Annotated in this window: 48 protein-coding genes (2 of these 48 cut by a window edge); 7 read left to right on the top strand and 41 right to left on the bottom strand. The window is 29.3% G+C overall.

Annotated elements, in window-relative coordinates:
• Nucleotides 1–2,251 carry the 5' portion of a DNA polymerase III subunit alpha gene (locus tag FGL08_RS02145; RefSeq protein WP_138209245.1) on the bottom strand. It extends 1,280 nt beyond the left edge of the window, so the window shows 2,251 of its 3,531 coding nt (coding positions 1–2,251); it begins with the start codon at nt 2,249–2,251; the stop codon falls past the left edge of the window.
• Between the two features lie 271 nt (nt 2,252–2,522).
• Complete coding sequence (locus FGL08_RS02140; protein WP_138209244.1) at nt 2,523–3,473, bottom strand: nucleoside hydrolase; 951 nt, start codon at nt 3,471–3,473, stop codon at nt 2,523–2,525.
• A gap of 293 nt (nt 3,474–3,766) precedes the next feature.
• Here FGL08_RS02140 and FGL08_RS02135 point away from each other — a divergent pair, with 293 nt between their 5' ends.
• The 5 genes from FGL08_RS02135 to FGL08_RS02120 all read left to right on the top strand — a co-directional run bounded on the left by FGL08_RS02135 (nt 3,767) and on the right by FGL08_RS02120 (nt 6,403).
• Nucleotides 3,767–4,312: an NADH peroxidase gene (locus FGL08_RS02135; protein ID WP_138209243.1), complete on the top strand. Its 546-nt coding sequence runs from the start codon at nt 3,767–3,769 to the stop codon at nt 4,310–4,312.
• Between the two features lie 227 nt (nt 4,313–4,539).
• Nucleotides 4,540–4,695 carry a hypothetical protein gene (locus tag FGL08_RS13295; protein ID WP_171011951.1) on the top strand — a complete coding sequence of 52 codons (156 nt, stop codon included), beginning with the start codon at nt 4,540–4,542 and terminating at the stop codon, nt 4,693–4,695.
• A gap of 173 nt (nt 4,696–4,868) precedes the next feature.
• Entirely contained in the window at nt 4,869–5,222 is a 354-nt protein-coding gene (locus tag FGL08_RS02130) for a carboxymuconolactone decarboxylase family protein (protein WP_138209242.1), read from the top strand.
• A 121-nt stretch (nt 5,223–5,343) separates the two neighbouring features.
• Nucleotides 5,344–5,883 (top strand): chromate transporter, encoded by a 540-nt coding sequence (locus FGL08_RS02125; protein ID WP_138209241.1) that lies wholly within the window; start codon nt 5,344–5,346, stop codon nt 5,881–5,883.
• Between the two features lies 1 nt (nt 5,884).
• Nucleotides 5,885–6,403 (top strand): chromate transporter, encoded by a 519-nt coding sequence (locus tag FGL08_RS02120; protein WP_138209240.1) that lies wholly within the window; start codon nt 5,885–5,887, stop codon nt 6,401–6,403.
• A gap of 48 nt (nt 6,404–6,451) precedes the next feature.
• Here FGL08_RS02120 and FGL08_RS02115 read toward each other — a convergent pair whose 3' ends face one another.
• From FGL08_RS02115 to FGL08_RS01925, 39 genes are all read right to left on the bottom strand, one after another.
• Nucleotides 6,452–7,987: an NlpC/P60 family protein gene (locus FGL08_RS02115; RefSeq protein WP_138209239.1), complete on the bottom strand. Its 1,536-nt coding sequence runs from the start codon at nt 7,985–7,987 to the stop codon at nt 6,452–6,454.
• A gap of 153 nt (nt 7,988–8,140) precedes the next feature.
• A complete protein-coding gene (gene whiA / locus FGL08_RS02110) occupies nt 8,141–9,091 on the bottom strand; it encodes a DNA-binding protein WhiA (protein WP_138209238.1) in 951 nt (316 codons plus the stop codon).
• A 27-nt stretch (nt 9,092–9,118) separates the two neighbouring features.
• Nucleotides 9,119–10,441, bottom strand: coding sequence for a gluconeogenesis morphogenetic factor MgfK (gene mgfK / locus FGL08_RS02105; RefSeq protein WP_138209237.1), 1,323 nt, complete (start codon nt 10,439–10,441; stop codon nt 9,119–9,121).
• Nucleotides 10,438–11,322, bottom strand: a complete 885-nt coding sequence (gene rapZ, locus FGL08_RS02100) for an RNase adapter RapZ (protein ID WP_138209236.1) — start codon at nt 11,320–11,322, stop codon at nt 10,438–10,440. The genes mgfK and rapZ overlap by 4 nt, the downstream gene beginning before the upstream one ends.
• Nucleotides 11,323–11,478: 156 nt before the next feature.
• Complete coding sequence (gene murB / locus FGL08_RS02095) at nt 11,479–12,396, bottom strand: UDP-N-acetylmuramate dehydrogenase (protein ID WP_138209235.1); 918 nt, start codon at nt 12,394–12,396, stop codon at nt 11,479–11,481.
• Nucleotides 12,397–12,420: 24 nt separating this feature from the next.
• Nucleotides 12,421–13,212 carry a phosphatase gene (locus FGL08_RS02090; protein ID WP_138209234.1) on the bottom strand — a complete coding sequence of 264 codons (792 nt, stop codon included), beginning with the start codon at nt 13,210–13,212 and terminating at the stop codon, nt 12,421–12,423.
• Between the two features lie 165 nt (nt 13,213–13,377).
• Nucleotides 13,378–15,249: an excinuclease ABC subunit UvrC gene (uvrC, locus tag FGL08_RS02085; protein WP_138209233.1), complete on the bottom strand. Its 1,872-nt coding sequence runs from the start codon at nt 15,247–15,249 to the stop codon at nt 13,378–13,380.
• Nucleotides 15,250–15,274: 25 nt separating this feature from the next.
• Complete coding sequence (locus FGL08_RS02080; RefSeq protein ID WP_138209232.1) at nt 15,275–15,898, bottom strand: metal-dependent hydrolase; 624 nt, start codon at nt 15,896–15,898, stop codon at nt 15,275–15,277.
• A 245-nt stretch (nt 15,899–16,143) separates the two neighbouring features.
• The gene (locus tag FGL08_RS02075) at nt 16,144–17,541 is read right to left on the bottom strand and encodes a peptidoglycan D,D-transpeptidase FtsI family protein (protein WP_138209231.1); all 1,398 of its coding nucleotides are present in this window, start codon (nt 17,539–17,541) and stop codon (nt 16,144–16,146) included.
• 2 nt (nt 17,542–17,543) lie between these two features.
• On the bottom strand, nt 17,544–18,815 hold the full coding sequence (locus tag FGL08_RS02070) for an FtsW/RodA/SpoVE family cell cycle protein (RefSeq protein ID WP_138209230.1): 1,272 nt from the start codon (nt 18,813–18,815) through the stop codon (nt 17,544–17,546).
• 18 nt (nt 18,816–18,833) lie between these two features.
• A complete protein-coding gene (locus FGL08_RS02065) occupies nt 18,834–19,280 on the bottom strand; it encodes an FHA domain-containing protein (protein WP_138209229.1) in 447 nt (148 codons plus the stop codon).
• A gap of 116 nt (nt 19,281–19,396) precedes the next feature.
• Nucleotides 19,397–22,219, bottom strand: coding sequence for an excinuclease ABC subunit UvrA (uvrA, locus tag FGL08_RS02060; RefSeq protein WP_138209228.1), 2,823 nt, complete (start codon nt 22,217–22,219; stop codon nt 19,397–19,399).
• Between the two features lie 31 nt (nt 22,220–22,250).
• The gene (gene uvrB, locus FGL08_RS02055) at nt 22,251–24,221 is read right to left on the bottom strand and encodes an excinuclease ABC subunit UvrB (protein WP_415578659.1); all 1,971 of its coding nucleotides are present in this window, start codon (nt 24,219–24,221) and stop codon (nt 22,251–22,253) included.
• 76 nt (nt 24,222–24,297) lie between these two features.
• Nucleotides 24,298–25,599 (bottom strand): PDZ domain-containing protein, encoded by a 1,302-nt coding sequence (locus FGL08_RS02050; protein WP_138209226.1) that lies wholly within the window; start codon nt 25,597–25,599, stop codon nt 24,298–24,300.
• Nucleotides 25,600–25,685: 86 nt separating this feature from the next.
• Complete coding sequence (locus FGL08_RS02045; protein WP_138209225.1) at nt 25,686–26,939, bottom strand: S41 family peptidase; 1,254 nt, start codon at nt 26,937–26,939, stop codon at nt 25,686–25,688.
• 142 nt (nt 26,940–27,081) lie between these two features.
• Nucleotides 27,082–27,972, bottom strand: a complete 891-nt coding sequence (gene ftsX, locus FGL08_RS02040; RefSeq protein ID WP_138209224.1) for a permease-like cell division protein FtsX — start codon at nt 27,970–27,972, stop codon at nt 27,082–27,084.
• Complete coding sequence (gene ftsE / locus FGL08_RS02035; protein WP_138209223.1) at nt 27,962–28,648, bottom strand: cell division ATP-binding protein FtsE; 687 nt, start codon at nt 28,646–28,648, stop codon at nt 27,962–27,964. Before ftsE ends, ftsX begins: the two co-directional genes overlap by 11 nt.
• 196 nt (nt 28,649–28,844) lie before the next feature.
• Complete coding sequence (locus tag FGL08_RS02030; RefSeq protein WP_138209222.1) at nt 28,845–29,201, bottom strand: hypothetical protein; 357 nt, start codon at nt 29,199–29,201, stop codon at nt 28,845–28,847.
• A 173-nt stretch (nt 29,202–29,374) separates the two neighbouring features.
• Nucleotides 29,375–30,772, bottom strand: a complete 1,398-nt coding sequence (gene lpdA, locus FGL08_RS02025; RefSeq protein ID WP_138209221.1) for a dihydrolipoyl dehydrogenase — start codon at nt 30,770–30,772, stop codon at nt 29,375–29,377.
• 171 nt (nt 30,773–30,943) lie between these two features.
• Nucleotides 30,944–31,291: a type II toxin-antitoxin system PemK/MazF family toxin gene (locus FGL08_RS02020; RefSeq protein WP_138209220.1), complete on the bottom strand. Its 348-nt coding sequence runs from the start codon at nt 31,289–31,291 to the stop codon at nt 30,944–30,946.
• A complete protein-coding gene (locus FGL08_RS02015) occupies nt 31,251–31,568 on the bottom strand; it encodes a ribbon-helix-helix domain-containing protein (RefSeq protein ID WP_138209219.1) in 318 nt (105 codons plus the stop codon). Before FGL08_RS02015 ends, FGL08_RS02020 begins: the two co-directional genes overlap by 41 nt.
• 150 nt (nt 31,569–31,718) lie before the next feature.
• Nucleotides 31,719–32,879, bottom strand: a complete 1,161-nt coding sequence (alr, locus tag FGL08_RS02010; RefSeq protein ID WP_138209218.1) for an alanine racemase — start codon at nt 32,877–32,879, stop codon at nt 31,719–31,721.
• 46 nt (nt 32,880–32,925) lie between these two features.
• Nucleotides 32,926–33,642, bottom strand: a complete 717-nt coding sequence (locus tag FGL08_RS02005; RefSeq protein WP_138209217.1) for a germination lipoprotein GerS-related protein — start codon at nt 33,640–33,642, stop codon at nt 32,926–32,928.
• Between the two features lie 67 nt (nt 33,643–33,709).
• Entirely contained in the window at nt 33,710–35,206 is a 1,497-nt protein-coding gene (locus FGL08_RS02000; RefSeq protein ID WP_138209216.1) for an NAD(P)H-hydrate dehydratase, read from the bottom strand.
• A 1-nt stretch (nt 35,207) separates the two neighbouring features.
• Nucleotides 35,208–35,582, bottom strand: a complete 375-nt coding sequence (gene acpS / locus FGL08_RS01995) for a holo-ACP synthase (protein ID WP_138209215.1) — start codon at nt 35,580–35,582, stop codon at nt 35,208–35,210.
• Nucleotides 35,583–35,861: 279 nt separating this feature from the next.
• A complete protein-coding gene (locus FGL08_RS01990) occupies nt 35,862–36,215 on the bottom strand; it encodes a DUF6514 family protein (RefSeq protein WP_171011950.1) in 354 nt (117 codons plus the stop codon).
• Between the two features lie 400 nt (nt 36,216–36,615).
• On the bottom strand, nt 36,616–39,114 hold the full coding sequence (locus FGL08_RS01985) for a MucBP domain-containing protein (protein ID WP_138209214.1): 2,499 nt from the start codon (nt 39,112–39,114) through the stop codon (nt 36,616–36,618).
• 341 nt (nt 39,115–39,455) lie between these two features.
• Nucleotides 39,456–40,739: a hypothetical protein gene (locus FGL08_RS01980; protein WP_171011949.1), complete on the bottom strand. Its 1,284-nt coding sequence runs from the start codon at nt 40,737–40,739 to the stop codon at nt 39,456–39,458.
• On the bottom strand, nt 40,723–41,859 hold the full coding sequence (locus FGL08_RS01975; protein ID WP_138209212.1) for a DUF58 domain-containing protein: 1,137 nt from the start codon (nt 41,857–41,859) through the stop codon (nt 40,723–40,725). The genes FGL08_RS01980 and FGL08_RS01975 overlap by 17 nt, the downstream gene beginning before the upstream one ends.
• Before the next feature lie 8 nt (nt 41,860–41,867).
• Nucleotides 41,868–42,818: an AAA family ATPase gene (locus FGL08_RS01970; protein WP_138209211.1), complete on the bottom strand. Its 951-nt coding sequence runs from the start codon at nt 42,816–42,818 to the stop codon at nt 41,868–41,870.
• A 211-nt stretch (nt 42,819–43,029) separates the two neighbouring features.
• Complete coding sequence (locus FGL08_RS01965) at nt 43,030–43,488, bottom strand: COG2426 family protein (RefSeq protein ID WP_138209210.1); 459 nt, start codon at nt 43,486–43,488, stop codon at nt 43,030–43,032.
• 143 nt (nt 43,489–43,631) lie between these two features.
• Nucleotides 43,632–43,961 (bottom strand): single-stranded DNA-binding protein, encoded by a 330-nt coding sequence (locus FGL08_RS01960; RefSeq protein ID WP_138209209.1) that lies wholly within the window; start codon nt 43,959–43,961, stop codon nt 43,632–43,634.
• A gap of 72 nt (nt 43,962–44,033) precedes the next feature.
• Entirely contained in the window at nt 44,034–44,846 is an 813-nt protein-coding gene (locus FGL08_RS01955) for a YihY/virulence factor BrkB family protein (RefSeq protein WP_243117924.1), read from the bottom strand.
• Between the two features lie 16 nt (nt 44,847–44,862).
• Nucleotides 44,863–48,678, bottom strand: coding sequence for a helicase-exonuclease AddAB subunit AddA (gene addA, locus FGL08_RS01950; RefSeq protein ID WP_138209208.1), 3,816 nt, complete (start codon nt 48,676–48,678; stop codon nt 44,863–44,865).
• Nucleotides 48,665–52,390 (bottom strand): helicase-exonuclease subunit AddB family protein, encoded by a 3,726-nt coding sequence (locus tag FGL08_RS01945; RefSeq protein ID WP_138209207.1) that lies wholly within the window; start codon nt 52,388–52,390, stop codon nt 48,665–48,667. The genes addA and FGL08_RS01945 overlap by 14 nt, the downstream gene beginning before the upstream one ends.
• A gap of 104 nt (nt 52,391–52,494) precedes the next feature.
• On the bottom strand, nt 52,495–53,541 hold the full coding sequence (ytvI, locus tag FGL08_RS01940; protein ID WP_138209206.1) for a sporulation integral membrane protein YtvI: 1,047 nt from the start codon (nt 53,539–53,541) through the stop codon (nt 52,495–52,497).
• 72 nt (nt 53,542–53,613) lie between these two features.
• A complete protein-coding gene (locus FGL08_RS01935) occupies nt 53,614–54,453 on the bottom strand; it encodes a DegV family protein (protein ID WP_138209205.1) in 840 nt (279 codons plus the stop codon).
• 23 nt (nt 54,454–54,476) lie between these two features.
• The gene (locus FGL08_RS01930) at nt 54,477–55,034 is read right to left on the bottom strand and encodes a TetR/AcrR family transcriptional regulator (RefSeq protein ID WP_138209204.1); all 558 of its coding nucleotides are present in this window, start codon (nt 55,032–55,034) and stop codon (nt 54,477–54,479) included.
• 143 nt (nt 55,035–55,177) lie between these two features.
• Nucleotides 55,178–55,375 (bottom strand): hypothetical protein, encoded by a 198-nt coding sequence (locus tag FGL08_RS01925; protein WP_138209203.1) that lies wholly within the window; start codon nt 55,373–55,375, stop codon nt 55,178–55,180.
• A 103-nt stretch (nt 55,376–55,478) separates the two neighbouring features.
• Here FGL08_RS01925 and FGL08_RS01920 point away from each other — a divergent pair, with 103 nt between their 5' ends.
• Together FGL08_RS01920 and FGL08_RS01915 are read left to right on the top strand one after the other, a co-directional pair.
• Nucleotides 55,479–56,510, top strand: coding sequence for an alpha/beta hydrolase (locus FGL08_RS01920; protein ID WP_179951324.1), 1,032 nt, complete (start codon nt 55,479–55,481; stop codon nt 56,508–56,510).
• A gap of 73 nt (nt 56,511–56,583) precedes the next feature.
• Nucleotides 56,584–57,671, top strand: the 5' portion of a protein-coding gene (locus tag FGL08_RS01915) for an ABC-F family ATP-binding cassette domain-containing protein (RefSeq protein ID WP_138209202.1). The gene runs 838 nt beyond the window's last position; the window shows 1,088 of its 1,926 coding nt (coding positions 1–1,088); the start codon lies at nt 56,584–56,586; its stop codon lies off the right edge, out of view.

Here is a 57,671-nt window from a genome sequence, read left to right as displayed (position 1 = left end):
TTGCCACGCTTTCACTTATTCCATTTTTGATACACCCTGGAACTATAGTGTCACCATTTTCATCTACAATTCCATATATAAAGTTCTTTCTCTCTTCTTCCATGACCTTATGTTTTTTCTTTGACATGGCACGACGTACAAGGTCACTTCTACCCATGGAATATCCAGCAAGATCTCTTACTATTTGCATAACTTGCTCTTGATAAACCATACATCCATAAGTAACATCTAAAATATTTTCAAGTTCTGGAGTATCATAATTTATATTTTCAGGTTCTCTTTTATTTTTTAAATATCTTGGAATTTCAGCCATAGGACCTGGTCTGTAAAGGCTTATTCCAGCTATTATATCCTCTAGGCTATCTGGCTTTAACTCCTTCATAAAACTAGTCATTCCCGGAGACTCTAGCTGAAAAACTCCTACTGTTTTTCCTTCTCCAATCATGTCATAAACCTTTTTATCGTCATAGTCAATATTATCTATATCAATTTCAATACCCTTGGTATTTTTTATTATATCCACAGTATCCCTAATAACCGTAAGTGTTCTTAAGCCCAGAAAATCCATCTTTAGAAGTCCAAGTTCCTCCAAGGTATTCATATCAAACTGTGCAACTATAGACTCATCATTTTTAAATAATGGAACATAACTTACTAAAGGTTTTGAAGCTATAACAACTCCAGCTGCATGAGTTGAGGTATGTCTTGGTAACCCTTCAAGAGAACGAGCAACATCTATTAGTTCTTTCACCCTTTCCTCTTCTTCATAAACATTCTTAAGTTCCGGATTTAGTTCCAATGCTTTATCAATAGTTATATTAAGTACTGTAGGAATCATCTTAGCTATTCTATCTACTTCTGAGTAAGAATAATTCATAGCCCTTCCAACGTCCCTTATGCAAGCTCTAGGTGCCATGGTTCCAAAGGTTATAATTTGTGATACATTCTCCTTGCCATACTTATCAACTACATAATCTATAACCTCCCCTCTTCTTTCATAACAGAAGTCACTATCTATATCTGGCATAGATATTCTCTCTGGGTTTAAAAACCTTTCAAATATAAGGTTATACTTAATAGGATCTATTTTTGTTATTCCTAAGGTATATGCAACCATAGACCCGGCACCTGACCCTCTTCCCGGGCCCGTCATGATCCCGCTTTCTGTAGCATATCTTATAAAATCCCAAACTATAAGGAAATAGTCTATATATCCCATTTGCTTTATTATATTAAGTTCGTATTCTAATCTCTCTTTTAATTGATCATTAATATCACTATATCTCTCTTTAAGTCCCATGTAGCATAGATTCCTTAAATATTCATAGGAGTCTATCCCTTCATCTAATGGAAACTTAGGGAGTTTTGATTTATGGAATTCATAATCGAAATTACACTTCTCTGCTATTTTAACTGTATTTTCTAGAGCTTCAGGAATGTATGCAAAATTCTCCTTCATTTCTTCTACTGATTTTAAATAAAACTCTTTTGATGGATATCTCATTCTATTTTCTTCTTCTACGGTTTTTCCTGTTTGAATACATAAGAGTATATCATGAGCCTTCCAGTCTTCTTTATTTATGTAATGAACGTCATTTGTACATACTAGAGGAACATCTATTTCTTTTGAAAGTTTAACTAACATTTCATTTACTTTAAGTTGATCTTGAACACCATGATATTGAAGTTCTAAATAGAAATCTTCCTTAAATACTTCTTTATAAAATAAGGCTGCTTCTTTAGCTTTACCTATGTTTCCATTAAGTAAATTCTTCTGAACTTCTCCACCTAGACAAGCACTAGTTGCTACTAACCCTTCACTATGTTCTTTTAAATAATCATGATCTATTCTAGGCTTGTAGTAGAACCCTTCCAAAGATGCCTTACTAACTATTTTCATTAAGTTTTCATAACCCCGTTCATTTTTAACTAGTAGAACTAGATGATAGGTTTCATTTTCTCTGTCTGGATTTTTAATGTACATAGACTTTGGAACTATGTATATCTCACACCCTATAATAGGCTTTATCCCGTTGGCTTTAGCTTCTTTGTAAAACTGAACACATCCAAACATAGAACCATGATCTGTTATTGAAATGGCCTTCATACCAAGTTCCTTAGTCTTTTGAATTATTCTTGATATTTTTCCTGACCCATCCAAAAGACTATACTCCGTATGAGTATGTAAGTGAACAAACTCCCCTAAATCTTCCTTTTCACGTTTCTCACATACCTGTTCTAAGTTTTCCATACTCAAACTCCCTCCTTTCTATATATTATTAACATTTAAATTTTCTTCTTATTAATATTATACATAAAAACTAAATTTATTGCATTTATATATATTTCCCCTAACAATAAGCTTAAATGTATTACATATCTAAAAGTTGTATATATAATTGCTTTAAAAATTCATATTACTTATATTCTAATAAATATAAAAAAACAAGATTCATTGAAAACATATAATATATACTCTAATGTGTATCATTATATAAAGAATCTTGTTTTTATATAAAATTTTATTTTAGGTTAAATTTTTTTATAGTTTCTGTTAATTCATATACAAACTTTTCTTTGTCTACTTCAAATAAAACTTCTGCATTCTTAACTTTATTTGTGCTATTAGAATAATCCACTACTGTTTTTCCTCTAGTGAATTCCCCTTTTAATTCTATTTCAACATTACAATTCTTTCCTTTATATATATCTGGTGAGACTAAATAGACTACAGCACTTAAATCATGTATAACTACCCCTTCAAGACCTACAACGTCCTTTTGGAAAATTGAATAGAAATCATAAAGTTTCATTAATGTATTTGATAAATCAGAATTTATTTCCCTTATAACTTTTGCCTCTTCATCTAATATCATAGTCTTCATTGTAACATCAAGTCCAGACATAACTATTGGTATACCTGAATTATACACAATACTAGCAGCTTCTGGATCTGAATTTATATTAGCCTCTGCACAAGGAGATACATTTCCACCAAAGCATGCCCCTCCCATTAAACTTATCTTTTCTATATAATTTTTTAAATCTGGATACATTCTTAAAGCCATAGCTATATTAGTAAGAGGTCCTAAAGCCAATATGGTAATCTTACCTTCTTTTTTAGCAACTTCATAAATTGTATCATAAGCATTCTTTTCATATAAATTAATTTTACTTTCTGGAAGTTCTAAATCCCCAAGTCCAGTTGCTCCATGAACAAAATCTGCAATATGTAATGGTTGATTTAAAGGTAAAGCGGCCCCTTTGGCTACTTTAATATCTTGTCTATTAAAATAACTTACTAATCTTAGTGCATTCTCTGTTGTATGTTCTATAGTATTATTTCCATGAACTGTAGTTATAGCTTTAACGTCTAGTTCCTCTCTTCCTAATGCAAACATAATAGTAAAAGCATCATCAATTCCTGGATCTGTATCGATAATAATAGGAAGTCTTTTAAATTGATTTTTCATTGCATACTCACTCCTCTTTTGCTATTCTAATTATATATTTAAAGTTTAATTTTTACTAATAAATTTGTCAAATTTATTGTTTTTTAATTGCTCCTTATTATTAATTGATAATAAGTTTCATTCATGTATTTAAAATTCACCCTAGTAATTTCAACGGTTTTAACGTAATTTAAAAAAATTTTATATTTTTCAAAAAAACACTTGATAAAAATAATAATTATTGTATAATAGTAATTGTTAAATGATTAATCTACCAGTTAATAATAAATTATCTAATTTAGGAGGAATTATATATGAAAAAATTTGTTTGTACAGTATGCGGATACATATTTGAAGGGGAAGCAGCACCAGAAGTTTGTCCAGTTTGTAAGGCACCAAGTGACAAATTCGTAGAAAAAAATGATGAAAACATGGCTTGGGCTGATGAGCATATAATAGGTGTAGCAAAAGATGTGGACAAGGAAGTTATAGAAGGATTAAGAGCAAACTTCACTGGTGAATGTACAGAAGTTGGAATGTACCTAGCTATGAGCCGTCAAGCTGATAGAGAAGGATATCCAGAAGTTGCTGAAGCTTACAAGAGAATAGCTTTCGAAGAAGCTGAACATGCTGCTAAATTTGCTGAATTATTAGGTGAAGTTGTTGTAGCTGATACTAAGACAAACCTACAAATGAGAGTAGATGCTGAGCATGGAGCTTGCCAAGGTAAAAAAGATTTAGCTACTTTAGCTAAGAAATTAAACTACGATGCAATCCATGATACAGTTCATGAAATGTGTAAAGATGAAGCTAGACATGGAATGGCTTTCAAAGGATTATTAAATAGATATTTCAAATAAATTTAAAAACATATTACCCTAAAACCCTACGAAAAGAGAACTTTATATTTGTAAGTTCTCTTTTTTATTATCTAAATTTAAAACAAATTTAAAACAAAATGTATATTTTAAACAATTTTGAAGTAATATACAGATTTATAATGTATAATGTTATTAAGAAAAGATATGCTAATACTATTATACAAAGATGATTTATATTTATTTAATATTTCTAAGGAGGACTTTTTATGAAAAAAAAGACTATGAAAAAACTAGCTTTATTAGCTACTTCTGTAGCATATTTATTTTACAGTACAAAACGTTGTAAAAAATGCTGTACTGATTCATGTGACGAGGAATCTTTAGATGGATTTAAGCAGATTCCACATAAAGATGAAGTTTAATAATATATAATTAGTCAAATTTAACTTCTTATAACATAACTTAATTGATTAAACTACTTTTATAGATAAAATCGATGAACTATTCTCCTGTCAAAGGATTAAATTCATTGATTTAAAAATTCTCACTTGTTATAATCTTATAAAAAGTCAGTAATTTTTAGGAGGTAAACCTTATGAATAAAAATCCAAGAGAGATACTAAATGAGATAAAAAAAGGTCAAGGTGAAATTTTCACTTCAGTACCAAATCAAATGAAAAATTTTGGCAACTTTATAGGTTCTGTTTTTAAAGATGGAAATGTCAATTTAAAAACAAAAGAGTTAATTAGTATTGGTATTGCTGTATATAGCCGTTGTGAATACTGTATAGTATCTCATGTATATAATTCTTTAAAGGCAGGTTGTTCAAAAGAAGAAATTATAGAAGCAGCTATGGTTGCTATTGCTTTTGGTGGTGGACCATCTTCTGCTTACACAGTTACTGTACTAAATGAATGTATTAATGAATTTGAAAAAGATTTTAAATAGCATATATAGACAATGAAAGTATTGAAACAGAGTTTATCCCTTTAGTTATAGAGATAAACTCTGTTTTACTTTATAATATTAATAATAGACTAACTATATAATTTAAAATAAGGTGATTAAAATGAAAAAATACCTAGATATGTTTTTAACCTTCTTTAAAATAGGAGCCTTTACCTTAGGTGGTGGCTATGCCATGGTTCCTTTAATAGAGAAAGAAGTAGTACATAATAAAAAGTGGATAGAACAAGATGAATTTATAGATATGTTAGCTTTAGCACAATCTTCTCCTGGTCCCATAGCAGTTAATGTATCCGTATTTGTAGGTTATAAAGTTTCTGGTTTCATAGGATGCATAGTTACCATTCTTGGTTCTATACTTCCTGCTTTTTTAATTATACTTGCTATTGTTTCCGTATTCACTGACTTTCAAAGCTATCCTCTAGTTAAGAAAGCTTTTCTTGGGATAAGACCTGCTGTAGTCTCTTTAATTGTTGTTCCTGTGATTAACATGATTAAGAATTCTAAATCACCTAAAGCCTATATCCCCATAGTTTTATTGGTAATATTCTTAGTATATGTGATTAAAATTAATCCTATTATAATAATTGTATTTTCTGCTATAGTGGGCATAATATTTTTTAAGTATAAGGAGGTAAAGTAAAATGATTCTATTTACTATTTTTCTAACCTTCTTTAAGATAGGTTTATTTAGTTTTGGTGGTGGCTATGCTATGCTTCCATTAATTCAACAAGAAGTTATAAATGTAAATCACTGGTTAAGTAATAGCGAATTCATAGACTTAGTAGCTATATCTCAAGTTACCCCAGGCCCTATAGCTATAAATTCAGCAACATATGTAGGATATAAAGCTGGTGGTGTATTAGGTTCTATAGCTGCTACTTTAGGTGTAATAATACCTTCGACAATAATAATGATTATATTTTGTAAGTTCTTTTTCACTTTTAAAAATAATGAATACGTAGAAAAAGCTTTCAAAGGCCTAAGACCTACTGCTATAGGCTTAATTGCCGCTGCTGCACTATTAATAGCAGATTCTTCCTTTATAGATTACAAAAGTGTATTAATATTTCTAGGTGCACTAGTGGCATCTTATAAATTCAAGCTTAATCCAATACTACTAACTTTTATTTCAGCTATTATAGGAATATTAATTTATTAAATAAAAATAACCAGTAAAAATTCATTATTTCTACTGGTTATTTTTAATTTAATTTAGTATTCTTCTAGCTGTATAATAATCCCTTCTACCATCTAGATTAGATATTTTAACAACATCTCCTGTGCTAGGTGCATGTATATATTCATTATTGCCTATATATATTCCTACGTGTCCTGCTGAACGGAAAAATACTAAATCTCCTGGTCTTAAATTATTTCTACTTACATGCGTTCCACAATTTACTTGTTGTTCTGATGTTCTTGGTAAATTAATATTAAAATGTCCATATACGTATTTAACCAATCCTGAACAATCAAATCTATCAGGACCATTTCCTCCCCAAGCATATGGTCTTCCTAAAAATTTCTTCGCATACTGTACAACTTGATTTTGTCTTGAATTACCTTTACTGGTCCATACATGTATTTTTGTTGTTCCTGGAGAATAAGAATGCATTGCTACTATATCACAGGTCCCATCTCCATTAAAATCTCCACTTACTACTCTTCCTGTTATTCTATTTGCATCATATCCTCTCTCTACTCCCCACCATCCATTTGCACCATTACTATAATTAAACTTATTTCCTGAGGATGTCCATACATGAATTTTAGTTCCTCCACCATAATCATAGAATGCTGCTACATCATCTTTTCCATCTCCATTAAAGTCTCCACTTACTACTCTTCCTTTTATCTTATTTGCATCATATCCTCCAGATACTCCCCACCATCCATTTGCACCGTTACTATAATTAAACTTATTTCCTGAGGATGTCCATACGTGCATTTTAGTTCCTCCACCATAATCGTGGAATGCCGCTATATCATCTTTTCCATCTCCATTGAAATCTCCACATACTACTCTTCCCGTTATTTTATTTGCATCATATCCTCCAGATACTCCCCACCATCCATTTGCACCGTTACTATAATTAAACTTATTTCCTGAGGATGTCCACACATGAATCTTAGTTCCCCCGCCATAATCATGGAATGCTGCTATGTCATCTTTTCCATCTCCATTGAAATCTCCACATACTACTCTTCCCGTTATTTTATTTGCATCATATCCTCCAGATACTCCCCACCATCCATTTGCACCGTTACTATAATTAAACTTATTTCCTGAGGATGTCCATACATGAATCTTAGTGGCTCCATCATAATCATAGAATGCTGCTATATCATCTTTTCCATCCCCATTAAAATCCCCACTTACTACTCTTGATGCTATTTTCTTTGCATTATAGCCTCCGTCTACTCTCCACCATCCATCTGGACCATTGCTATAATTAAAGTTATTTCCTGAGGAACTCCATACGTGAATCCTTGTCCCACCATCATAATCATAGAATGTAGCTATATCCTCTTTTCCATCTCCATCAAAATCTCCATTTACCACTCTTCCTGATGTTTTGTTTGCATCATATCCTTGGGATACCCCCCACCATCCATCTGAGCCTTTATTATAGTTGAATCCCTCACTAGAATCTGCTAGTGTACTTTGACTTGAATAACCTAAAATTAAGGTTGATACTGTCAATGCTAAAAGTGATTTTCCAAATACATTTTTAATACCCATTTTTATTCCCCTTCCTTATTCCATTTTTTGATATGTATTACATTCCCTATTTTACATTATTTATGTATCATTTGCAACATTTAACCATATTTTACGCTATATATAAAAAAAGCTATGTTTTAGACATCAAAATCTAAAACATAGCTTTTTTTATTATTTATCTTTTTGTAGCTCACTAGCTATTTTTTCAATTCTACGTAACCTATGGTTTACCCCAGATTTCCCTACTGGTGGATCTAGCATCATTCCCAAGTCTTTTAAAGACTCATCTGGATATTTTATCCTAAGTTCTGCAACTTCTCTTAGATTTTGAGGTAATCTTTGTAATCCTATTTGACTTTCTATAAGCTTTATACTTTCTATTTGACGCACTGCAGCATTAACAGTTTTGCTTAAATTTGCAGTTTCACAATTTACAAGTCTATTTACATTATTTCTCATTTCTTTCATTATTCTAACATTTTCTAAATATAAAAGATTACTATGAGCCCCTATTATATTTAAAATATCTACTATTTGTTCACTTTCTTTTATGTATATTACAAAACTACTTTTTCTTTGAATTACTTTAGAATTTAATCCATAAGTGTTTATAACTTTGCTAAGTTCATTAGCGTATCCTTGGTTATGAGTCACAAATTCAAGATGATACGTTTTTTCTGGATTACTAATGCTTCCACCACCTAGGAAAGCTCCTCTAATATACGCTTTTCTAGTTAAGTCTGTATCTATTAACTCTTTTGGTATACTATAGTTTAAAGATAGTATATCATCCTCTTTATCAAGTATTTTTATATAACTTAAAAACTCTCTTAGATTCATGTCTTCTGTTATTATAACCATATATACATTATTCTTTTTTAATGAATTACTACGTCTAACTAGAAGCCTTGTATGAATTTGAAAATGTTCTTTCAAAATTTTAAATGTAAGTCTAGCTATAGCTGCATTTTCTGTAGTAACTTTAAAACTTACTTGCCTATTAGCTCCTATTGATATAGAGCCACTAACTTTCATTATGGCGGATACTAATGACCTTGCCTCTTCCTTTGAAATATCAGTTATTCTACAAACTTCACTTTTAACTTTTGCTGAAAATGACATGGCTCAACTCCTAACTTAATAATTTTATTATTTTTTTCTAAGCCGATTTAAAACATAGAAATATTCCATCATAGTTTTCCGGTCATAGCATAATTTCTTTTCCATTATAGTCTTTATTATAATACGACACATTCTTACAGTGTCATGCCTTATATATCCACCTTTTACTTTAACTAAATTTGCCTCTATGACTTTTATTTTAAGTTTCTCTATTTCTTCTTTATCTACCTTAACTAAGGTAGCACCTTTTTTCTTATACTTTTCTTCTAAATCATTATCAACTGTGCCTTTATTTACAATTGCATAATCTATTATACCCTTACCTGCATGATTATAAATAGCTTTTATATGATCTTTTACCGTATAATCATCAGTTTCACCTTTTTGTGTCATTAAGTTAGATACATATATTTTTATGGCAGAAGATTTATGTACCTCTTCTTTTATTTCTTTAACTAAAAGATTAGGAATTATACTAGTATATAGGCTTCCCGGACCAAATATTATGGCATCAGCATCCTTTATTGCTAAAACCGCCTCCCTTAATGCCCTTGCATCTCTAGGTTCTATAAAAACTCTTTCTATATTTGAATTTTGCTTTATGGCTTCTTTTGGTATGTTAGATTCCCCTTCAATTATATTTCCATTATTAAGTCTAGCTTTTAATGTTACATCTTTTAATGTCACAGGTAGAACCTTACCTGTAACCGCAAGAACAGAACTTACCTTTTGAACTGCTTCCATAAAATTCTCTGAAATTCCATCCATAGCAGCTAAAAATAAGTTTCCAAAGCTTTGCCCCTTCAGTCTACCATCAGTAAATCTATACTGTAATAATTCTTCCATTACTGGCTCAGTATGCGCTAAAGCTAATATACAATTTCTTATATCACCTGGTGGAAGCATTCCAAGGTCATCTCTTAAAACCCCAGAACCACCACCATCATCTGCAACTGTTACTATAGCTGTAATATTGGATGTAAATCTTTTAAGACCTCTTAGAAGATTCGATAGTCCTGTTCCTCCACCAATGACTACAACCTTAGGCCCCCTTACAAGAAACCTTTTTTCATATATCATATCTGCAATCTCTTTAGAATCAAATGTAACGTTATCGCATTCCCTATTTATAAAAGTTAAAACTGCATCCAAACCTTTTATAACAGAAAGAAATACACAGAATATACCAAAAGATATTATTCCCGTATACAAATATATATTATGCAAGTCTGTAAGTCCTATCATTATTGCTCTCGAAATTCCAAGAATTATGATGATAACTCCTATGATCCCTAAAAAGAGCCAACGTTTTATTCCTGTTTTTTCTTTTAGCCAAAACTTCAGCTTCATAGCTTTAATACTCCTCTATTAGCATCTTCATTTATATCTCTATGATCAATATTAGTCTTAAATCCCTTTTCACCTAGAAGCTCATAAATTCTATTTGTAATAGCCACAGATCTATGTCTTCCTCCTGTACATCCTATAGATACAATAAGTTGCCTTTTCCCTTCTTTTTTATAGTTTGGTATTAGGAACTGTAACATATCTACTAATTTCTCAACAAACTTATTTGTCTCTTCAAATTCAAATACATAATCCCTAACCTGAGAATCCAATCCTGAGTAAGGCTTTAAAGAATTTATATAAAAAGGATTTGGTAAAAATCTTACATCAAATACCAAGTCTGAATCTACTGGGATACCATATTTAAAACCGAAAGACAAAACCGTTACTATTATTTCTGTCTCTAGTTGTCCTTCTTCTTCATAAATTTGCGTTATTTTTTCCCTAAGTGCCCTTGTGGAAAGCTTTGTGGTATTTATGATATTATTAGCTTTATCTCTAACTTTTCTTAATTTTTCCCTTTCAGATGTTATACCTGTTAGTATTCTTCCATCTGGAGCCAAAGGATGCTTTCTTCTACTTTCCTTATATCGCTTTACTAAGATATCATCATTAGCTTCTAAAAATAATACTTCATAATTATATTCATTCTCTGTTAGGTAATTAAAACTTTCATATATATCTTCGAAAAATTCTCCTCCTCTAATATCTATAGCAAGAGCAATTTTTTGTACTTTAGCAGATCCTCTTCCACAAGCTTCTGCGAACTTAGGTATTAATGTAGGAGGTAAATTATCCACGCAGAAATATCCTAAATCTTCTAAAGCCCTCATGGCCTGTGTTTTTCCAGCTCCTGATAAACCACTAACTATTACAAAATTCATACTTATCCCCCCTAACATAGTGATATAAGCTACACTTAATATTGAAAGCTTATATTTTATCATAATTATATCATAGGAACACTTCTTTACAAGGTTTATAACAATATTTTTTATTACAAACTAATTAGAGGATAGTCCGCAGACTATCCTCTTTTTTTAATCTTCTCCAATAATTCTAACTTCAGTTTCAAGTTTCACATTAAACTTCTTATATACAGTATCTTGTACATGTTTAATCAACCCTAAAACGTCCTCAGCTGTAGCTTTACCGTTATTCACCACAAATCCTGAATGTTTTTCAGATACCTGCGCTTCTCCAATTTTAAATCCTTTTAAACCACAATCTTGGATTAACTTTCCTGCGAAGTATCCTTCCGGCCTTTTAAAAGTACTTCCTGCTGATGCTTTTTCTAAAGGTTGTTTTTCAACCCTTCTTCTTGTTAAATCATGGATAACTTCTTGAATTTCCTCATGGTTGCCTTTTTTAAGTTTAAAAGTGGCCTCTAATACTATATATCCCTTTTTAAGTACAACACTATTTCTATATGAGAAATCCATATCGTCTAACTTAAGTTCTTTAATCTCTAAATCATCATCTATGACTAGAACACTTTTAAGCACTTGACAAATTTCTCCACCATATGCCCCAGCATTCATAGCTACTGCACCACCAACACTACCTGGTATACCAGATGCAAACTCTAATCCAGTTAAATCATATTTTGCTGAATATAGAGATACATCAATTAACCCTGCACCTGATTGTGCTACTATGGCTTCATTTTCAATTAATTTTACCTCTTGTAACTTTGAAAGTTTTACTACTACTCCCCTTATGCCACCATCTTTAACGATGATATTAGAACCTTTACCTAAGATATAATAATACACATTTTCTCTTTTACAAAGTTTTAATATACTCACAAGTTCTTCATAGTTTTTTGGAGTTACAAGTATGTCAGCTTTTCCACCCAACTTAAAAGTTGTATGTTCTCTCATAGGTGCTTCAAATTGAATGTTATCATCGCTTAATATTTTATGAAGTTCACTTAAGAAACCATTCATTTGATACATCTTTTACTCCTTAAAATTAATTTTTTATATATTGCTTAAATATTTTTTGTCATTATAAGTATAAGTGTATTGTGTAGATTTATCAATACTTATATCTTTTAATTTTCCTTTTCCCTTTAAATATCTTATGATCTTATCTTCCTTAGTGTTAATGATTAGTTCATCTGGCATTTTTATAGCCTCTAATACTTTTCTTACCTCTTCAAAATCACCTATATGAGAACAAAAATGGGAATCCGTACCAGCTGCCATTCTAACTCCATAATCCTTACACAATTTGGCTATTTTGATACAATTAGGTGCACTTCCTGTTCTAGATCTTACAAAAGAACTATTATTAATTTCTATTAAAATATCTTTTTCTTTTGCCTTTTTTACTACCTCTTCCTCGTATATAGGATATGCTGGATTTCCTGTATGCCCTATAATATGAACATTAGGATTTTCCATAACATTTAAAAGAGCCCTTGTATTTTCTTCTTTAGTGCTTGGTTTTATACAACTTTGATGAAGACTTGCTATAACTAAATCTAAATTTTCTTGTACCCATTCTGATATATCAATATCTCCGTTACTATTCATTATATTAACTTCACAACCTCTTAATATGGTAACACCATCTATAACTCTAGGAAGTACCCTCATATTGCCAAAATAACTCTCATGTGGTGCACCTACTAATTTAGGTCCATGTTCTGTAGTAGCTAAAACTTTAATTCCTTTTTTAGCTGCTACTTTAATATTTTCCATTAATGTACTATATGCATGCCCACTTACAATACTGTGTGTATGCGTATCTACAACAAACTTTTTCATATATTTCCTCCAAATTTTATTATGGGTTCATCTTCTGTTAAGTGTTTACTGTCTAATTTTTGTAATTTAAAGTAACTAATAATTATTATTAACAATAAAATTATATATTAATTATATCACTTTATTTTTTATGTGCAATTATTGTGTTAGTTTGTAACCAAATATTTACTTTTTATTTGCACCATGAAAATATTCTATTATGCTTTCTGCCGCTGTTTTACTTATTGCCTTTGTATCCATAATTTCCTCTATTGAAGCTTTTTTTATATTTTCTACACTTCCAAACTTTTTTAAGAGCTCCATTCTTCTTTTTTGTCCTATATTAGGTATATTTTCTAGAATAGAATGAAGCGTTCTCTTATCTCTTAAGCTTCTATGATATGTTATGGCGAACCTATGAACTTCATCTTGTATTCTAGTTATTAAGTGCATAAGTTGTGAATTCTTCTTTATAAGTAGTTCTTCATTATTATATATAAGTCCTCTAGTTCTATGATTATCATCTTTAACCATACCACAAACAGGTATACTTACATTTAATTTATTTAAAACTTCTAAAGCTGCATTTATCTGGCCTTTTCCACCATCCATAAGTATCAAATCTGGAAAGACACTAAATTTACCTTCAGTAAAATTAATCTCTCTCTTTGTTATTTTTCTTATTTCATCTAGTCCGTGTGAAAATCTCCTGTATAAAACTTCTTTCATACTATCATAATCATTTGGGCCTTCTACAGTTTTTATTTTAAATCTCCTGTAATCACTATTTTTAGGTTTTCCCCTTTCAAAAACTACCATAGTTCCAACGGAATCCATTCCCATAAGATTAGATATATCATAGGCTTCTATTCTTTGAACCTTATTTTCTAGACCAAGCATATTTGCAAGCTCCTCTATGGCAATTCTCTCTAACTCTTTTTCTTCCAATATCTTTTGTTTAAATGTTTGGAGGGTAAGCTTAGCGTTATTTTCTACTAAATCTAAGATTTTTCTCTTTTCACCTATCTGTGGTATCTTTATAACAACTTTATTTTGAGATTTTAAGCTAAGCCATTCCGAAGTTAGTTCTTGTTCCTCCATAAATGGTACATATATAGTTTTAGGTATAAAAGCCGTTCCACTATAAAATGACTTTATAAAATCTCTTATAACTTCTCCATTAGGTATATCTGACGTATTTTCTAAGGTGAAATTTTCCCTTCCCGTGATTTTTCCATCTCTTAGGAAAAATATCTGAACACAAGTATCCTTTTCATCCTTATACAAGTTTATATAGTCTTCATTATTAAAATTATTAATAACAATTTTTTGTTTTTCTATTATTACCTCTATAGCTTTAATCTTATCTCTTAACAAAGCAGCTCTCTCAAAATTTAATTCTTCAGATGCCCTTTCCATTTCGGCCTTTAAGGAATTTATTATAGTCTTATCTTTACCAGTTAAAATATCTATTATGTGAGATATTAACCTGCCATATTCTTCTTTATTTACATAAGCTGCACAAGGTGCATTACATTTACCTATATGATAATTTAGACAAGGTTTTACAGTCTTTCCTCCTTCTTTTATAGAGAGTTTGCAAGTCCTTATAGGAAAAATTTTCTTTATAAGATCAATTACTTGGTATACTGACCCTGAGTCAGGATAAGGTCCAAAATATTTAGAACCATCATTTACATAATTTCGTGTTACAAAAACTCTTGGAAAATCCTCTTTTATAGTTATTTTAATAAAGGGATAATACTTATCATCTTTTAAAAGTATATTATATCTAGGACTATACTTTTTAATTAAATTACATTCCAATATTAGAGCTTCCATCTCAGAATCTGTTATTATATACTCAAATTCAGTAATATTTTTTACCATTACTTTTACTTTTTCTGAATGATTTTTAGATTTCTGAAAATATTGCCTTACTCTATTTTTAAGGACTTTCGCCTTTCCTACGTAAATTACTTCTCCTAACCTATTTTTCATTAAATAAACTCCTGGCTTATCAGGAAGATTTTTTAGATGGTACTCAAAATCAAACACCCTTTATCACCTCTTTTATTTAATATTACCTAAATTTTATAGGTAACACCTCCCAAGGCATTAACGCATATACGATATATAAAAGTGCTATACTACTTATTATGCTCTCAATTATTCTTCCTACCTTAGAATTTACAGCATAACTTATAGGAAATTTAACCTTTGTTCTACTTACAGGATAAAACAGGGGAATTCCTGCTTTAGTAAACATATCACAAAGCAAATGTCCCCCATATCCAATTACTATATAAAAAGTTAAATAGGGTCTTGATAATTTCCCCTCTAGCATACTTGCTACGAGACTAAATATTAAAAACCCTAAAAAACTGTGAGAAAATCCATTTCTATGTGAATTTAATGCTATAGCTATAAAAGAAAATCCTACAGCTTTAATAGCTAAATCCTTCAGATATATATAATCTATCCATAATATAATAATACCTATGCAAGCATAGAAAGTTCTTTTAGTACTTTCATTCTTTATAGGAAGTATGTACTTATTTAATATACTTTTAGGATGATCTATATCTGGTAATAATGCAGATATTACTGTTATTATTAGACCTATTACTTCAAATTTCCCGGGAAATTTACTACAAAAAAATACATAACTTGCTGCTCCTATAGTAGCATGAGTTTTTCCTTGCATATTCAACTCCTTTTGCAAAGTGAATTTTAATCTTTCATCATTATATCACAACTTTAGACATTTTATAAGTTTAAACACAACATATGTTCGAATTTAAAAACTTATTAATTAATATATATTTCATAAAATACATATATAAATAAAAATAAAAGTACTATTTTATTTAGAATCTATATTAATTCTTAAATAAATTTAGTACTTTATTTTTTATAAAATAATTATTAAATTACATGTATATAATTTTGCTATCTTTGAAGATAAGTTCTTACAAGTTCCTTTGAAATTGAAGCAGCAACAGTTCCACCCGTACCACCTTCTTCAACTAAAACAGCAAAAGCTATTTTAGGTTTATCATAAGGTGCAAAACCCATGAACCAAGAATGTGATTCTGCATTTTCTAAATGCTCTGCTGTACCAGTTTTACCACATACCTCAATACCTCCTAATGCTGCTCTTTTTCCTGTTCCTTGCTTTACAACATCTCTCATATAAGTTTTTATTAATTTAGCATTTGAACCCGAAATAGGTTCTCCTAATATCTCACTCTTATACGATTTAATATTTTTATTTGAATCTGTAACTACTTCCTTTACCATAACAGGTTTCATATACTTACCTTCATTAGCTATAGTTTGTGCAACTAAAGCCATTTCTATAGGTGTTGTAAGTACACTACTTTGTCCTATTGCACTTTGAGCTATATCTCCCTTGTTTTTAAGTTCAGGAAATTTACTGTTTTCTATTACTAAACCTTCTGCTGGTATATTTTTATTAAAAAAGAACTTTTCTGAACTGCCTTTTAGTTTAGCATTTCCTAAATCCATACCTAATTGTCCAAACACTACATTACTAGATTTTTCAAAAGCCTTTCTAAGATCAACACCACCTAAAACTGCACCCTTATAGTTACTTATAGAATACTTATCATTAAATCTTAAAACTCCATTATCTTGAAAAACTTTATTTTGAATTCCTGATATATTTTCCAGAGCACTAGCTGCTGTTATTACTTTAAATATAGATCCAGGAGGATATAATCCCGCTGTAGATCTATTTAGGAGTGGTCTATTTTTATCTGAGTTAAGAGTTTTCCATTGACTCTTTAGATTATTAGGATCATATGAAGGTTTGGATACTATTGCAAGTACCTCACCTGTAGATGGGTCTAAAGCAACTACAGATCCTTTTCTGTCTCCTAACAGTTCACTAGCCTTTTTTTGAAGCTCAAAATCTAAGGTTGTAACTAAGTTATATCCTCTTTTTACCCCAGCTTTATTCATGGGATTAAATTTTCCATCTATTTTCCCCATAAGTTCTTTATCATATATTTTTTGAAGACCTGTTAGACCATATGAACTATCCATATATCCTAAAGCATGGGCAAAAGCCTCACCACCCAAGTAGTTTAGTGTCTGAGTCTCATTCTTAACACCATTACTTTTTACTAAAACTTTTTTATTTCTATCTAATATACTACCTCTCTCTGTAGCATTTCTTTCATACCATAGTCTATTATTTAATTCACTTGTTTCGATTTTCTCACCATTAACTACATAAATGTACATTATATACGAAATTAGTATGATAAATAATAATAAAAATATAACTAAAACCTTTTTTATATTATGTGATATATCTTTCATATTTACCTACCCTCTTCTGAAATTTTCTGAAGAATACCCAATGCAAAAAATACTATTACCATAGAAGTTCCGCCATAACTTACAAATGGTAAGGTTATACCTGTAAGGGGAATCGCCCCAGTAACTCCACCTATAATGACTAAAACTTGTGATGCAATCATAGTGCTATAACCCACGGCTAGTAACTTTGAAAAATCATCATCTGTATTTATAGCCGCTCTCATACATCTATAAAATAGTAAGAAATATAATAACATAATGGCTATGCCAGTTATTATCCCCATTTCTTCACATATAGCGGCAAAAATAAAATCAGAAGTTACTACAGGTATTATTTTAGGTTGCCCTAATCCTAATCCTGATCCAAAAAATCCACCAGATACAATTGCTATTAAAGATTGCACAAGCTGATACCCTTCTTTATTCCCATACTTCCAAGGATTTTCCCATATGTTCACTCTTACTCTTACGTGTCCAAAAATCTGATAACTTATAATTCCGCCTAAAATAAATAAGAAAAAGCATACTATCACGTATTTAGTTTTAGAGGTTCCTATGTATAGCATGGTTATAGAAATACCAAAGAAGATTAAAGCAGAGCCTAAGTCTTTTTGAAGAACCATAAATCCTAAGGATAGCATTACCACTATTGCTGGTTCTAATAATATCTTTATACTTTGAATAGATTTTTCCATGGAATTTTTTTTAGTTAAATTATGTTTCTCTATAAATTCACTCATTTTATGTTCATAATCTTTTAAAGCTGCCGATAGGTATGCAACTAAAGCTAATTTCCCAAACTCTGAAGGTTGAAAACCAAATCCTCCAATTTTCACCCAGTTCTTAGAGCCAAACTTTTCTTTTCCAAATAAAGTACCTAGAGCCATAAAAGCTATTGTAACAATCATATAAAAATATTTATACTTAGAAAACCTTTTTAAGTCTGGCAATAAAACTACTATGAATATAAATAAACATATACCTACAGTAAACCACATTACCTGTTTAATAGACTCTAGTTTATTTAATCTATATAACATAACAATCCCTATTACAGATAATATATTAGCAAATATAAGTATATATTTATCTCCTTCTGGGAAAAACTTTCTTATAATAAAATGGGAATAGGCTAGTAATACACAGAGAATTCCAGCCATAGCCATAGCTCCCTTGTCAAATGTGCTTTGAATAAGAGCTAAATTAAAAAAACAAATAATTGTAAATAAATAGGTAAACTTTAATAATATCTTTTCTCTTTTATACGTATTCATTTTATTTCCTCCTAATAATTAGGATATCACTTTAAAAATTGCACTTCCAATTTTTATTTGGTCTCCGGCTTTCAAAAATCTCTCTTTTTCTAGCTTCTGATCATTTATATACGTTCCATTAGTGCTGTTTAAGTCTGATATTATATAAGAATTATTGCTAAAATATACTTTAGCATGATAAGAAGAAACGTAGGATTCATTTAAAACCAATAAGTTATCTGGCTTTCTACCTATTGTTAATTCACTTTGAACAGGAATTACTGAGCCTGGTCTTAAATTAATATTTCCACCCGAATTTATAACTTCCAATCCGAAAGACTTTTTTCTCTTCGACGATAACTGTTTTTTTCTTGTATTTGGGTTTTTAATATCTCTATACATTATTATAAGTGCTAAAAATATTATTATATATATTACGGCTATAATTACAAATTTAAATATTACACTTAAATTTTCTAACCCCATATGAACTCACTCCTCTTTTTATGATTTCAAAGTCCACTTTCCTATCATCTAATCTTATAATTACTAATTAAAGACTAGCAAAATTAATGCTAGTCTTTAATTAGTGCATAGTATCATTATAGCATTTTTTTTAAGTATTGTCCTGTGTAGGAATTACTATTTTTACATATTTCCTCAGGTGTACCACTACAAATAATATTACCGCCCTTATCTCCACCTTCTGGACCTAAATCTATTATGTGATCGGCACACTTTATAACATCTAAATTATGTTCTATAACGACAATACTATTTCCACCTTCTACAAGCCTTTGTAAAATTTTTATTAACCTATTCACATCATCAATGTGAAGCCCCGTAGTAGGTTCATCTAAAATATATAATGTTCTTCCTGTACTTCTTTTAGAAAGCTCGTAGGCAAGTTTTATTCTTTGAGCTTCTCCTCCTGATAATTGAGTGGATGGTTGACCTAATCTAACATATCCCAATCCAACATCCAATAAGGTTTGAAGTTTATTTTTTATTCTTGGTATATTTTCGAAGAATTCAACAGCTTCCTCAACAGTCATATTCAAAATTTCATCAATATTTTTACCCTTATATTTTACTTCTAAGGTTTCTCTATTATATCTTTTTCCCTTGCAAACTTCACATGGAACATAAACATCAGATAAAAACTGCATTTCTATTTTTATTATTCCATCTCCATGACATGCTTCACATCTTCCACCCTTTACATTAAAACTAAATCGACCTGGTTTATATCCACGCATTTTAGCCTCTGCTGTAGTAGAAAATACTTCTCTTATAACATCAAAAACTCCTGTATATGTAGCAGGATTAGATCTCGGAGTTCTACCTATAGGCCCTTGATCTATATTTATAATTTTATCTATGTTCTCTACACCTAAAATTTCTTTATGCTTACCAGGAATATTTTTAGAAGAATTAAGCTTCTTTGAAAGCCCCTTGTAAAGTATTTCATTTACAAGCGTACTCTTTCCAGAGCCAGATACTCCTGTCACACAAGTAAACAACCCTAACGGAAACTCCGTACTTACATTTTTAAGATTGTTTTCCTTTGCACCTATGATTTTAATACTTCTTTCTCCTTTTTCTCTTCTCACTTGCGGTATAGAAATAAATCTTTCACCTCTTAGGTACTTGCCCGTAATGGACTCTTCAGATTTTTTTATCTCCTCCATAGTACCAACAGCAACTATTTGCCCCCCATGCTCTCCTGCTTTTGGTCCTATATCCACTATATAATCAGCTTCTCTCATAGTATCTTCATCATGTTCTACTACTATTAAGGTATTGCCAATATCTCTTAAATGTTTTAAAGTAGCTATAAGCCTATCGTTATCTCTCTGGTGAAGTCCTATACTAGGTTCATCTAATATATAAAGTACTCCAACTAAACTAGAGCCAATTTGAGTTGCAAGTCTTATTCTCTGAGCTTCTCCACCAGATAATGTCCCTGCCGCTCTTGCAAGGTCTAAATAATCAAGTCCTACATCTATTAAGAATTTAAGTCTATTGTTGATCTCTTTTAAAACCTGAGTACCTATAATTTTATCTTTCTTACTTAATTCTAATGTACTTAAAAATTGTATCTCTTCCTTAATAGATAGTCTAGAAAACTCATATATATTTTTATTTCCTACTGTAATAGATAATGCATCTGGATTAAGTCTTGCTCCTTTACATTTTACACAAGAACTGTCCTTCATAAACTCCTCAATTTCTTTTTTTATATAGTCAGAGTTAGTTTCTAAATATCTTCTCTTTAAACTAGGTATTATACCTTCATAATTATGACTATAAACTCTATAATTCATATCCTTAACATATTCAACTTTAATGCGTTCTCCATTCATACCGTATAAAAGTACATTTAAAGCTTCTTCAGAAAACTCTTTAATTGGAGTTTTAAGTGAAAATTTATATTTTTCACTTAGAGCTTTTAAAACTGAATATCTCCATGAATCTTCTTTGAGACTTCCTTCACCAAAACAAGCTATACCTCCATCTAATATACTTTTATCTTTATCTGGTATAATTAGATCTTCATCTATTTCCATAAGTGTACCAAGTCCATCACAGTGATCACACTTACCAAATGGTGAATTAAAAGAAAATAATCTAGATGTTATTTCACCTATACTGATGCCGCATTCAGCACATGAAAAACTTTCACTGAATAATATGTCTTCTTTATCAATAATATTTATAATAACAAGTCCTTCTGAAAGTTTTAATGCTATTTCTATTGAGTCTGTTAGCCTACTTTCTATTCCTTCTTTAATTATTATTCTATCTATTATTATTTCGATATTATGCTTTTTATTCTTTTCTAAGTTAATTTCACTTTCCGTAAGATCGTAAAGTTCTCCGTCTATCCTAGCTCTTACGTAACCATTCTTTTTTATATTTTCTAAAATCTTTTTATGTTCTCCCTTTCGTCCTCTTATTACAGGAGCTAAAACTTGGATTTTAGTTCTTTCTTCAAGTTGTAGAACTTTATCTACCATAGTATCTATACTTTGATTTGTTATTTCTTTTCCACATTTAGGACAATGTGGTTTCCCTATTTTTGCATATAAAAGTCTTAAATAGTCGTAAATTTCTGTTACCGTACCTACAGTAGAACGTGGATTTCTACTAGTAGTTTTTTGATCTATGGATATAGCTGGAGAAAGTCCCTCTATATATTCCACATCTGGTTTATTCATTTGACCTAAAAATTGTCTTGCATAGGCAGATAATGATTCTACATATCTCCTTTGACCTTCTGCATATATAGTATCAAAAGCCAAAGAAGATTTCCCTGAGCCTGAGAGACCTGTAAATACAACTAATTTATCTCTAGGTATTTCTAAATCAACATTCTTTAAATTATGAACCTTTGCACCCTTAACTATTATCTTATCTTTCATGTTTTTCCCCTCCTTAACTAAAAGGAATATATTAAATTCTTTCTTTCAAAGAAGATATGATATCTCTTAATTCTGCTGCCCTTTCGAATTCCAAAGCCTTTGCAGATTCTTTCATTTCTTTTTCATACTTTTTAATTAAAGTTAGTATCTCATCTCTACTTGCTTCCATTCCTTCTGATACTATATTGTTATCTTCCTTTTCATCTACCTTAGTTGTGGCTTCTATTATTCCCCTTATTTCTTTATAAGTTGTTTGTGGTATTATGCCATGCTCTTCGTTATATTCCATCTGAATTTGTCTTCTTCTATTCGTTTCCCTTATGGCACTTTCCATTGCTTTTGTCATATTATCTCCATACATTATAACTTTACTTTCAGAATTTCTAGCAGCCCTACCTATAGTCTGAATTAGGGAAGTTTCAGATCTTAAGAACCCCTCTTTATCTGCATCTAAAATAGCCACCAAAGCTACCTCTGGAATATCCAACCCTTCCCTAAGAAGATTAATTCCTACAAGAACATCATACTTACCTAATCTTAAATCCTTTATTATTTTCATTCTATCTATGGTCTTAACCTCTGAATGAAGATATGTAGTCTTGATACCCATTTCCTTAAAATACTTTGTAAGATCTTCTGCCATTTTCTTAGTTAATGTAGTAATCAATATTCTATGACCTTTTTCTATGGTTTCTTTTATAGTGGAATAAAGATCATCGATCTGACCTTCTGTTTTCTTAACTATAATTTCTGGATCCAACAATCCAGTAGGTCTAATAACTTGTTGAGCTGTATTTATAGAATGATCTTTTTCATATTGTGCTGGAGTAGCACTTACAAACACAGTTTGATTTAATCTACTTTCAAATTCTGCAAACTTTAAAGGCCTATTATCATAAGCACAAGGAAGTCTAAAACCATATTCCACAAGATTCTGCTTTCTTGAGTAATCTCCACCATACATAGCTTTTACTTGTGGAAGTGTAACGTGACTTTCATCTATAAAAAGTAAGTAATCATCTGGGAAATAGTCTAATAGAGTATTTGGAGGGGTTCCTGGTGCCCTACCATCTAAAACTCTTGAGTAATTTTCTATACCACTACAGTACCCCATTTCCCTTATCATTTCTATATCAAAATTAGTTCTTTGTCTTAATCTTTGAGCCTCTAATGCCTTTCCTTCATCTATAAGTTGTTTTAATCTCTCTTCAAGTTCTAATTCTATAACTTTTATTGCTTTTTGTAACTTTTCTTCAGATGTAGCAAAGTGAGATGCAGGGAATATTAATATATGCTTTGTTTTTCCTAATATTTCACCTGTAAGCACATCAAATTCGCATATTCTTTCTATTTCATCTCCAAAAAACTCAATTCTTATACCTTTATTAGTAGAAGAAGCAGGAAATATATCAAGTACATCTCCTCTTACCCTAAAAGTTCCTCTAACAAAATTAATGTCATTTCTCTCATATTGAATACTTACAAGTTGCTTCATTATTTCACTTCTGTCTTTCTCCATTCCTTCTCTTAAAGAAACTGTGAGCTTCTTGTATTCTTCTGGATTACCTAATCCATAAATACATGAAACAGATGCTACAACTATAACATCTTTTCTTTCAAGTAGTGCAGCTGTGGCTGAGTGTCTTAACTTATCTATCTCATCATTTATAGATGCATCCTTTTCTATAAAGGTATCAGTCTGTGGCACATAGGCCTCTGGCTGATAATAATCATAATAAGATACAAAATACTCAACGCAATTCTCTGGAAAAAATTCTCTAAACTCGGAACACAATTGTGCTGCTAATGTCTTATTGTGTGCTAAAATCAGAGTAGGTTTTTGAACCCTTTCTATAATATTAGCCATGGTAAAAGTTTTACCTGAACCAGTTACTCCAAGTAAAGTTTGAAAGTCATCTCCCCTTATTATTCCTTTTGATATAGAGTCTATGGCTTCCGGTTGATCACCTTTAGGTTTAAATTTAGAGTGAATTTTAAACATATAAATTAGCCTCCATTGAACAAACGTTCGTCATACTAATATTTTATGTGTTTATTATTGCTATGTCAAGGTAAGTTTATTTTTCATTACTATTCTTTATTTTATCTAAAATATCTTTAAAGTTATTCGTCCCTTTGCCTCTGTATCTTATAAACTTTTCATTATCTTGTATGCTTTTAGGAACAAAAACTACACCAAGTCTTTTATCTACGTTCATTCTATTATAATAAACTTCTTTAATTTCCCCTGTACTTTTTTTTATTTTAAGCCATAAGAAATTTTCAATCTCTTTTACACTCTCCAGAATATCTTTTTCGCTATCTATGATTTTATTATTTACTTCTATTAATAAATCTCCACTTTTGATTCCCATTTCTTCTGCAGGTGAATTTGGTGCAACTTCTAGAATCATAATCCCCTCTTCTGTACTGGTATATTTAGCTTCTCCTTTTATCTCTAAATATGTATCTAAAAATAACATTCCTTCATGAGCTATAGGAGCAAAAATTATCACTACTATTTTGCCTAGATAACCAAAATCTCCAATTCCAGCTACTAATGCTAATATTATTCCATATCCTAATATAAGTAATCCTGATACTAAACTTTTTTTTCTTTTACTCTTAGTAAAAGTTATACTATTATATCCAACTACTGCATATAAAGGCATAAACATTATTATAGAAGATTTTAATATATTTTCAGTAATCCCTCCATTTATAATAGGCCACCATTGTGGAGTTGCAACTTGCTCCCCACCTGCTATTCCTAAGTTTTGGTTTAAAACTATGAACATAATAGATATAGGTACTGACCAATATCTATTAAGTGCAAAGCCTCCCATAATCTTATTTTCTTTATTAGCAAATACAGGAATAGCCCCCTTACTTCCATCAATAATCACTAAAAAACCTTCCACTATGTGCATAACACCTATTAATGTCATTAAAGATACTATATTTATATCAAAGCTTACAGGTATATTTAAATTAAATTGTTTTTTAATAAAATTAATAACTAATATCAAGGCTCCCAGCAAAGCCCCTGAATATGAAAAACATATATATCTAGGACTAATTGTCATTAGAATTATAGATATGAAAAACAACATGTATATTATAGAATTATTCGGAAATGCAACACCTAAATAACTTAAAAGTAAACTACCTATAATTCCACCAAAAAGGCCTATAACTATTTGAGACATAGTAAGCTCCAAAGGGGAATTAATCACTTTACCTATAACCATTTTTTGCATAATTGCTGTTCTTTTATTTTTTTTATAAAATCCTATACCCAAAAATGATAATAGAATTAAAAAAATTGGATCTGTTATGGAATATGCTATACCTTGTATAGTATAAAATGCTATTTTCATGAAGTTCCTCCCTATATGGAATAATGTTTAATATACAATAATTAAGTATCTACTAATCATAGCAGATACTTAATTTAAAATGTTTACTACTTTATTTTGTCCTTTGTAATCTCTATTGCTTTTTTAAGCTGTGGATCTACATTTCTATCATATGGCTTTTCTCTTAATTCCTTTGGATATTCTACCTTAATGTCAGGCTCAATACCTTTTTTATCTATATTTTTACCATTTGGGGTATAGTAGTGAGATATAGTAACCTTTAGAGCTGTTCCGTCTCCAAAACCAAGTAATCTATTATCTATAACAGCTTGAACTTTTCCTTTTCCGAAAGTTTTTGTACCTACAATAGTGCCTTTTTTGTAGTCTTTAACAGCTGCTGATAATATTTCTGATGCACTAGCTGTTCCTTCATCTACAAGTATAGTAAGTGGCATATTTTGAGCTAGGCCTCCTATGGATTTATATTCTTTCTTCTTATTATATTTATCCATAGTGTAAACAATATTGTTTCCTTCTGGAATAAAATTAGAAGTTACTTTAATACATTGATCCACTAGTCCTCCTGGATTCCCCCTAAGATCTAGAATTAACCCTTTTATTTCTTTATCTCTTAACTTTTTAAGTTCAGTCATAAAGCTATCTGCGGTGTTCTCATCAAATAAACTCATCCTAATATATCCCAAATTATTTTCTATAACTTCACCTTTTACAGTAATCATTTTAATTTCATCTGCTACTAACTCTACTGGAAAATCTCCCTTTCCTTCTCGATTTAGTATAAGGTTTATCTTTTTTCCTTTTTTACCTTTCATCATTAGAATAGCCTTTTCTAAATTATCAGAGCTTACCTTTAAGTCGTTTACTTTTACCATAATATCTCCAGGTAAAATCCCAGCCTTATGTGCTGGTGAGTCTTCAAAAGGAGAAATTATAACTACCTTATTATCTTTTGTAACTCCTACTTGTATTCCTATTCCAACATATTTCCCCTCTGTCTCCGTACTCATTTTCTCATACTCTTTCTTATCCATATATGTAGTATAGGGATCTTTTAATGATGAGGTCATACCCTTTATTGCACCATCTAATAAAACTTCCTTTTCATATTTTCCATCATAGAATCTATCTATATTAGCCTTAGTTGCAAAAAGTTTCTTAAACTCCTGAATCTCATTAATAGACACTTTTGTAGTAAATTTATTGTATATCCTAGGAGATATTAAAGCTGTAATGGTATTAGTAACTAAAAGCAATGCTACTATTAAGGATATTCGTTTAAATTTATTATTTTTTTCACCTTTACTATTTTCTTTTATTTCTTTAAAGTTCTCTCCGCTCATAAATTTACCTCATTTCTATAATTTAAAGTAAATCTTTAAAAAACAGATGGAGATAATACCCCATCTGATTTACTTTCTATTCTATATTGTTCCTATTAAAATTATATTTTAATCATTATTATTCTATTAAAAATATCTTTTTTTATACCTTTAAGTATTTTCTTATGGATAGAATACTTCCTAAAGCACCTATTATCGCTCCAGCTATAACAAATTTCCAACTTAGATTTACTAGAATATATGATGGATTTACTAATTTAACAAACAGGTTGTCCATAAGTTTTCCATATACAAAAATCTTATATATATAGTATAAAAGTGTTGTTGATAATATACTTCCAAAGAATCCTATAAGCATACCTTCTATAATAAAAGGCCATCTTATAAACCAATCTGTAGCTCCCACAAACTTCATAATACCAATTTCTCGTCTTCTTGAGAATACAGCAAGTTTAATAGTATTACCAATTAGGAAAATGGAAACAAATATAAGTATAGAGAACATACCTACCCCTAATATATTTAAACTTTGACTTATTCTCTGTATTTTATTTGCAATAGCTCTAACATCTCTAATCTTTTGTACTCCAGGAACATCTTTCACGGCTTCTACCACCTTAGAAATTTGTTCTGGTTTTGATACTGTAACTATGTACGCCATTGGGAAAGGATTGTTTTCCTCTAGTCCTTTAACTAATTCTTCTCCATCTTCCCCAAATCTCTTTTTAGCATTTTCTAATGCCTGTTTTTTATCTTCAAATTCTATATTTGAAATACCTTCTACAGATTGAATAGTATCCTTAACCTTTTTTAACTGTTCTTTAGTGACTTCATCCTTAAGATATATATCTGCCTGTAAATTAGATCCAACTTGGTCTATTACTCCATTTATAGTAACCATAGACATCATGAATACACCAAAGATAAATAAAGTTGCCATTACTGTGGCTACTGATGCAAAACTTAAAGTTCTATTTCTTCTTAAACTTTTTACAGATTCAATGACAAAATATTTTATATTACTAGTCTTCATTACTATATCTTCCCCTCTGTTCATCTCTTGCTATAACACCCTTCTCTATAGCAACAACTCTTTTTTTCATCATATCAACTATTTCCTTAGCATGAGTAGCCATTAATATAGTGGTACCTGCTCTATTGATATCACTTAATATCTCCATAATTTCCAATGATGTTTCTGGGTCTAAGTTTCCTGTAGGCTCGTCTGCAATTAGTAAATTAGGGTTATTTACTAAGGCTCTTGCAATAGATACCCTTTGTTGCTCTCCCCCTGATAGTTCATGTGGGAAAGCTTTATATTTCTTAGAAAGACCTACCATTGAAAGCACAACTGGAACCTTTCTCTTTATCTCTTTTGAACTACACTCGGTTACTCTCATAGCAAAGGCAACATTTTCATATACATTTAATGTAGGTATAAGTCTGAAATCCTGAAATACTATTCCTATTTTTCTTCTATAATAAGGAATCTTAGATTGGGAAATTTCCGTTACATCTGAATCATTAACAATTATTCTTCCTGATGTAGGGTTTGTCTCTTTTAGTAATAATTTAATAAAGGTAGACTTACCAGCTCCACTAGGCCCAACTAAGAAAACAAATTCTCCTCTTTCAAGCTTTAAATTTATATTAGATAAAGCCATTACATTATTATCGTACGTTTTGGTTACATTTTTAAACTCTATCATACAATTTCTCCTCATTTTTTTACTTTATTTTAAGTGTAGCAACATTATTAGCTATTTTAATATGTAAAAACTATTATTATTATAACATAAGATTTTCATATTAAATAATTAATTTTATTAAATTTTTTTAAATTGATTAAATAATAAAAAAGAGAGCTCAAAAGTTAAAAATAAATTTCGAACATCTCTTTTTATGTTATTTAATTATATAAATTATATAATCTAATAATACAGAATATATAAGCATCATTCCACTTACATACCCTATTACTTTAATTAAACCAAATTTATAAAAATGTTTATTCCATTCTTTTTCATGATTAAGTTTACTCATATATTTAGGCTTCATAAACGCTATAGCACAAATAAAAAGCCCTAAACAAGATATATATGTTCCCATAGCATAAATCCAATGAAGAACTAAAATATAGTTAAAATTCCCCTTACTTAAACCATAGATTGTCGCAATTAAGGCTCCAATAATAATAGGAATAATATATACCTTTAAAGAAATTTTAAAACATGTAAAAAAATCATACATCCTTTCTCCCATGTCCCGGCCTAGCCTCCTCTTATTTACTTTAGCAATAGATGAAATTATCTTTATTATGAAAATTTTTAGTTTAAAGTATTATATCATAGATTTTTTTTAAAATCACTTGTAAATTAAAAACGAATTTCCTATTTTGCTAAAGAATAACCTTGTGCTAGTAAACCTATAATTTATTATCTTCTTCTAGGGATGGAATGAATAGCCTCATCATTTAAACTTAGTACTGCTTCATAGAATACTTCACCTAAAGTTGGATGGGCATGTATTGTATTTTTAAGTTGATCTATAGTTAATCCATTGCTTACTACAACCTCAGCTTCATGAATTAAGTCTGATGCATGTGGTCCCATAATGTGAACGCCTATTATCTTTTTGCTATCTTTATCACAAATAACTTTAACGAAACCGTCAGTTTCTCCTAAAGCTAGTGCTTTTCCATTTCCGCCAAACATAAATTTAGCTGATTTATAATTAATTTCTTTTTCCTTTGCAATTTCTTCTGTAACACCAACCCCTGCAACTTCTGGGAAAGTAAATACACATCCTGGAATCTCGCCTTTAAATTTCTCCTTTAACTCTCCAAATAATTTTTCAACTACATAAACTCCTTGTGCAGTAGCTGCATGTGCTAACATAGATTTTCCATTAACATCTCCTATAGCATAAATAGTATCTATATTAGTTTTAAAATCATTATCTACAATTATTCCTTTTCTTGTATGCTCTAAATTAATCCCTTCTAAATTTAATCCTTCTATATAAGGCATCCTACCAGTAGATACAAGTATTTTTTCAGATACAAATTCTAACTCACCTTTTTTACCTTCTGCCTTAACTATCAATCCATTTTCACTTTTCTCAATTCCAGTTACCTTTGTAGATGCATGGATTTCTATATCTTTTTTCTTTAAAAATACAGTAAGTCTCTTACTTATATCCTTATCCATTTGCATTAATATATTAGGAAGAGCTTCTATTATAACAACCTTACTTCCCATAGCATTAAATATAGCTCCAAATTCTAGTCCAATTACTCCGCCACCTATTATAGTTAAAGTTTTCGGAACTTCCGTTACTTCTAGCATTTCATCGCTACCTATAACCCCTTCATGTTCCACACCTGGAATTGGTGGTATAAATACTTTTGATCCAGTTGCAATGATTATATGTTTTGCTGTTATTTCCTTTTCTCCATCTTCTGATTTTACAATTATTGTATTTTTATCTTTAAATCTACCTTCACCTTTAACTATTTCTACTCCATTTCCTTTTAATAATTGCTCTATACCTAAAACTAAAGTATTAACAATATCTTTTTTTCTTTCTTGAACTTTTGAAAAATCTAGCTCATATGAACCTACTTTTATACCGAACTCATCCATTCTTTTCATGTTCTCTAAAAGTTCAGCATTTCTATATAAAGATTTTGTAGGTATACATCCTTTATTTAAACATACCCCACCAAAGTGCTCTTTCTCAACTACAGCCACTTTTGCTCCTAATTGTGCCGCTCTTATAGCCGCTGCGTACCCTCCTGGACCTGCTCCAAGAACTATTAAATCTTTTTCCATAACCATAACCTCCCCAAAAATACTATAAATATTATATCATATAAAATTATTCTTTTAATCCATAATTAATATTCTTTTATAGAAATTGTGTATAAAAAAAGGTCACCTCATAAACATATGAGATAACCTTTTTAATTATTCTATATCTTACTATAATAATATAATACTTTTTTATAAATCTATGCTTACTCTTAAAGCCTGATCTACCTTTTTCATGTCTTCATCAGACATATGACCGATTTTCTCTTTTAACCTCTTCTTGTCCAAGGTTCTTATTTGTTCAAGTAATACTACAGAATCCTTGTTTAATCCATACTCCTCTGAAGATATTTCTACGTGAGTTGGAAGTTTTGCCTTATTTATTTGTGAAGTTATTGCTGAGATTATTACTGTAGGACTATATTTATTTCCTATATCATTTTGTATAATAATAACCGGTCTTATACCGCCTTGTTCTGAACCAATAACGGGGCTTAGATCAGCATAGAATATATCTCCTCGTTTCACTGTCATTGTCATACGGAAAATCACTCTCCAGAAGCCCGGTTTCATATTCATTTAACTCTTCATTATAATTTTCAAAACCTAATTCGCAATATTGTAGATTTACTTCTGCCATTTCTTCATATCCTTTTTTCATCTGTTCCTGTAACTTTAGCTTTTTAGTTTCCTCTATATATAATATTATTGCTTCTCTAATAAATTTACTCTTTTTTATATTATTTTTTTTAATAACTTCATTTAGTTCATTGTTAAGTGTTTCAGAGAGGCTAATTACTAATCTTTTTCTCGACATACAAAAATCGATACCTCCTAATTCAGCTTAAGCTGTATTATATGTATTCGTATATAAATTATTATATTTCAACAAATATAGATCTGTCAAAACTTTTATCTTCTTTTTCCCCTAATTTACTACAAACAATTTTTGTATCCGAGCATAAGATTAGATATAATTACGAATTTGCACTACTTTTCCTTCTTTTATGTAGACCCTTGGCACCCTTTTTCCTAGAATACATAATATTTCATAACTCATAGTACCAATTAATTCTCCAATTTCTTCTGCTGTTATTTTATTATTCCCACTTTCTCCAATTAGTATAACCTCTTCACCAACTTTTATATCTTTAATATGTGTAACATCTATCATGCATTGATCCATGCATATTTTTCCTACAACTGGAGCAACTTCACCTTTTATTAATACCCTGGCTTTCCCAGTTAGTAGTCTACTATATCCGTCAGCGTATCCTACTGGAAGAGTCGCAATTATGCTATCTTTTTCTGTCTTAAATACTCTTCCATAACCTATGTATTCCTCTGCTTTCACTTTTTTAATATGCACTACATTGGTCTTTAAAGACATTACTGGTTTTAAACTAATTCTTTCTTTTTTCACCTCACTAGAAGGATAATAACCATATAATATAATGCCTGGTCTTACCACTTCTAAATGCTGATCTTCTAAATCTATAATACCAGCACTATTGCTAATATGCCTTTTTCCTATATCAACCCCTTTATTTATTAATTTTTCACAAAACCAATTAAATCTATCTATTTGTAATTTTGTGTAATCTTTATCTTCCTCATCAGCAGAAGAAAAATGGGAAAATACTCCTACTATTTTTATATTAGGTAACCTACTTATTTTTACTACTTCTTCTATACTTTTTTCATCTTTTAAATAACCTATTCTTCCCATACCTGTATCTACTGCTATATGAATTTTGGCCGTTTTATTTTTTATTTTGGCAACTCTAGATAATTCTTCAGCAAAATCATAAGAATAAATTGTCTGTTCTATATCATACTTTAAAATCTCATCTATAAAACTAGGTGGAGTAAATCCTAATATTAGAATAGGACAATCAACCCCATATTTTCTAAGCTCAATAGCCTCACTTAAAACTGCAACAGCCAGACTATTAGCTCCATTTTCTAGTAAAACTGATGCTAAACCAATAGCTCCATGTCCATATGCATCAGCTTTTACCACCGCCATAATTTCTTTACTTTTAGAAATCTTTCTAATCTCTCTGATATTATGAATAAGATTATCTAAATTAACTTCAGCCCATACTGGTCTTAAATGCTTAAACAAAACTGTCACCTCTATTTTTTAACTTTAGTTTAAATATTATTATATATTAAAATTTAAATTCTGACTCATCAATTTTTACATTGTTTATAAAATCTTTATACTTTATTTTAGTAGTTACTTTATGCTCTTTATTTAAAATTAATAACTCTTTAGGAGTTTTACTTTTTATGTCTATTATTAACTTAGCACTATTTACATTTTCATTGTTTCCTGGCAAAACAAAATGTAAAGTTTCAATTTCTTCTTTATTTTTCTTTTCTTTAATACTTTTTAAATTTTTATCTGTATATAAATATTTTAAGCATTCATCTATAAATGTAATTTTAAATAAATCTGTTTTTTCCTTTTCATCTTGGAAAACTTTAGAGTTATACTTATCCTTTACATATAGCTTTCCATCTTTATATAAGTAAATATTTTTCTCTAGCTCTAATTTACTACCTACATTCTTTTTATACTTTTGAGTTCCAGAATATAAAAACTCTTGCTTATCATTCTTGGATATAATTTCTATACTTGCACTATAACTTTGTATATTCTTTAGAGATTGAATACTATCAAACACACTCTCTTGTTTTTTTGTGCAAAGTTTAAACATAAAGGCACCCCATATAATTAAAAGTATGATTACTAGGAATCTAAAAACCTTATTCCCACTTCTATATATTTTTTTTTCTTTTTCATTTGCTATTTCTTCTTTTATATTTTTAGTTGTTAATTTCTCTATAGTATATTTTATCTTCTCTTTTATAGTTTTCCTCATAGTACTCCCCCTAGAACCTATAACATCTTTTACTATAAATTTTATTAGAGAAATTCACTATATATGACTAATCTAAAAGTTCTTTTATATATTTAGAAATATTATTTATAATATCTTCTGCTGTTACTACAAACTTATCATTACTAAGTTTGTCTCCCACATAACCATGTATATATGCACCAAGTGCCGTTGCTTTAAATGCATCGTACCCTTGCGCTATTAGGGCTGTTATAATTCCTGTTAAACAATCCCCCATTCCACCACTTGCCATAGAACTATTTCCAGTTGAGTTTATATATAACTCTTCTCCATTAGTAATAACTGTGTTAAAACCTTTTAAAAGTACTATTACTCCATAATCTCTACTAAACTTCTTGGCTACTTCAAATCTATTTTCTCTTATTTCTTCTATGGACAAACTTGTAAGCCTGCTCATTTCTCCTAAATGTGGTGTTAAAATAATAGGATAATTAGAATTCTCCTTTAAAACATTTAAATTGTCTGGCAATACATTTAATCCATCTGCATCAATTAACATTGGACATCTTCTATTTTTTAACACTCTTTTAATTATTTCTAGGGTTTCTAGTTTACTTCCCATACCTGGCCCTATTGCTATAGAATCTGACTTTTTTATGTACTCATCTATTTTTTCATTATTATTTTCTATACTCATAGCCTCTAATAGTCTAGACCCTACACTATTATATATTTCTTCAGCACAAGCTAAAGTTACTAAACCTGCTCCACTTTTAACAGCAGAGTTTGTTGAAATTAATGCAGCACCAGTAAAACCCTTTGACCCTGCAAAAATTAAAGCCCTACCAAAATCACCTTTGTGAGCTACAAGATTTCTCTTACTTAAATTACTTTTTACAAATTCCTTTTCTAGATAAAACTCTCTTTCCTCCATTTTATCTAAAACCATCCTAGGTATACCTATAGATTCTACATATATATCTCCTAAATATTCAATTGATTCATATGCAAAAAAACCTCTCTTATAAACCTGAAATGAAATAGTTTTTTGTGCTTTAATGGCAATACCTAAAACTTTTCCAGTATCACTATGAATTCCAGAAGGAATATCTATAGATAAAGTATATTTACTGTATTCATTAACTACATTTATTACATTCTTAAATAAACCCTCTACATTTCTTTTTAAGCCTGTACCAAAAATCCCATCTATAATAAGAGTTTTTTCTTCTATAGAACATTTTAATATATCTAGGTCTTCCGCTTTATTTATTATTACAATTTCAGCATTCATATTTTTTAAAATCTCATAGTTAATTTTAAAATCTAATTGCCCATCCCTATCACCAATTATAAAAATTTTTACTTTTTTATCTTTTGATATAAGATGCCTTGCAACTACTAAAGCATCTCCACCGTTATTCCCTCTTCCTGCAATCACTACGTAATCATTAAATCTTTCTTGTTCTATATGTTTTAATATTTTTAATGCTGCATTTTCCATAAGCACAATACTTGGAATTTTAAGTTCCTCTATACAATATCTATCAAGTTCCCTTATATGTTCTGCCTTCCCAACTCTCAAACTACATCACCTCCAAAATTACATAGGCTACAGCATGAGTCTCACTATGAGATATACTTAAATGAAGTTTATATTCCCCATTCTTCTCTGCTATTAATTTTGCCTTTCCTTTTAAACTTACAATAGGTTTTCCTAATGCATTATGCTCTATCTGTATATCCTTAAATTCAAACTCCCTAAACCCTGTACCTAAAGCTTTTGCTACAGCCTCTTTTGCTGCAAACTTACCTGCAACAAATTCTGGTCTGAATTTTTTACTTTGAAAATATTCTATTTCATCTTTAGTAAATAACTTGTCCAAGAAATTCTCTCTTTTTTCCATAGATTTTTTTATTCTATAAATCTCAATTATATCTACGCCTATCCCAACTATCAACTTTCTCTTTCCCTTCTATAATTTTTAGGAATATTACAATAAATACTTATAAAGAAACATTATATTTTATAAACATTATAATATATTCTATAAAAAAAATAATTTTTTTCTTATAGTAGTACTATTATAATATTATATTTTGTCTTAATAAATTAAAATAGGCAAACTTCTGGTGAGTTGCCTATTTAATAGTTGTTAGAAGGTTCTGAAATATTAAAATATATATATAATAAGTATACTAATTTATAACTTTTGATTTAATTTAATAATTATAGGCAACTAACATGAAGAAGTATCTTTTAAACACTTATCAAAATCTGCAATGTATTCATCTATGTATTCTCCAAGAACTTCTATTAAATGAATTGGAGATACATCATTAGAGTATAGTATCTTAAGTAAGTCATGTACTTTATATCTTTGAGGACTTATACTCTTCACACAATCTCTTTCTAAATTTATAATTTTGCCATCTTTTATATCTTGTCTCTCTACTTCTATACCATAAGTTTGAATTTGTGATAATTCACTTTGTATATATAGTGAAATATCACTCCTAACCAACCTGTAGATATAGTTATGTTTTATATTTTCACCACTAACATGCTTAGATACACTTTCAACAATTATCATTTTTTCACCCCTACCCTTTCCACACTTCTTTATAACATAGCTATATAATATCATTATGTGGAAAAAAAATATGTCATATTGTGATTGCCTGTTAATAATTTTATGTATTATAAATTGACACATTAAAAGATTTTCTCTAATCAAATTAACAATTTTATAGACCTCCTCCATATAATTCCTATTAATATTCTTTATAATATGTCGAATTTTAAAAATATATATCTAAATTTAAAAATAAGTTTTAGAATAATTATACACATATTAACATAGAAATATCCACAGATGTTAATTTAAAACTTACATTCCTTAAACTTATCAACATCTGTGGATATCTATCTCTTTATTTAAATTACCACTTTAAAATATAAAATAATTTTTTAAATACGGATTGTTGTGCTTATTAATTTCCTTTTATCCTTCTTTTTATTGTAAAATAGAATCCCATTAATATCATCAGTGAACCTATAAATAAGTTTTTAGTAGGTTCTTCACCAGTTTTTGGAAGTACATTAATACTTTTTTTAGTTATATTTTTATTGTCTTCATTTACTAATGCTATAATTTCTTTATTCTGTTTATTATCTTTGATGACTTTGCTATCTTTGTGATTTTCCTTATCTTTGTTGCCTTTTTGCTCTCCGTTATCTTTATTATTCTTATTATCTTTTATTTCATCCTTGTTGTCCTTATTATCTTTTACTTCTTCTTTGTTATCTTTTCCCTCTTTACGGCTGTAAACATAAGTTACTACTTTATCATTTTCTTTAACTATTCCTTTAGTAGCTGCAGATCCTTTTGCTATTTCCTTAAAATTATATCCTTGAATATCTTTTTGAACTGTTACATATTCTCTATTAAACCAGTCATACGCTTTAAATTCTTCTGTCTTTTCTATCTCATTTCCATTTTCATCAACATATCTCGCTTTTACAGTTCTTACATTACGCTCTACATTCCCATTCTCTTGTTGTAATACAGTAGCATGTACAACAATATCCTCATTAAAGTTTATACCATCAACTGCTATTTGCATCTTAAATGTTACATCTCCACGCATATTATTAGGGCATATAACCTCAAGCATTTGATAATTTCCGTTACCAATTATACCTGTACCATCAAAGTTAACCATAATGAAATAATAATAACTATCTTTACTAGGATCGTTAAGAACTGGCCACTCTACACCATTTTCATCTGTTATTCTTACTTTTGTCTTATTTTTAACTAAATTCGTACCATATACACGTAATCTTGTTTTTTTACTTTCTTGGTTAATAGGAGTTTTAGTTGATGTATTATCCCATGGATTTTCTATATTTGTACCATATGAGTTAATAGTAACATGACTTAAAGTAGTATCTTTTTTAGTTTTATTTTTAGGTAGTACAGCAATTACCAATCTTTTATCATAATCAAATTCAACATCAATAGCAGTTGCCCCACCATCAATTGATATTCTTACAATATATGTTTTAGTTACATCAGAAGTGTTCGCTGGAAGTTTAAATTTTAATGTTTGGCTATTTCCTTCACCTGTAACATCTACTTTAATATCTTTCTTAGCTGTAGTACTTGTAGTATCAAAAATCTGTGCTACTGTTCCATCTTTTTCAGTAGATGGCTTTAAATTTTCACCTTCTATTTTAATAGCAACTTCTCCACCTTCACTAGTAAGTATTTCATCACTTATAGATTCTATCTTAATCAATTTAGGTGCTAGAAATTGCTTATATGATTTTATAAACAGTTGGATATCATCATTGTATAATCCATCATTATCTTTAACTGTTCCATCATTTATAGATAATACATTATTAACACCTTCTAATTTTTTATCTAGTGTAATAATTAACTTATTTGCTTTAATATCTACCCTGTCTTTTTCTCCAAGTTTATTAAATGTATTATAACTAGTACCAGCTAAATGATTTCTAGATAATCTTATTTGTCTTTTAAGCTGCTCCAAATCATCTCTACCATTCTCTATATTTTGGTTAAAAACTGCAGATATGACCTTTTCTGTTTTATCCATATATATATTGCACTTAAGTTCTTTGCTTATTTGTGAACTCGAAATTTTAGGTTTTTTTATAACAACAGTTTTTTCTTTTATAAATTTAATACTTCCATCATCTTCATTAATGAATCCAACTTTTACTATGTATTCTTCATCTTCTTTTGTTATATTTTTAGGAAATTTAAGAAAAGCTTTTTGACTTTTTTCATCCCCTGTAAATTGTGCACTAGAATAAATATTAGGTTGATCTATATCTTTTTCATTAACTTTCTTAAGCACTTTCACCTTCATAAGTTCTGATTTCAAGTTATTTCCTTCAACTGTTAGTGGATTTATCAAATATTCATTTTCACCTGTATTAGACATAGAATAGCTACAAGATATAGAGCTTATTTCTATATTCTTGTCTTTTTCTTTAGGCTTTACAGATATTCTTTTTGTCTTACTTTTTTCACCAACTGTAATGTTTAAAAAATACTTTTGCATTTCTTCTGTATCATTTTCTGGAAATTTAAAACTTAGTATTTGTTCTTCACTAGTTCCTCCAACCTTGAAATCCACATTACTTACTATTACTCCATCTAAAAATGCCATAACTTTTATAGAGTCTGGTTTTAAATTTTTACCTGTAACTTTAACTGTACTTGTTCCACCACTTTCAATTGTAGACTTACTAAAATCACTAATATTATCTACCTTTATAGAATCTTCTTGTTTAATAGAAGCATTTTCTGAACCATTAGCACTTGGTTGTGCCATTTCTGAACTTTTAGCCCTCATATTTTGATTCCCATTAGGCATAGTAGTAGCATAAGTCGTAGTTGTACTACTTAATAACATTATTGAAGCTAATACTGCTGATATAGTTTTTTTCTTCATGATTAATCCCCCCGGTTTTACCTATTTGTATTAATATTAGTTCTACTTCTTATTCAAATATTAAAAAGAATAGAACTTACCCCAATGTTATACTACCACTCACTATATTTCATGTAAATACAACAAGTGACATTTTTCTACTTTTTTGTATTGAAATTTCTAATATTATTTCAAAGTACTATTGAAAAAATAAATAATTTTCTTATCCCTAACTTATATATTATCCAAAACAAACTTATAATTTTAAAAATATAGTGCACATATTAACAATAAAAAAAACATCCACAAAAGTTAGTTCAAAGCTTATATTTCCTTGCTTTATCAACTTCTGTGGATGCCTATTAAAATTTTTTTAGTTCTCTATTCACAATCTTATAGCTTTCCTTAATCTTCTCTAATTGCTCTTTTGAAATTTCATTATTAGAAAACTTAGCCTCATTGTATATACTTGCTATATTCTCTAATTCTTCATTTTTGTCTATATGAATTTTAAGTATATTACTTAAAACTGTAGCTGTCATATATTTTTTAAAAAACTTTTTCTTATAGGATTCTTTTAAAAATTTACCATATAATTTTATTATGCTACTTCTTATATTATTATTAAATTTAAAGATAGAGCCAAATAATAAACTCTTTTTTTTATTTTCTCTTATATATTTTTTTTCAATAATATCCTCATACTCTTCTATGTTATAATCTTTAGAAGTTTTATGTACAATTTTAATATATAACTTGTACATTAAAAATATAATTATACACAGTAAAATTACTTTTAAACCTAATTTTATAATAGGAGATTCAAAAAACTTAAAAATATAGTTATTTAAACTTTCATCCACAACTTTTTTTGTCTTTTCTACAGTTTTTGAACCTAAATGCTCAATAGTTTTAGATGATGTCTTTAACTTTATTAATTGTATAACTTTTTCTAAGGGTTTAAAAACTATATATGATATTAGGTAAAGGATTTTTTCAAGAATGTTATCTAATAATGTTTTTATAACTTTTAATAAAATTATAAACTTACTATATATAAATTCTACAGAAAAAATCATGATAAAAATTCCTATAAATAAATTAACCTTTATACTACTACTGTTCCTTATTTTATATTCATAATTCCTACTTTCCCTTAAAAGTATTATGCTGAGCATTATTATAAAAAAATAAAACCCTATTATCTTATAAAATAACTCCCTATATACAAGATTCATCACTACTCCCACTAATATAGTAATAATAAATCCATTTTTAACTTTATATTTATATTCCTCGTAATTTAAAAGTTCATCATTAAACTCTCTATATATCCAAAGAAGAAAAATTATAGAAAAAAAATTAATTATAGTTCCTCTTAAAGATAGAATTTTCATAGTTAAAGGCAGTACTATAGAATAATTTATAAATATCAAAACTATAATTTTTCTATTTTTGTCCCACCGTTGAAATAACCTGTAAGAAAGGTATTTAGAAAATATAATAATAATTAAATTTAATATATATATTTTTTTACTTAGCAATACTCCCGTAGATATTACGTATAAGAGATTAAAAAGTATAAAAAATATAGTGTTAATTAAAATTAAATAAATAAATTTAACTTTATTATACCAATTTATCATTTTTTCGTAGCCCCCTAAAATCTAATTTTTGTATTCCTCTTATTTTAGGTAACTTTAACTTAGAAGACACATCTATTAATATTATATCTATACCTTTTACACTTAGACTATATAAAAAATTTAAACTATCTTCATCTATAAATGATGCTATGATAATATATGTGCAGTTATTCTTTAGCTTTTTCGCCTTGTTTTTTAATAATTCTATAAAACTTATATCCTTCATATAATACATTCTAGCACAGAGCTCTAATATGCCTTTTAAGGAGTATACAGATGGTTTTACTTCTTTTAACCGCTCATTATTCTCACTCATAACTTTAGCATTAGTCCACATTCCTGTGCTTATTCCAGCCTTTACGCAGTATGTCGCTATAGATGCAGCAATGCTTATAGCATTTTCCATTTCACCTTCATGAGAACTTCTCCAAATCCCATCTCCAAAGTCTACATTTACTATAATAATAACCTCTCTGTCAGAAGTATAATCATACTCCTTTACCATAAGTTTATTCATCTTTGCGCTAGAACTCCAGTGTATATCCTTCATTCTATCACCTATAGTATATTCCCTTATACCTTTTATAAATAGAGGATCCTTATATATCCACCTTTTTATTACATTATCTCCAAATAGATTAGTAGAACTAAATTTATAATTATCTATATTTATAACCTTAGGATATACTACTAGTTGAAGGTAATTCAAAAACTCTTTTTTAGTAGTGGAAAATCCAAAAATATCTCCTATTGTAATCTCTACTTGACTAATTGTATATACCCCTCTTTTTTTAGCTTTTAATCTTATGGTTCTTTTTCCTTTTTCATATCCCTTTAGACTATACCTACTAACATTAAATTTAAAACCCTCATTTTCAATTTGAAGATTGTTACTTACTGATTGAAATTCTGCAGGAAACTTTTCTCTAATATAAATAAAAGATATGGGGAGTTTTTTTCTGTTTTCTAAAACAGTGCTAATTTTAAATTCCTCTTCCTGAAAAACACTTTTCTTGCTAAGTTCTCTATAAACTTCTAATTTCTGAAATCCTTTTTCTTTAGTATAATTTGAAAGCTTGTATAAAAGAAAAATTAAAATGCAAATAAATATAATATACATATTATCATCTAAACCTCTTCTAGTGGTGTATCAACTTTATTTAATATTTCTTCTATAACTCTCTGTGCAAGTCCCCTATCCATATCAACTTCTGTATGTAACACTAGTCTATGACTTAAAACAGAAGTAGCCATATTTTTAATATCCTCAGGTATTACAAAGTCTCTTCCGTTAATAGCAGCATGTGCTTGGCAAGCTTTCATAAAACATAGTGTAGCTCTAGGACTACACCCAACTTTAACTTCCTCATGCTTTCTAGTTTCTTTTATAATATCTAATATATATTCTTTTATAGGTGAACTTACATAAACCTTATTATAATTTTCTTGCACGAATTTTATAGATTCAATACTAACTACTGCCTCTAATGTATCTAATGGATCTTCCTCTTTAAATCTATCCAACATATCTAGTTCTTCTGTACTATTGGGGTACCCCATTGAAAGTCTTATAAAAAACCTATCTAACTGTGCCTCAGGTAAAGGAAAAGTACCGAACTGTTCTATAGGATTTTGAGTTCCTATAACAAAGAATGGCTTATCCAAAATTATGGTATCTTCACCAACAGTTATCTGACCCTCTTCCATACACTCAAGTAGTGCAGATTGAGTTCTAGGTGTTGCCCTATTTATCTCATCTGCTAAAACAAAATTAGTAATTAAAGGTCCCCTTTTAAATTGGAAATCTCCCACCTTTTGATTATAAAAATATATTCCTGTAAGATCAGAAGGTAGTAAATCAGGTGTAAACTGAACTCTTTTAAATTCACAATTTAATGATTTTGCAAGACTCTTAGCAAGTTTAGTCTTTCCAAGTCCAGGTACATCCTCTAAAAGCACATGTCCTGAACATATAAAAGCTACAATTATTTTATCTATTTTATCACTTTTACCCACAATTACTTTACTTATATTGTGATTTAATCTTCTTCTAAAATCACTAAACTTTTCAACATCCATCTTATTTCCCCCTTAATTAAATACCGCTATACAAAGTTAAATAAGTTTAACTGAAGCTTGTGTAATGCCTTTAAAATATACTATATCTCATATTATATCACTTATTTTTTGAATAATCTAAAAATTTAAACATTAATTCTTATATCTATAAAACAAAAAACTATACTCTTATTTAAGCATAGTTTTTATAATCTTATTAAGTTTTTATGTATTAATAACCTAGTAAGCTTGGTATAAACACTGTAAGTAAAGTTATTAATATAGCTGATCCCAAAGCTCCTACAGCTGCACAAAACATGGATTTTTTAAAATCAAACTTTAAAAAAGCTGCTATAACAGTGCCTGTCCACACTCCAGTTGTCGGAAGTGGTATGGCTATAAATGTAATTAATGCAGGTTCTTTATACTTCTCAAATTTTTCCCTATTCTTTTCTATCTTCTTTTCTACTATTCTATAAGCCCATGCAAAAATTTTATAACGACCTAATATATCGAAAAGTTTATCGAAGAGTAGCATAATAAATGGAACAGGAAGTAGGCTTCCTATATATGCTGCTAGGAATACAACAAATGGATTCATTTTTTGAATTAAAATTCCATTAGGTATTGCCCATCTTTGTTCTAATAAGGGAACTGCTGCCCATAAGGCTATTTCTAGTACCTTTATCATTTCTAAACTCCTTTAAGATGCTAAATATATTTTCTAGACTAATTATTCTGTATTAATTATAATGTATAAAGAACCTAAAATACAATAAAATCATAAAGATTTAACATTCAATTTTATAAGAGTTTGATTTATTATACCAAATACTATTCTGCTTTTTTATATTCTAAAAACTTTATCTCTTCACAGAACACTTCTGTATAGTATTTCTTTTCCCCTTCTTTATTCTCATAATTATGATTTCTAAGCTTTCCTATAACACTTATAAGTTTTCCTTTATTCAGATACTTAACTAAATTTTCTGCCATGGTTCCCCATATGATTATTTGAAAAAAATCTGCCTGTTTATTTCCATCCTTTTGAGTGTAATCCCTATCTACAGCTATAGGAAATTTAGTGTAAACTTTTTTACCTTCTGCCGTAGTTTTTAATGTAGCATCTGTTGTTATTCTCCCTATTAAAAAAACCTTATTCATTGACATAATTCCTCCTCTATATTTAAATAATATACTTTTCTAAATTATGTCCATAAATCAAAAACTTAGTCCCTATTTATCCCTTTTACCATCACTTAGCATAGCATTTATTTCTCCACCTAAAAGAATAATCATAGCACTAATAAATAACCATACCATAAGCACAATTACGGCTCCCAAACTCCCATAAATCCTAGAATAACTATTAAATCTGCCTACATAAAGAGCAAAAATCTCCGATGCAACTATCCATCCTGTACTTGAAAATATAGCTCCGGGCAATGTGTCTTTCCAATGTACCTTTCTAGAGGGAGTAACATAATAAAGTATAGAAAATATAACAATCATAAAAAATATAGCCGTTCCATATCTTAATATATTCCAGTTTAATTTAAAGGATGATGATAAGCCTAAATATCCTATTAAAGCATTGCCTAACATCTCGCCAAAAACCACAAAAGAAAAAGCAAATAACAAAATTATAACTAGACTTATCATGGCTATAATAGACATAAATACAACCTTTATATAAGGCCTTCTCTCCTCATCATCATAGGCTTTATTTAAAGCTTTAATTACAGCTCTAAAACCACTAGATGCAGCCCAAATTGTACCTATTATACTGAAAGATAATAAGTCACTTCTTCCACCTTTTAACACTTCTACAACTGTATCTGAAATTAGCTCGTAGGATGTCTCTGGAATTATAGAATGTAACCCCCTTAAAACTTCCCCAACATCAATAGAACTATATCCAACCATAGTAAGTAGAAAAATCAAAAAAGGAAATAAGGAAAGAATAAGGCTATACGCCAATTGTGAAGCTAAGGCATATAGATCATGCTCTATATATCTTTTCATAAGTCTTTTTATAAAACTAATCACTAAATCACCTCATAAATTAATTTATCCTTACGCACTTATCAAGAGTAAATAAATATAAGTATTTCTCACTTACCTCTTTTCCTGTTATTTCTGCTATAGCTTTTGAATAATATTGAAGTTGGCTTTTATATCTCTCCTTAAGAATCTCCTCTTCTCCTTCTAAAATAAAATCTGTTTTATAGTCTAGTAGTATAATTTCATCATTCTCTTCAAAATAACAATCTATTATTCCTTGAAGAAGAATTTCTTCCCCTTTATAAAGTTCCACATCTAAATCTTTAAATACCTCTGTACTCTTTAATGGAATATGAAATTCTACCTCCCTATAAACTTTAGGAAAAGCTTTTATAATTCTCTTACCTAGTTCTGTATTAAAAAATTTTAATATTTTATTAGGATTAACAGCCTTACTTTCTTCTTCCGTAATAAATTCCCTAGCGTAGAGATTAAAAATTTGATTTTCTATTTCATCTATAGAGCTTATCTTAGTGAAATCCAGATACTCCATGACAGCATGAAATACAGTTCCACGTTCAGCTCCTGTTAATTTTGATTTTCCCTCCATAAATGAAGGCCTTTGTTTTAAATGAGGTTTTATTAAACTACCCGAATTCTCAACTTCCATAGTATTAAATCTTCTTTTCAATTCCGATACACTTAGAACCGTTGGAAGCTCTGAAGCTTTTATATATGGATATTTATAAGATAATCTATTTTCTACAAAATCATCATAACTATTTTCATCATCTTCTTTTAAATAACCTTCAAGAAGTCTTTTTACACATTCACCTCTATCCTGCTCTTCCCCTTGTAAAACTTCTTCCATATCGCTTTTATCCCAAATTCGAATGCTCCACTTTGACTTATCGTCTATAGTGTTTTCTATGCAAATTTCCTCTTTATTGAATCTGTATAACTCTTTCTCTAAATCCTTTGCAACTTCTCTATGCTTTACAAGAGCCATGGTAATCCAATCTAGATAACTCCTACCTTTTATAGTTATAAACTCAGGAACTTTTATTCTATTATCTTGTGCATTTTCATAAGATTTTTTTATAAAATTAGTTATATCACGGACTCCGCCTATTAAAATTAATTTCTCTTTTGCTCTTGTAAGTGCTACATACAATATTCTCATCTCTTCTGAAAGTGTTTCCACCGCTATCTTCTCTCTAATAGCTCTTTTTACAGGTATAGGATACGATATCCTTCTTTCAAAATCTATTAAATCTGGTCCAAAGCCTAGTTCATGGTGAAGAAGAAGGTTACTACTTAAATCTTTTAAGTTAAATTGTTTCCCAATACCACATAGAAAAACTATAGGAAATTCTAGACCCTTACTTTTATGAATACTCATTATTCTAACTACATCTTCATTTTCACCTAATATCTTAGCACTTCCCATATCACCACTGTTTTTCTTTAATTTATTTATAAAGTTTATAAAGTTAAAAAGTCCGCTATAACTAGTATTTTCATACTCTCTAGCCCTTTGAAATAATACTTTTAAATTTGCCTGTTTTTGCATGCCACCTTTTAGTGCACCTACAAAACCGTAATATCCAGTTTCCATATATAAATACCATATAAATTGATCTATAGGAGTATATAAAGACCTTTCTCTCCAATGATTTATCTTTGTGTAAAACTCTTTTAATTTTACTTTAAGTTCAGTTTCCTCTTCTTCAATGTAGTTAATGCATGCTTCATAAAAACTAATATTGTTATTGTTCTCTCTTATATAAACAAAGTCTTCAGACGAAAACCCTCCTATTGGTGAACGCATTACAGCTAGAAGTGGAATATCCTGTATCGGGTTATCAATAATTTGAAGAAGACTTAGCATGGTTTTAATTTCAATAGTTTCAAAATACCCCGTACTAGTATCTGCATATACAGGTATATTATATTTTTTAAACTCTTCTATGAATTGCTCTGACCAATTCACAGTACTTCTTAGAAGTATTACTATATCCTTATACATTACTCTTCTATATTCTTTTGTTTCTTTATCTAAAACCATAAAAGGTTTTTCTTTATTTTCTATAAATTCTTTAATCCTATTTGCTGTAATCTTAGCCTCATAAGCTATGTCTGTTGGCTCATCTAATTCTTCTAATTCATCAGAAAAGTTATCACCTATTTTATCTAATTCATTTTCCTTTTCCGTGTCAGAATTTTTCTCTAAAATATGAAGTTCTATATCTCCACCTAATTCAGCACCTTCTATATAATTTTCATAGTTTGCTCCAAGATTTAGTGCTTCCTTTTCATTATACTCTAGTTCCCCAATTCTCTCTGACATTATGCTCTTAAAGATAAAATTCACTCCATCTAAAACCTCTTCTCTACTTCTAAAGTTTTTAAAAAGTAAAATCTTTTTATAAAGAGAATCTTCATTTACTTCTGAATAAGAATTATACTTACTAAGGAAAAGTTCTGGTTTTGCCTGTCTAAATCTATATATACTCTGCTTTATGTCCCCAACCATAAATATGTTTGGGCTTCCTTCACTAATTTTTGAAACTAAATTTAATATAAGTTCCTGAACTAAGTTCGAGTCTTGATATTCATCAATTAATATTTCATCATACTTATCCCTTAATTCTATCGCCGTGTCTGAAGGAATATATATTCCTTCTTCATTCTTTATCCAGTTCCCCTCTTCATCTTTTTCTATTAATATTTCTAAGCAAAAATGCTCAAAATCATTAAAATCTATAATACCTTTTTCTTTTTTCTTTAACTTATATAAAGAGTCAAATTGAATTACGAGTTCGACTAGGTTCTTTATAATAGGATAAATCTTAATGTATGAACTTTTTATATCTTCTTCGGTTATAGAAGAATAGTTTTTAGAAAGTTCATCTAAGGATTTTTTAATAGAATTTCTTATCTTTTGAACTTTATCTTTTGCATCTTTATTTTCTATTTTTCTAACTGAAGGTAATCTTCCAAACTTTACTGTACTTAGTTCCTGTAAGAAATTTTCAAAAGAGCTTTTTAGAGCCTGCATTAGATCATTAATAATAGAAAGTTCTTCTCTTATAACTGGTTCGTAAGCATTTAATTCCTCTATATTGCACACTAAGTTGTATACATCTTTATACTGCTCATACTGACCTTCTAGTTCCATATTTATATTATTTTTTAATATTTTTACCCATTTTGTATCTTCTATATTGGTAAATTTATCCATATTAAATTCTTCACTTTGTTCTATTAACCAAGCCCTTGGGTTAGGTGCCGTATTAGAAAAACTATGTATCCTTAAAACTAATTCCAGTAAAGCACTATCATCTTTATTACTACAATAAGTTTCAACTAAGTTTAAAAATTCTTCTCCAGTACATTTCTCCTCTAAATTTTCACCTTTTATATTTTCATACTTATGTTCAAATAATTCTTCAAGTGTTTCATTTTTTAAAAGAACAACCTCTGTCTGATCAGCAACTCTAAATCCTGGGTCAACATCTACTTTGTGAAAATTATTTTTTATTACATTTAAACAAAAGGAGTGAATGGTTGTAATGCTAGCTTTATTTAATAAGGTTAATTGTCTTTGAAGTCTGATAGAATTTCCTCTTTCTCCTATTTCCTTTGAAAGAGCATCTCCTATTCTCTCTCTCATCTCTGAAGCTGCAGCATTTGTAAAGGTAACAACTAATAATTTATCTATATCTACTGGATTTTCTTCATCCATTATCATATTTATTATTCTTTGAACCAATACTGCTGTTTTTCCTGAACCTGCTGCCGCAGCTACTAAGAGATTACAATTTCTCGTGTAAATTACCTTACTTTGCTCTTCTGTCCATTTAATTTTCCCCATTCTTTCTCTCCTCCTTTTCTTTTTCTAGTAGATGCCAAACTTCCTCATCCTTCTTTTCATTTAAAATCTCATACTGATTATCTTTCATAGATAAATCAAAGGTACAAATAGAAGAATAATCGCAATAATCACATGCAGTAGTTTTCCCCATTTTACAAGGTTTAATAGTGATATTACCTTCTATCATATCCTCACAAGCTTTTAAAAGTTTCGCTTTAACATGCTCCCTTAAAAGATCAAATTGTTCCTTTGTAGCTACATGTGATGTTTTAGTAAAATCTCCATCCTTTTTTAACCCTACTGGAAGAATTAAAGAAGCGCCTTCTATTTCTCTATCCATTTCCTTTATTATTTTGGTATCTGCAATAATTAAGCCCTTCATTTTTAAAGCTTTCATTATTTCTTTTTCTATGTCCTCATCACTTAAGTTATTCTTATTTTTGATTATTGGATTGTCTATCTTAAAATACAGAATCCCTGCTGGAAACACTGGGAAATTCTCAAGTTCCCCTTCCTTTTCCAATATAGCATCTAAATAGGTAAGAAGCTGAATTTGAAGACCATAGTAAACTTCCCACAGTTTAAAATCCTTATTACCAGACTTATAATCTATTACTCTAAAATAATCTTCATTATCATATATTAGTTTATCCACCCTATCTATTTTACCAACTAACTGCACTATATCTCCTGTACTTAGTTCTAAATTAATTGGGGAATAACCATCTTCTCCCATACCAAAGCTTATTTCATAACCTAAAGGCTGAAATCCCCCTCTTTGCATATGTTCAACTATAAGTTTTGCTGATCTTATCAAAACCCTTTTAATTCTGGCTCCAAAATATTCATACCTAGAAGACCTCTTAAATACATTTCCAGAGGATTGTTCCATCTCCTTCATAGTTTCCTTTTCTATGATTTCTCTTGTTAATTTGCTATCCACAGAATCCCAAGAAAGACTTTCTTCTACGCTTCTCGAAAATCTATCTAATACTTTATGCATAAAAGTACCAAGGTCCGGAGCACTTAATGTAAATATCTTTCTCTCTTCTGCCTTTAAACCATATCGTACAAAATATGCAAAAGGACATCTTATATAATTTTCTACTCTAGATACACTAAAAGTCTTTTTATCACCATACAGTTTTAAAGTATTATCTCTTCCTAAGGACTCCACTTGATTAGAATATGAAAATGCCTCTAATATTTTATCCATCTTATCTTTCCAATGCGGTTCTTTTTGGAACCATCTAAAAACACTTTGCCATAATGGTGATAACCCCTCATCTGTACAAGCTATATTTAGCTGCTCTATAAAATTATTAAAGGCTGGTACTTTGCTATTTATAAGGGTTTCTTCCGGTTTCTCTATAACATTACTTTCCTCTTCTAATTGTGGAAAAAGAGCCTTTAATCTTGAAATTATAGTAGATGGTCTTAAAGCCTTCCCTTCGTGATCTGCTATAGGGTAACTCACCCTTAAATATTTAGCTCCAAGAGTTAAAGTAGTATATATGAGATATTGCTCTTCGAAAGCTGCTGTCCTAGTGTCTTTTGCAAGTTCTACACCTTTTTCTTTAAGAAATATCCTATCATTATCTGTAAATATACCTTCTTTATTATTTATTTGAGGGAATACACCGTCATTTACTCCTATTAAAAATAAATATTTTATATTATGTCCTCTTAAACGTTCAACACTACTTACAATAACTTGATGCAATGCCTGAGGTATAAATCCCATCTTATGTTCTTTAAATCCTAGGAATAGTATTCTAGAAAAATGGCTAAGAGAGATATATTCATCCCCTAGAACCTCTACAACTTGATCCAAAAGTTCCATAACCAAATTCCATATCTTACTGTACTCATTTAAAAGTTCTACATCACCATGAAGTTCAAAATCTTTTATCCATAGTTCAATTTTTTCTCTCACTTTAAGTTCTTCTAAAAAGTTAAATAACTCTATACAAAGCTTACTTCCAGTTTTCCTGCCTCTTATCCTATTACTTAAATCTATAACTGGTTTTATAAACTCATTTTTACTTCTATTTATAATATCTATCTCATTTAAAACTTCTAATATTTCTGCACTAGTTTCTTCCTCTTCTTCACAGATTATATCTATAATTTCTGCTAATTCTCCAGTTTTTAATAACTGGAGAAGTTCCTTCTCATTTATAAGTTCTCTCTTTTCCTCTATTTCCGTTTTCAATTTATCTTCTAAATTAATGGGTTCAAAGGCTTTCTCTACTCTAAATCTTATATCACTAATATTTTCTTCTAATACCTTTAAATAATCCCCTCTTTTCCCTTGATCCATTTTTGAAAAGGCCTTAAATAAAAAGTTATTTAACTTATATTTTAGATTATAATTTAAACTTATAGTTTTAAACCAAATATCCTCATCATTCCATGCATTTTTACCCTTTATTCCAGATCTAAGAGCGTAATTTTCTAAAAGATCTATATGGTTTTTCTCTATACCTGTAAGCCCAGTTTTTAAATATCTAAATATACTCTCATATCTCCAATTGTTTCCTAGTATCTCCATTAATGAGGTTATAAGCACTATTAAGTTGTTAGAAGTTATATCCTTTTTCTCATCAATAAAATAAGGTATTTTATATTCATCAAATATAGATCTAATTAAATTCTCATAAATACCAAGTTCTCTTGTAATTACTGCAATCTCACTAAACTTTACACCTTTATCTCTACATAAATGTAAAATTTCATTTGAAAGTTCCTCTACCTCTGAATATATATTAATAGCTTTAAAAAGTTTTATATCCTCTGTTTCTTCTACATAAGGTTTAAAAGGATATGAAAAATAATTTCGTTCAAGATAACTAAGCTCTTTAGAATCTTTAAACTTTATAGAAGGATTATTGCTTAGTGCCACTGGCTCTTCTATGGAAATCCCTAAGTTTTCTGCTGTTTTTATAAGTTTCTCCTCAGTATAAATAATAGGAGAAAATACCTCTCTAAACACAGGGTTTTTACTGTCCTTATAATCCATATTTAATGTAATATTTAAATTACAATTATTTTTTATAAGCTCTTCTAAAATTAAATATTGCTGAGGTGTAAATCCGCTAAATTCATCTATCCAAATATCTGTATCCTTTAATATTGTACTTTCATATATTTTTCCTTTTAATATAGTTAAATCTTCGTCTGGATCTATATAACCTTTATGTAATACTTTTTCAAAGTTCTCATAAATCAATGAAATATCACTTATTTTATTATATATAAAACTATTCTCTTCAATATTATCTTTTAATTCATTTAAAACTTCTGGAGTTACATTATACCTTTTAAACTCACATATAATTTCTCCCAATGTGCTTACAAACCCACTTTGCCTAGCTGCTGTAGAATATACCTTAAGTTCATCTTTTAGTTCTTCTACAATTTTATAAATAAGCATGGTTTTTCCAGAAGACTCCATATGCCTTCTAGTGACCCCTCCAACTTCCTTAAATACTCTATATGCCATTCTTTTAAAGCTTAAAACTTCAATTCCCTTACCTAAAAAACCAAACTCTTCTACTAATTTTTTCTCCGTTTGAAAAGTCAATTGTTCTGGGACTACTAAAATAAGTGAGTTTTTCTCTTCTCTATTTTTATACTTTTTTCTTATCTCATCTATAACATAAGAAGTTTTTCCACTACCACTTCTTCCATAAATAATTTTTATACTCATAATATCTACTTAAGGCCCCTTTCTGCTTTATTAATATAGATAGTAAAAGGTGCAGAACCCTAAATTATATGGTCTAGCACCTCATCTATAAAGCAATCTATATTTTAAAGTACATCTACTTGTTTTAAAAGATTATAAAAAACTACTAAAAACATAAAATATATCATTCCCATAACTCCATTTACTGTAAGCCCAATAAATATGGCTGCTATTACTGCTACAGGATGAATACCTAAAGAACTAGACACTAGTTTTGGTTCAACTATTTGTCTTATAGCAGATATTATAGCATAAGAAATAATTAAAGCTATAGCTGTAAACTTGTTTCCCGTAATCCAATAAAAAATAACTAAAGGAGTATATATAGTACCAACTCCTAGAACTGGCAATATATCAGCAATTCCAGATATTATGCTTAATATAACAGCATATTTTATATCTAAAGCTAAAAATACTATTAGGGTTTCTATAAATGTTAAAGATATAATTATTAAATAGGAAATCATATAATTTAATAATTTCTTTTTGGCTTCACTGTATATATGAATATACTTTTTTTCTTTAAACTTATAGAGCTTTGCAAATCCCTTTTCCATAACCATATCCTTTGTAAAAAAATAAGTTGCTATTATGGAAAAGAACACTACCATCATTAAATAAGGTAAATTAGATATGATACCTATAGCAAAGGTCACAGTTCTTGCAGAGAAGTCCATAATACTTCCAGAATACTTTGATACAAAATTATAAGCATAAGATTTTATGTCATTTATTAAGGTTGGGTCAATATTATTATATCTATGTTGTATCTCTTCAAATAAAGCATAAATTTTATCCTTGTTAGATGTAACATAACCTTGAGCGTTCTTCCCAAATTGAATTATCTCATGTGAAATGGATGTTATACTAAAATATAGTATAACAAATATAATAGTAAAAAAAACAACGTTTGTTGTTAAACATGCCAAAGTGCTATTAATTTTACATTTGTTCATTAAAAATCTTGTAGGTTTTCTTAGGATCATGGCAAAAATTAAAGCTATTAAAAAAAGATAAGTATACTTTAAAGTTCCAAAGAAAACCACAAAACTTATAGTATATACAAGGAAAAATAAAATTATCCTATCTATTTTTTGGGGTACCCCTTCCAAGGAATTTCACCTCCTAAATTTAATTTTAGCTTCAGAGATAACCCCTGAAGCTAAAATATTTAACTAATTATATTATACTTCAAAATAAGCAACGCCCACTAACCCTGGTCCACTATGAGCACCTGCAACAGGACTAATATTTTCTCCTAATTTTACAGAAAGAACATTAGGTAACTCTTTTAAGCTTTCATAAATAGCTTTCATTTCTTCTTCTGCATTTCCATGCATTAAATAAACTTTTCCTTTATTTTTTAAACCTTCAATTATATTCACTAAACGTTTTAGAGATTGTTTTCTACCTCTTACTTTATCAAAAGTTGTGTAGCTACCATCTTCATGCATGGTTATTATAGGTTTTAAGTTTAAAATATCTCCTATAGTTCCAGCAACTTTTCCTATTCTTCCACCTTTTTTTAGATATTTTAAAGTTCCAACTACAAAGAAAATACATAGTCTACTTTTAATATCAGGAAGGGCCTTTATTATATCTTCAAAGGATTTTCCCTCTTCTATCATTTTACCACATTCTTCTATTAATAAACCCTCTCCTATAGAAATACTTTTAGAATCAAATATAAAACTCTCTATTTCAGGATGATTTTCGCTAACTAACTTTAAGGCATTATATATACCTGATAAACCTGAAGAAAGTGTTACTCCAATAACGTGAGTGTAGCCTTCTTTTTTTAGTTTTTCAAATAATTCTTCCATATCTGAAAGAGCTGGAAGAGAAGAACTTGGCATCTCATTATCTAAATTATCGTAAACTTCCTTTGGTGTTATATTCACCTTGTCTAAGTACTCCTTCTTTTCATATATAATTCTAAAAGGAAGCACATGTATATTATATCTTTCTATACTCTCTTTACTTAAATCACTTGCACTATCAGTTATCAATGCTATTTTTTGCAATGTTATACCTCCAATCAAAAGACCTACTTATTTTTAAGTACATATTCAATCACTGAATCTATAGAAACATTATTTATTTCAATTATATTTTGGATCATAAATCCTTCAAGGGCTGCTACTATAATATTTGCAATTACCCCGTAATCAAAGTCTTGATTATGAAAAATTAATTTAAGACCCTCTTTTATAATAATCTTCCATTTTATATATTCCTTATTAAACTTTTCTTTTAATTCATCGTTATTAGTTATGGCCTCTTGAATTAAACAAAGATGTAATCTTCCTTTTTCTTTAGAATCTAGTATTTCTTTAAACATCTTTTGAACTACATCTATTGGATTAGATTTTTTATCTAAGTTTTCAAGAGCAACATTTATATTATGCCCAATCTCCAAAAAATACTTATCTGCAATATCATTTATAAGTTCATTTTTAGAAGAATAATAATAGTATAAAGTTCCTTTACTTATACCTACCTCTTTTGCAATATCTGAAAGGCTAGTATTTTCTACCCCTTTTTTAATTATAAGTCTTTCCGCAGATTCTAAAATTTTATACTGATTGCCCATATTATTATCCAATTAAATACTCCCCTCACTCGTACGACCGACCGACTTATTACTTAGAGTATATCAATATGATAAATTAGTGTCAATAAAATATTTAACATAAAAGCACCCTGCTTATCTATGCAAGGTGCTAAAATTTGTAAATAAAAACCTACTTACATAAGGAATTCAATGGAAAAAATATCTTCTGAAGAAATTTCTTTACCTAATATATTAATCTTTCCTTTTAATTCCTTATTACTCATAAAAAATTGTATTAACTTTAAGTAATTGATTTTTTTTATAATTTGGTCTGTCTCCTGCTGAGTAAACACTCTCTTTTTTCCATTTCTAAAATTCAGAGCTAATTTCATATGCTCCTCCTTAATATTAATTTACTAATATTATACGTAGACTTTCACATTTTGTTATTATTTTAATATTATTAAATTGTAACAACTTTTAAGGGATGATATTATGAAAATCGACTTTTCCTATGAGAAAGGAAGTATTCCATATACCAGTGGATATATACAAAAAGGAAAAAATTATAGATGCAATTATATTAAATTTAAAAGTCCATATAAAAATGCTAAACCTGGAACTGAAACCATAGAACTTTATAATTTTGAACCTAAAACTCCTGCTACAGCTTCTGTTATGGTTATTCCTGGCCTTGGCACTAGAAACATTAAATTTTTACTTTGGCTTGGCTCTCATCTTGCTTGTTCAAAAGTAAGTTGTAATGTTTTAACCTTACCGGGAAACTATACAAGAGTAGAAAAAGGTTCTGTAAGTGGAAAAAACTATGTTTATCCTGATATTGATATTATTTATAATACTTGGCAACATGCCGTAGTTGATATTCAATCCTCTATGGACTTCTTAGAAGAAAAAGGGCTATGGAAAGAAAAGAATTGTATTTTGGGCTACTGTTTAGGTGGTATGATCTCTAGCATAATAAGCTCTATAGATTCTAGAATAAATGAAACCATTCTCCTAAACACTGGTGGTCACTTTCCTAAAATAATACACGAATCTGCTGTTGGCAAATTCGCAAGAAGAATGTTTAAAAAAGGCTATGAAACTGATTATTTTCTTCACGATAAAATAAGACTCTATGAAGCCTATGATAGGGAACTCCCCCTAGTTCGAAATATGGAGCTTAAAGAATTTTTATCTTCAGATGAAATTCATCCCCTATTTAAGGTAGACCCCCTATCCTATGCCCATTTTTTAGATAAGAAAAATGTAACTTTTATAGATGCAATTTACGATGAAACTTTACCAATTATAAGCAGAAGTATGCTGTTTAAAGAATTAAAAGGGTCAACTAGATATCTTCTTCCCGCAACTCACGGGTTACTTTTACCCTTTGAATTTTTCATAGCACAATATATAATGCTAAAACTAAACATTAAGGAAGTTAAAGACCTTAAATTGTTAATTCCAAATAAATTAAAAATTCCTATTATATCCGACCTTCTTCAATATTTCACAAATGAATAAAAACATATTATTTTTCTATAAAATAAAGTACAATATATATATTAAAGAAATTAACTAGAACAGGATGATTAATATGAATTTAATTTCAATAGAAAACTTAAGTAAAAGTTACAGTGAAAAGATTCTTTTTCATAAAGTTTCCATAGGAATTAATGAAGGTGATAAAATAGGTGTCATTGGTGTAAATGGTACAGGAAAATCTACCTTACTTAAAATTATTTCAGGCATTGAAACTTATGATGAAGGAAATATCATAAAAAATAATAAAGTTCACATAGAATATTTACCTCAGAACCCTGAATTTAATGAGAATTCTACAGTATTAAATGAAGTATTCAACGGTAACTCACCTATAATGAATACCCTTAGAGAGTATGAAACTGCTTTAGATGGGGCTGAAAAAAATCCAGAAGATCTAGAAATTCAAAATAAAATAATTTCTCTTTCTTCTAAAATAGATTCATTAAACGGCTGGAATATAGAAAGTGATGCAAAGATAATTTTAAATAAATTAGGGCTCAGGGATTTAAATAAAAAAATAAGTACATTATCTGGTGGACAAAGAAAAAGAGTTGCTCTTGCTAGAACCTTAATTACTCCATCTGAAATACTAATTCTAGATGAGCCTACAAACCATATGGACAATGATACCATAGCCTGGCTTGAAGAATTTTTAAATGGTAGAAAAGGTGCAATTATTATGATTACCCACGATCGATACTTTCTAGATAGAGTATCTAATAAAATAGTGGAACTTGATAATGGAAATTTATATGCCTATGAGGGTAACTTTAGCATATTCCTAGAAAAGAAATTAGAAAGAGAAGCTATGGAAACAGCTACGGAAGATAAACGTCAAAATCTTTTACGACGTGAACTTTCTTGGATTAAAAGAGGTGCTAAAGCTAGAACCACAAAACAAAAAGCTAGAATTCAAAGATATGAAGAATTAAGTGAAAAAGATGGTCCTGCAAAAAAAGAAAACCTAGATATATCCACAGCTCATAGTAGGTTAGGTAATAAAATAATAGAAATTAATAATATATGTAAAAAGTTTAGCCAAAAAGAACTTATAAAAGACTTTTCCTACACCATGGTTAAAGAAGATAGAATAGGTATAATCGGTGAAAATGGAGTGGGAAAATCTACGCTTATGAATTT

The sequence above is a fragment of the Hathewaya histolytica genome (assembly GCF_901482605.1).
Classification (GTDB): domain Bacteria; phylum Bacillota; class Clostridia; order Clostridiales; family Clostridiaceae; genus Hathewaya; species Hathewaya histolytica.
The sequence above is the reverse complement of the archived record's forward strand: the minus strand, read 5'-3'. Positions and strand labels throughout refer to the sequence as shown.

What these genes read in the sequence shown, in the direction of transcription:
- murB (WP_138209235.1), bottom strand. Translation starts at nt 12,396, where the DNA reads ATGTATCAAATGAATGGTTTCTTAAGTGAACTTCATAAAATATTAAGC.
- FGL08_RS01945 (WP_138209207.1), bottom strand. Translation starts at nt 52,390, where the DNA reads ATGAGTATAAAAATTATTTATGGAAGAAGTGGTAGTGGAAAAACTTCT.
- FGL08_RS02140 (WP_138209244.1), bottom strand. Translation starts at nt 3,473, where the DNA reads ATGAAAAATCAATTTAAAAGACTTCCTATTATTATCGATACAGATCCA.
- FGL08_RS02135 (WP_138209243.1), top strand. Translation starts at nt 3,767, where the DNA reads ATGAAAAAATTTGTTTGTACAGTATGCGGATACATATTTGAAGGGGAA.
- FGL08_RS01925 (WP_138209203.1), bottom strand. Translation starts at nt 55,375, where the DNA reads ATGAAATTAGCTCTGAATTTTAGAAATGGAAAAAAGAGAGTGTTTACT.
- FGL08_RS02090 (WP_138209234.1), bottom strand. Translation starts at nt 13,212, where the DNA reads ATGAAAAAGTTTGTTGTAGATACGCATACACACAGTATTGTAAGTGGG.
- FGL08_RS01990 (WP_171011950.1), bottom strand. Translation starts at nt 36,215, where the DNA reads ATGATAATTGTTGAAAGTGTATCTAAGCATGTTAGTGGTGAAAATATA.
- ftsX (WP_138209224.1), bottom strand. Translation starts at nt 27,972, where the DNA reads ATGAAGACTAGTAATATAAAATATTTTGTCATTGAATCTGTAAAAAGT.
- ftsE (WP_138209223.1), bottom strand. Translation starts at nt 28,648, where the DNA reads ATGATAGAGTTTAAAAATGTAACCAAAACGTACGATAATAATGTAATG.
- FGL08_RS02050 (WP_138209226.1), bottom strand. Translation starts at nt 25,599, where the DNA reads ATGAAAATAGCATTTTATACTATACAAGGTATAGCATATTCCATAACA.
- FGL08_RS02015 (WP_138209219.1), bottom strand. Translation starts at nt 31,568, where the DNA reads ATGTCGAGAAAAAGATTAGTAATTAGCCTCTCTGAAACACTTAACAAT.
- FGL08_RS01965 (WP_138209210.1), bottom strand. Translation starts at nt 43,488, where the DNA reads ATGATAAAGGTACTAGAAATAGCCTTATGGGCAGCAGTTCCCTTATTA.
- FGL08_RS01985 (WP_138209214.1), bottom strand. Translation starts at nt 39,114, where the DNA reads ATGAAGAAAAAAACTATATCAGCAGTATTAGCTTCAATAATGTTATTA.
- FGL08_RS02070 (WP_138209230.1), bottom strand. Translation starts at nt 18,815, where the DNA reads ATGAATACGTATAAAAGAGAAAAGATATTATTAAAGTTTACCTATTTA.
- FGL08_RS01970 (WP_138209211.1), bottom strand. Translation starts at nt 42,818, where the DNA reads ATGGATGTTGAAAAGTTTAGTGATTTTAGAAGAAGATTAAATCACAAT.
- rapZ (WP_138209236.1), bottom strand. Translation starts at nt 11,322, where the DNA reads ATGAATTTTGTAATAGTTAGTGGTTTATCAGGAGCTGGAAAAACACAG.
- FGL08_RS02130 (WP_138209242.1), top strand. Translation starts at nt 4,869, where the DNA reads ATGAATAAAAATCCAAGAGAGATACTAAATGAGATAAAAAAAGGTCAA.
- FGL08_RS13295 (WP_171011951.1), top strand. Translation starts at nt 4,540, where the DNA reads ATGAAAAAAAAGACTATGAAAAAACTAGCTTTATTAGCTACTTCTGTA.
- mgfK (WP_138209237.1), bottom strand. Translation starts at nt 10,441, where the DNA reads ATGAAGCTGAAGTTTTGGCTAAAAGAAAAAACAGGAATAAAACGTTGG.
- FGL08_RS02080 (WP_138209232.1), bottom strand. Translation starts at nt 15,898, where the DNA reads ATGCAAGGAAAAACTCATGCTACTATAGGAGCAGCAAGTTATGTATTT.
- lpdA (WP_138209221.1), bottom strand. Translation starts at nt 30,772, where the DNA reads ATGGAAAAAGATTTAATAGTTCTTGGAGCAGGTCCAGGAGGGTACGCA.
- FGL08_RS01920 (WP_179951324.1), top strand. Translation starts at nt 55,479, where the DNA reads ATGAAAATCGACTTTTCCTATGAGAAAGGAAGTATTCCATATACCAGT.
- addA (WP_138209208.1), bottom strand. Translation starts at nt 48,678, where the DNA reads ATGGGGAAAATTAAATGGACAGAAGAGCAAAGTAAGGTAATTTACACG.
- FGL08_RS02030 (WP_138209222.1), bottom strand. Translation starts at nt 29,201, where the DNA reads ATGGGAGAAAGGATGTATGATTTTTTTACATGTTTTAAAATTTCTTTA.
- FGL08_RS02020 (WP_138209220.1), bottom strand. Translation starts at nt 31,291, where the DNA reads ATGACAATGACAGTGAAACGAGGAGATATATTCTATGCTGATCTAAGC.
- FGL08_RS01960 (WP_138209209.1), bottom strand. Translation starts at nt 43,961, where the DNA reads ATGAATAAGGTTTTTTTAATAGGGAGAATAACAACAGATGCTACATTA.
- uvrB (WP_415578659.1), bottom strand. Translation starts at nt 24,221, where the DNA reads ATGTTTAAAATTCACTCTAAATTTAAACCTAAAGGTGATCAACCGGAA.
- FGL08_RS02065 (WP_138209229.1), bottom strand. Translation starts at nt 19,280, where the DNA reads ATGGGGTTAGAAAATTTAAGTGTAATATTTAAATTTGTAATTATAGCC.
- uvrA (WP_138209228.1), bottom strand. Translation starts at nt 22,219, where the DNA reads ATGAAAGATAAGATAATAGTTAAGGGTGCAAAGGTTCATAATTTAAAG.
- FGL08_RS02115 (WP_138209239.1), bottom strand. Translation starts at nt 7,987, where the DNA reads ATGGGTATTAAAAATGTATTTGGAAAATCACTTTTAGCATTGACAGTA.
- FGL08_RS01975 (WP_138209212.1), bottom strand. Translation starts at nt 41,859, where the DNA reads ATGTATATTATATTTATTTGCATTTTAATTTTTCTTTTATACAAGCTT.
- FGL08_RS02075 (WP_138209231.1), bottom strand. Translation starts at nt 17,541, where the DNA reads ATGAAAGATATATCACATAATATAAAAAAGGTTTTAGTTATATTTTTA.
- FGL08_RS02120 (WP_138209240.1), top strand. Translation starts at nt 5,885, where the DNA reads ATGATTCTATTTACTATTTTTCTAACCTTCTTTAAGATAGGTTTATTT.
- FGL08_RS02005 (WP_138209217.1), bottom strand. Translation starts at nt 33,642, where the DNA reads ATGAGGAAAACTATAAAAGAGAAGATAAAATATACTATAGAGAAATTA.
- FGL08_RS01980 (WP_171011949.1), bottom strand. Translation starts at nt 40,739, where the DNA reads ATGATAAATTGGTATAATAAAGTTAAATTTATTTATTTAATTTTAATT.
- FGL08_RS02125 (WP_138209241.1), top strand. Translation starts at nt 5,344, where the DNA reads ATGAAAAAATACCTAGATATGTTTTTAACCTTCTTTAAAATAGGAGCC.
- FGL08_RS02045 (WP_138209225.1), bottom strand. Translation starts at nt 26,939, where the DNA reads ATGAGCGGAGAGAACTTTAAAGAAATAAAAGAAAATAGTAAAGGTGAA.
- whiA (WP_138209238.1), bottom strand. Translation starts at nt 9,091, where the DNA reads ATGTCATTTTCAGCAAAAGTTAAAAGTGAAGTTTGTAGAATAACTGAT.